This is a genomic window from Rahnella sp. PAMC25617 (assembly GCF_050606005.1).
In the GTDB taxonomy this organism is placed as follows: Bacteria; Pseudomonadota; Gammaproteobacteria; order Enterobacterales; family Enterobacteriaceae; genus Rahnella; species Rahnella variigena.
Genome location: NZ_JBOCUM010000010.1, coordinates 1 through 41,259, shown reverse-complemented (window position 1 = coordinate 41,259; position 41,259 = coordinate 1). Strand labels below are relative to the sequence as shown.

Genomic DNA, 41,259 nt, shown 5'->3' with positions numbered 1-41,259 from the left:
CCTTCGCAGGGGGAGGAGCATACAAGGGACTTCTGCAACTTCTTGCAAATTGTTTAAACCAACAGCAATTACTTATTCTTCACCTGCAATCCGCGTGGCAGATTATTGTTATCCACCTGCGGTAAACCGGTAGAGGCGGAAGAAGTCAGCAAGCCTGTCTCAACGTAGTTTTGCAGTTTCTCGCGGGTATCGGTGATATCCAGGTTACGCATGGTCAGCTGACCAATACGGTCATCTGGTGAGAACACAGAATCGCCTTTTTCCATGGTCAGACGCTCTGGTTTGTAAGTCAGGTTCTCAGACACGGTATTCATGATGGTGTAGTCGTTGCCGCGACGCAGTTCCAGAGTGACTTCACCGGTGATTTCGCTGGCGACCCAACGCTGAGCGGAGTCACGCAGCATCAGTGCTTGTGGATCGAACCAACGGCCCTGATACAGCAGACGACCCAGAACACGGCCATTTGCGTGATATTGCTCGATGGTGTCTTCGTTATGAATACCGGTCAGCAGACGCTCGTAAGCGATGTGCAGCAGCGCCATTCCCGGGGCTTCGTAGATGCCACGGCTTTTGGCTTCGATAATACGGTTTTCAATCTGGTCGCTCATACCCAAACCATGACGGCCACCGATGCGGTTGGCTTCCATCATCAGCTCAACGCTGTCATCAAAGGTTACGCCGTTCAGTGCAACCGGATAACCGCGTTCAAAACGGACAACCACTTCTTCCGCTTTCACGACCACATTCTCGTCCCAGAATTTCACGCCCATAATCGGATTAACGATTTTGACGCCGGAATCGAGGAATTCCAGATCTTTGGCTTCGTGCGTCGCGCCCAGCATGTTCGAGTCGGTTGAGTAGGCTTTCTCGGTCGACATTTTGTAATCGAAACCGGACTGAATCATGAATTCGGACATCTCATGACGGCCGCCGAGTTCATCGATAAAGTCGGTATCCAGCCACGGCTTATAAATTTTCAGTTCAGCATTGGTCAGCAGACCGTAACGATAGAAACGTTCGATATCGTTACCTTTGTACGTGCTGCCGTCGCCCCAGATATTCACGCCGTCTTCTTTCATTGCGGCAACCAGCATGGTGCCGGTTACGGCGCGACCCAGCGGGGTGGTGTTGAAGTACGTCACGCCTGCGGTGGTGTTATGGAATGCGCCACATTGAATGGCGGCAATGCCCTCAGCAACCAGTTGTTTACGGCAATCAATCAGGCGGGCTTTCTCTGCACCGTACTCCATCGCTTTACGCGGAATGGCGTCGTAATCTTCTTCATCAGGCTGACCCAGGTTTGCCGTGTACGCATAAGGGATCGCGCCTTTTTTCTGCATCCACAGCAGCGCTGCACTGGTGTCCAGACCGCCGGAGAACGCGATACCGACACGCTGATTGATAGGAAGGTGCTTGAGAATAGTTGTCATCGATTAAATCCTGTATGAATTAGGTCTGTCTGCTAAAGATTTCAATGCCTATATTGATAACGCAAAACCGGGTTCAGGTAAAAGGGATTTTGCATATTTATGTAAATTTTATCGCATAACTATCTACTTGTCATGTTGGCCAGGAAGTGTTTTATTCAACATCGTTCAGCATTTTGCCATACCCTCGAATGTCCTTAAATCCCCTCCAGCGGCAACACATCCAGCGGTTTCACTTCCCGGAGTACAAACGAGGTTTGCATCTCTTTAATCCCCGGTAAACGGCGCACGACTTCCATCGCGAAGCTGGAAAAACTGTCGAGATCTTTCGCCACCACCTGCAACAGAAAATCTGCGTCACCGGCAATTGCATAACAGGCAATCACCGAGGGCAGCGCGCCGACTTCCTGTTCGAAACGCCGGGCATCTTCCTCGCTGTGGCTGTCGATTTTCACCCGGATAAAAGCCAGCAACCCCAGCCCGATTTTTTTCCGGTCAATGTTCGCCTGATAACCGGTGATCACACCGTTGTCTTCCAGCTGTTTCATCCGCCGCCAGCAGGGAGAGGCAGCCATGCCCACTTTTTCCGCCAGCTCCTGATTGGTCATTCTGCCTGAACTCTGTAGTTGTTTAAGAATGCGAAGGTCTGCCGGCGAAATTTCAGATACAGACATAATCTGCCTTTTAAATGTGATTATGAGGAAGGGATAACCAGATTAGGGCATTTTACCGCGCAAAAAGAAAGCACCTTTCAGTGTCTCAACGCTATCCTTTTTGTCATCAATAATGATGAAAAGGGCGGACAAAATGGCAGATAACCTGCGGGTGGCAATTATCCTCAATCCCGAACTTCCACCGGGATTACTGGCGAACACGGCAGGCGTAATTGGCATCGGATTAGCAGCAAAATTTCCGATGCTGGCGGGCAGTTCACTGACGGATGCAAAGGGCGTCACGACCGATACTATCTCTAAAACTCCGCTGCCCATTCTGCAGGCAACGCCGGATCACATTAAGGCGCTGATGTTCAAAGCGCTGGACGCAGCAGGCGAGCGCAGCGTGGTGCCGTTCCCGGCATTTGCGCGCACGATGCATCAGTTTGAGCAGTATGAAATGACGTTTCCGCGGCGGGATTTATACGATGAAGTACTCGATGGAGTGGGCCTGGTCGGGCCGGAAAAATGGATTAAATCGCTGACGGGGAATCTGAAGTTATTGCGTTAATTCCATGAACATTCAGGCATAAAAAAACCGGCAGATGTGCCGGTTTTCCTTTTCAAGTCCCGATATCAGTTCGTTACTTTCAGCTGCGGATAGCGTTTGAAAATCGTCAGACACCAGACCAACGCGATGCAGCCGATCAGCCCGCCTGCATAGCCGACGTTGCTCATTTCCAGATGCAGACTCACCTGATTGCCGATCAGCGCGCCCGCGCCTATACCAATGTTATAGATGCCGGAAAGCAGTGCCATTGAAACGTCCGTGGCATCGGTCGCCAGCGCCAGTACACGCACCTGCAGTGCTAGGCCGATAATCATCATTGCCAGCCCCCAGATCACACAAAGGACTGAAATAGCGACCGGATTCATCACCGCCACAAATAACAGCAACATGCTGAGGGTGACCAGTAAGATCGGGCCGCTGAGCATCGCCGCCGGGAAGCGGTTGCCAAGCACACTGAACGCAATGCTGCCGAGAATACCTGCGCCACCAAAAATCAGCAGCAGGAAGGTGGTGAAGTTTTCACCCATATTCGCGACGGTCTGGATAAAGGGCTCGATGTAGCTGTACGCCGTGTAGTGAGCAGTCACTATCAGTGCAGTCAGCAGATACATGCCGACCAGCGCCGGACGGCGGAACAACATCGGCACGCTTTTCAGTGAACCGGTATGTTCACTTGGCAGCGGCGGCAACAGTTTGATCAGGCAAATCAGCGTCAGCAGCGCAACGATGCCGATGCTCATAAAGGTGGTGCGCCAGCCGAGATATTGTCCGATCAGGCGTCCCAGCGGTAAGCCCAGCACCATCGCCAGCGCGGTACCGGTGGCTAACATACTGAGTGCCTGTGTTTTTTTACCGGCCGGTGCGACACGGATTGCCAGTGACGCGGTGATCGACCAGAAAATGGCGTGGGCGAGGGCGATACCGACACGCGAGGCCACCAGACTCCAGAAATCCCAGGCCACGACCGAAAGAATGTGGCTGGCGATGAATATCACGAAGATGACGATCAGTAAGCGCTTTCGCTCAACATTGCGGGTCAGCAGCATCAGCGGCAGTGACATCAGTGCCACAACCCAGGCGTAGATGGTCAGCATCAGACCGACCTGAGCGGTCTTCATGTTGAAACTGGCGGCGATATCGGAAAGTAATCCGACAGGCACGAATTCAGTGGTGTTGAAGATGAACGCGGCAATAGCCATCATCACAACGCGGAGCCATGCTGTCCTGCGCGAAACGGTATCTGATTGCATTGAAATTTATGACTTATAAGAAGATGTTGGGATCAGGCATTTGTCTGGCAGACACCTGTTGAGGGCATAGTGTGTTTTATTTGTGCTAAAAATGAAACAGAAAATTGGCCTAACAGATAAATGTTTCGACGACAATTTTAGTTATGGAAACTGAGATGCAGGTCACTGTGTTTTATTGCGGATGCCAGCACCAGTGCCACGGCTCATAAATAAAGCCCCAGGGATTATTCAGCGGAAAGGACATTATGAAACCGAAGCGGGCGGCGTGAGTTTGCAGCCACTGAAAAGCGTCTGTTTCGCCAAAAACGCCGGTCACTTCGTCGCAGCCGGGGGTATTGATATCTATGGCGCGACCGGTGTGATGTTCGCTGCATCCGGGCGGTGCCAGCGAGGTGAAGAAAACTTCCGGTGGGATGCCTGCCTGCTGTTTGATGCGGATTAATCCGGCCTGATAATCCAGACTGCGAAAAGCAGAGACCAGATAAATGCCCACGCCGTCGGCGGCAGCCTGTTGTTTCATCTGATGCCAGGCGGCAGCCGCGGGGGAGATCAGCCGGTAAACTTTGCCGCTCTCCGCGTCGGTTTCCGTATCCTCCAGTAAGTACTCACTTACTTCTTCAAAGTAAGGCAGCGTACGGTGTGCGATAACCTGCGGGTCGATGCCCAGATCATGCAGTATCTGGGCGGTTCTGATTTTAAGCGCCGCCTGATTCACGCCTGCTCATTCCCCGGACGGGAAATCGCGTCGTTCATCGCTTCTGTCATGGCTTTACCCGCCGTGCGCATTGACTGCTGATAGCGTGACGATGCTGCAACAAAGGCTTTCAGCAGTTGCGTGTCCTGCTGATGTTGCTGATATTCAGGGTGCCATTGCACGCCCAGGCAGAAATCATACTCCTCGCACTCAATGCCTTCGATCACGCCGTCAGGCGCATAAGCATTCACAATGCAGCCGGGGCCGACCGATTTCACCGCCTGATGATGCGAGCTGTTGACCTCATAATGATCGCGATCGACGCAGCGGCTGAGCAGCGAACCTTCAACAATCTCTACAGGATGACGGGCGCGCTTTTTGCCGCCGGCGTTTTCGGTATCGACGGTCGTGCTGTGTTCAAGGGCATCGGGCAGTGCATCGGGAATGTGCTGATGAAGCGTGCCGCCGGTTAACACGGCAAGCAGCTGCTGACCGCCGCAAATCCCCAGCAGCGGCATATTGCGCTGCATGGCACCTTTGACGATGGCTTTTTCAAATTCAGTTCGCGCCGGTTTCAGACGCACCTGATCGCTGGTCTGTTGCTCATTAAAGAGTTCAGGCGGAACATCAAACGCGCCGCCGGTCACGACAATACCGTCGCACATCGACAGATATTCATCCGCCAGTTCCGCGTGGTGCGGCAAAGCCAGCGGTACTGCGCCCAGCTCTGCCAGACTTTTCAGGTAGTTTTGACGCAGGGCATACCAGGGAAAATCGGCGTAGCCACCGGCTTCCTCACTGTCCAGCGTTACCCCAATCACCGGTCTGGATTGAAATTTTTTCTGCATTCGCCTGAATCCCTTTCAAGAAGATGAAAACCAATCAGAAAATTCACCTTATCAAGCCGTGGTCGGCGCAAACAATATAAATTATCAATACATCCAATTTTCGGGATTTACCTCTGGTTTTATAACCAGTTAAGGTGAGCGGGCAGGTTAAATTTCACGCTAAACCTGCGTTTTCCTGACAAAATTCCACGACTGGCTGACACTTCATAATGATTTTCTGTCTGTGTCTTCAATATTCATTCTCATTTAGTTCTTAACATTAAAGGGTCAGAAAGGATAAATTAGTGCGTATAATTCATCCTGCTGAATGAAATAAAAATTCTTAATTGCTAACGAAATCTTTACGTTGTCCTAAAAACAGCCGGTGAGCCTTTTAGGGATAATGTGTTTTGACTGATATTGAAAATCTCTGGTTGAAGGTCATTTTTCAGCTGCTTTCTCCTCTTTAATACTGCGAAACCAAGAAATTTATGCTGCCGACTGCCTCGTCTCGTTCCAAAAAACGCACTCTCGTGTGGGTTATCATCGCCATTATCGTTGCTGCGATCCTGGTCTGGTTCTTTGCTTTTCATCAAAGTGCTTCCGACTCATCTGCCCAAAAAAAACCGGGCCGCGGCGGAATGCGTGCGATGCGCGGCCAGATGATGGCCGGAATGGCCACACCGGTACAGGCGGGAAAAGCCACGCAAGCCGATGTGCCGGTGTATCTGCGTGCGCTGGGTACCGTTGTCGCCAACGCGACAGTCACGGTCACCAGCCGGGTGGATGGTCAGCTGATGAAGGTATATTTCACCGAAGGGCAGAAAGTCGAGCAGGGGCAGTTGCTGGCGCAGATTGATCCGCGCAGTTATCAGGCCACGCTGGAACAATATCAGGGTGATTTGGCGCAGAATCAGGCGCTGTCGAAAAGCGCTGAACTGACGCTGGCGCGATACCGCAAACTGTATGCGCAAGATTCCCTGGCCCGTCAGGATCTGGAAAGCCAGATTGCAACCGCCGGTCAGTATGCCGGTGCAGTGAAAGCCGATCTGGCACAAATCGCTGCCGCCAAGCTGAATCTTGAGTTCGCCAAAATTACCGCACCGGTCAGTGGCCATGTCGGCCTGCGTCTGGTCGATCCGGGCAACATGGTTACCAGCAGTTCCACCACCGGAATTGTAACGATTACCCAGACTCAGCCGATTGCCGTTACCTTCAGCGTGCCGCAAAGCAATCTGCAAACCTTGCTCAAAGCGCTGCGTGGCGGCAATCAGTTGCCGACGACTGCCTTTGACCAGAGCGGCAGCGAAGTGCTCGGACAGGGCAAACTGCAATTTATCAGCAACGAAATTGATACCAGCACCGGCAGCATCAAGCTGAAAGCGCTGTTCGATAACGCCGATGAGAAACTCTATCCGAACCAGTTTGTGAATGCCCGCTTACAGGTCGCGACCCTGAAAGACGCCACGGTGATCCCGGCGGCAGCATTACAACTGAGCAGCGACGGCGACTTCGTGTATGTGGTGAAAGCCGACAGCACCATTGAGCGCCGCAGCGTGAAATCCGGGCCAGACTTTGGTGACGATCAGGTGGCGATTTTGTCCGGCGTGAAGCCGGGCGAGCAGGTGGTGACTACCGGTATTGACCGCCTGAACGATGGCACCAAAGTCGAGATTGTCACGCCGAATTCCGGTGAAGCTGCAGCAGCGGACGGCTCGTCTAAAGCCCGCGAGCAAAGTGGCGGTGTGGATAAAGCCACCACCGGTGCCGACAAAACTGTCGCCGCGCCCGATGCAACTCCAAATACAGCCGGTAAAGACAGCGGGTCTAAATGAATCCTTCACGCCTCTTTATACTCCGGCCGGTTGCGACCATTCTGCTGATGGTCGCCGTGCTGTTGTCGGGGATTTTCGCCTACAACATGCTGTCGACCTCGGCGCTGCCGCAGGTCGATTATCCGACCATTCAGGTGACCACGCTGTATCCGGGCGCCAGTCCGGATGTGATGGCATCAGGGATCACCGCCCCGCTTGAGCGTCAGCTCGGTCAGATGGCCGGTCTGAGCCAGATGTATTCCACCAGCGCCAGCGGTTCCTCCATTATCACGCTGAAATTCTCGCTGGATTTGTCCCTCGACGTGGCCGAGCAGGAAGTCCAGGCGGCGATTAACGCGGCTGACAGCCTGCTGCCCAGCGATTTACCGAATCCGCCGACCTACAAAAAAGTGAACCCGGCAGATGCCGCGGTGCTGACCCTGGCGGCGACGTCCGAATCCCTGCCACTGACCAAAGTGCAGGATCTGGTGAATACCCGCGTGGCGCTGAAACTGTCGCAGATTTCCGGCGTCGGTATGGTCACGCTGGCGGGCGGTCATCAGCCTGCGGTTCGTGTGCAGGTCGATCCGCGTAAACTGGCGGCGCATAATCTTAGTCTGGAAACCATCAATACGCTGATCGGCAACAGCAACGTCAACGGCTCGAAAGGGGGCTTCGACGGCCCGCATCATTCGATCACCATCGATGCCAACGACCAGCTGCGCACCGCCGCCGAATACGGCAATCTGATCGTCAATTACGAAAACGGGGCAGCGCTGCGTCTGCGCGATGTGGCGACGCTTTCCGAAGCGCCGGAAAACCAGTACTTGTCTGCCTGGGCGAACAAGCAACCGGCCATTATTATCAGCGTGCAGCGCCAGCCGGGTGCCAACGTGATTCAGGTGGTGGACGCCATCAAAGCGCAACTGCCGAAATTGCAGGAAGCGCTGCCGGAATCGGTCAAAATCAGCGTGATATCTGACCGTACGCAAACCATTCGCGCCTCGATCAGCGACGTGCAGTTCGAACTGTTGCTGTCTGTCGCGCTGGTGGTGATGGTCACCTTCCTGTTCCTGCGCAATGTCGCCGCGACACTGATCCCGAGCGTTGCGGTGCCGCTCTCGCTGGTCGGCACCTTTGGCGTGATGTACCTGTGCGGTTTCAGTCTTAACAACCTCTCGCTGATGGCGCTGACTATCGCCACCGGTTTTGTTATCGATGACGCCATCGTGGTGGTCGAGAATATTTCGCGAAGGCTGGAGGAAGGCGAAACGCCGATGCAGGCGGCGCTCAAAGGCTCGCAGCAAATCGGTTTCACCATTATTTCCCTGACGTTCTCGCTGATTGCGGTGCTGATCCCGCTGCTGTTTATGGGCGATGTGGTCGGGCGCTTGTTCCGCGAATTCGCCATCACGCTGGCGGTGTCGATACTGGTGTCGATGGTGGTGTCGCTGACGCTTACACCGATGTTGTGCGCCTATTTACTGCGCCACACGCCGGAAGAAAAACAGAGCAAGTTTTACCGTAAAGGCGGCGAGTTCTTCGACAAAATGATCGCCGGTTACGACCGCATGTTGATCGTGGTGCTCAATCACCAGAAGCTCACCCTGCTGGTTGCCGCCGCCACTCTGGTATTTACCGCGTTGCTGTATGTGATTGTGCCAAAAGGCTTCTTCCCGTCGCAGGATACCGGGATGATCCAGGGCATTACCCAGGCGTCACAGGACGTATCCTTCAGTGAAATGGGACGCCGCCAGCAACTGCTGACCGCGGCCATTCTCAAGGATCCGGATGTGGAAAGTGTGTCGTCCACCATTGGCGTGGACGGCAATAACACCAGCCTGAACAGCGGGCGTTTGCAGATCAGCCTCAAATCTTTCGATGAGCGCAGCGAACGTGCGCCGGCAATCATTGCGCGTCTGCAACAGGAGACGGCAAATGTGCCGGGCATCGAACTGTACATGCAGGCTTCGCAGGATCTGACCGTTGACGATCAGGTCACGCCAAGCCAGTACCAGTTCACGCTGGATGATTCCGACAGTGAAAATCTGGTGGAATGGACGCCAAAGCTGATTGAAAAACTCAGCGCGCAGCCGGAATTCAGCGAAGTGGTCAGCAACCTGCAAAATCAGGGGCAGATTGCGTATGTGGAACTGGACCGCGATGCCGCCGCCCGTTACGGCATTACCGCTTCAGATGTCGATACCGCGTTGTACAACGCGTTCGGTCAGCGACTGGTTTCCACCATCTTTACCCAGGCGAACCAGTACCGCGTGGTGCTGGAAGTCGCCCCGCAGTTCCAGCAGTCACCGGCGTCGTTTGATGATGTGTATCTGGCGACCAACAACAGTTCTTCGACCAGCGGCACGGTAGCGACAACGACGACAACCACGACCACGACGTCGGACAGCGGCAACCCGACCACCAATTCCGGTGCGACTAACGGCATGGTGAAACTGACGTCGATTGCCAAAATCCATATGCGCACCGGCGCACTGTTGCAGGCGCGCCTCAACCAGTTCCCGGCGGTCACTGTCTCCTTTAACCTCAAAGACGGTTATTCGCTGGAACAGGCGCAGCAGGCGATCAAAACCACCGTGGCCGATATCGCCATGCCGGACAGCATCACTTTGCGTTATCAGGGTGCGGCGGCGTCGTTTGAAAGTGCCACCGGCAACACGCTGTGGCTGATCCTCGCCGCGCTGCTGACCATGTATGTGGTGCTGGGCATTCTGTACGAAAGCTTTATTCATCCGGTGACCATTCTGTCCACGCTGCCGTCGGCGGCGGTGGGCGCGTTGCTGTCGCTGATCTTTGCCGGTACGGAATTCAGCCTGATCGCATTGATCGGGGTGATCCTGCTGATCGGGATCGTGAAAAAGAACGCCATTATGATGATCGACTTTGCGCTGGATGCGGAAAACAAACAGGGGCTGTCGCCGCGTGAGGCGATCCACCAGGCCTGTTTACTGCGCTTCCGTCCGATCATGATGACCACCATGGCTGCACTGCTTGGCGCGCTGCCGCTGATGCTGGCGAGCGGATCAGGCGCGGAACTGCGTCAGCCGCTGGGGCTGGTGATCGTCGGCGGTCTGATCTTCAGTCAGGTTCTGACACTGTTCTCCACGCCGGTGATTTACCTGATGTTTGACCGGCTTTCTCACCGTCTGAATCCGCGTCATCGCCGCGCAGCGAAGCAGGCGGAATAAATGAATATTTCGCGTTTCTTCATCTTCCGTCCGGTCGCCACCATGCTGCTGACGCTGGCGATACTCCTGCTCGGTTTGCTGGGATATCGCCTGCTGCCGGTTGCGCCGCTGCCACAGGTGGATTTCCCGACCATTCTGGTCAGCGCCAGTCTGCCCGGTGCCAGTCCTGAAACCATGGCGGCAACGGTAGCGACGCCGCTGGAAAGGGCGCTCGGGCAAATCGCCGGGGTGACGGAAATGACCTCGCGCAGCTCGCAAAGTTCGACCAGCGTCATTTTGCAATTCGATCTGGATCGCGACATCAACGGCGCGGCGCGCGACGTACAGGCGGCGATCAACGCCTCCCGCGCCTTGCTGCCGAGCAGCATGCCGTCGCTGCCGACCTATCGTAAAGCCAACCCGTCGGATGCGCCGATTATCATGCTGGCACTGACGTCGGCTACGCGCAGTAAAGGCGAGCTGTACGATATCGCCTCGAGCCAGCTGCAACAGAAAATCGCGCAGGTGAACGGCGTCGGCCAGGTTTCGCTGGTCGGTTCCGCGCTGCCGGGCGTGCGCATTGATTTGCGTCCGGAAGCGATCACCTCTTACGGAATTTCCCTCGACACCATTCGCACCGCCATTGCCGACAGCACCAGCAACCTGCCAAAAGGGCTGCTGCAAGGCTCGGATCAGTCGTGGATGATTGAAGGTAACGGCCAGCAAAGCACCGCCGCGCAGTATAAAACGCTGATCGTCACCTACATCAACGGCTCGGCAATCCGCCTGAGCGATATCGCCAATGTGTATGATTCTGTTGAAGATAAATACAACGTAGGTTATTACAACAGCACACCGTCGGTCATGATTGGCGTGACGCGTCAGGCTGGCGCGAACATGCTGGAAACCATCGAAGCGATCAAGGCCGCGCTGCCGCTGATGAAAGAAAGTCTGCCGGGCGACGTGCAGCTTAATCTGGCGCTGGATCGCTCGCCGAACGTTTCTGCTTCCCTGCGCGATACCGAAATGACCTTGCTGGAAGCCACGCTTCTGGTGATCGCCGTGGTGTTTGTATTCCTGCGTAACTGGAATGCGGTGCTGATCCCGGCGGTGGCGCTGCCGGTTTCGCTGATCGGCACCTGTGCGGTGATGTATCTGCTTGGCTACAGCCTGGATAACCTCTCGCTGATGGCGCTGATTATCTCCACCGGTTTCGTGGTCGATGACGCCATTGTGGTGCTGGAAAATATTACGCGGCACATCGAGGAAGGGCTGGGGCCGGTGCGGGCGGCGCTGAAAGGCGCGCAGGAAGTCAGTTTCACCGTGCTGTCGATGACGCTTTCACTGATCGCCGTTTTCATCCCGATCTTGCTGATGGGCAGTATCGTCGGGCGTCTGTTCCGCGAGTTTGCGGTGACGCTGAGTGTCTCGCTGATCATCTCCATGCTGGTGTCGCTGAGCCTGACGCCGATGCTGTGTGCGCGTTTCCTCAAACGTAAACCGCCGGTGGAAAAACGTCAGCCGCGCATTTACCGCATGATCGAACGCGGGCTGAACAAATTGCTGGCGGCGTATTCTGCGGCGCTCGGCTGGGTAATGCGGCATCAGCTGATCACGCTTGTCGGCCTGTTCCTGACAATCCTGCTGAATTTCTATCTGTATACCGTGGTGGAAAAAGGCTTCTTCCCGGATCAGGACACCGGGATGCTGATGGGCATGTTACGTGCGGATCAGAACACCTCGTTCCAGTCGATCCAGCCGCAGGTGCTGAAATACAGCAAGATCATTCAGGACGATCCGGCGGTAGAAGCGGTAATGAGTTCAGCGGGCAGCGGCGGTTTTGGTTCACGTAATACCGCGACCTTCTTTGTACGTCTGAAAGATTTTGATAAACGCACCGCGACGGCCAATCAGGTCGCCAACCGCCTGATGATGGCGACTGGCAAAGAACCGGGCGCGCAGTTGTTCCTGATGGCGGCGCAGGATCTGCATATCGGTGGACGCAGTGCCAACGCCCAATATCAGTACAGCCTGCAATCTGACGATCTTTCCGTGCTGCGTGAATGGGCGCCGAAGGTGCAGAAAGCGCTGGCGAAACTGCCGCAACTGACCGGTGTGGATTCCGATGCGCAGACCGGCGGGCAGGAGATCATGCTCAATATCGACAGGGATCGCGCTACGCAACTCGGCGTGAACGTGAAGATGATCGACACGCTGCTCAATAACTCCTTCAGCCAGCGGCAGATCGCTACGATCTACAAAACGCTGAACCAGTATCACGTGGTGATGAACCTGACGTCTGACTACACCAGTAATCCGGATGTCCTGCATCAGCTGTATGTCGTCACCGATTCCGGTAATCAGGTGCCGCTGTCGGCGTTTGCTACCTTCAGCGGAGCCAATGCACCGCTGTCGGTTTCTCATCAGGGGCAGACGGCGACCACTACTATTGCGTTCAACCTCGCCGATGGCTATGCGCTGGAAGATGCACAGGCTGCGCTGAAAACGACGATGGCGCAGATTGGTTTGCCGGATACCGTTCATGGCAGTTATGCCGGTACCGCCCAGGCGTTTGAAGCGCTGGCCAGTTCCATGCCGTGGCTGATCCTGGCGGCGCTGGCGGCGGTATATATCGTGCTGGGCGTACTGTATGAAAGTTATATTCACCCGCTGACCATTCTTTCCACGCTGCCGTCTGCCGGGCTGGGGGCGCTATTGCTGATGCTGGTAACGGGGACGCAACTGACGGTGATCGCACTGATCGGGATCCTGCTGCTGATCGGTATCGTGAAAAAGAACGCGATCATGATGATCGACTTCGCGCTCGACGCTGAACGGCGGCTTGGTCTGACGCCGCAACAGGCGATCACTCAGGCCTGTCTGATGCGTTTCCGTCCGATCCTGATGACCACGCTGGCCGCCTTCTTCGGCGCATTGCCGCTGGCGCTGGGCAGCGGCGGTGACGCGGATCTGCGCAGTCCGCTGGGGCTGGCGATCGCCGGTGGTCTGGCGCTGAGTCAGGTTCTGACCTTATTCACCACGCCGGTCGTTTACCTGTATATGGATCGCACCAGCCGCGCGACGCATCGTCTGTGGCACCGCCTGCGTCCTCACACGACGCCGCCGGAGGCCCGTACCCATGACTGATCATGAAACTAAGCACACTGAAACTTATCACCCTGAAGCGAATCTGATGACTCTGCAAAAAACACGTTCTATGGTGTTCCGGCTTGCTCCGCTGGCGCTGGCACTTCTGGTCAGCGCCTGTGCCGTCGGCCCTGATTACAAACGGCCTGACGTTGCCATGCCCACGGCATTTAAAGAAGCCAAAGGCTGGACGGCGGCGATCCCGAAAGATAATCAGGCCAAAGGCGACTGGTGGGCGGTGTATCAGGATCCTGAGCTGTCATCATTGCTGACACAGGTGCAGATTTCCAACCAGAACGTGGCGCAGTATGCCGCGCAATACCGTCAGGCACAGGCACTGGTGACACAGGCACGTTCCGATTTGTATCCGTCCGTGGATGCCACGGTCGGCAGCACGCGCAGTGGCACATCCACCTCAACCACTAACAGCCAGTCCGCACAACTGAGTGCCAGCTGGGAACTGGATTTGTGGGGCAAACTGCGCCGTACGGCAGAAGAGCAGGACGCCAGTGCGCAGGCCAGCAAGGCCGATCTGGCTGATGCAACGCTCAGCGCACAGTCCGAACTGGCGCAGGATTATTTCCAGCTGCGGGTGATGGATCAGCAAATCGCGCTGTATAAACAAAGTATCGATTCTTATCAGCGTTACCTGACGGTGATCCAGAATCAGTATGAAGGTGGCAACACCTCACGCGCCACACTGGCACAGGCGCAGACGCAGCTTGAAAGCACCAAAGCCTCGGCACTGGATCTGCAATGGCAGCGCGCTCAGCTTGAGCATGCTATCGCGGTGCTGATCGGCAAACCACCGGCGCAGTTCAGCCTTGCGGCACGCGACGTCAAACTCAACCTGCCTGCGATGCCGGACGCCATTCCATCCCAGTTGTTGCAGCGTCGTCCTGATATCGCTGCCGCCGAACGCACCATGGCGTCTTCCAATGCCGCCGTCGGTGTGGCGACTGCCGCGTATTATCCCGATCTGACCCTGAGCGCCAGCGGCGGGTTCGCCAGCTCGGCATTCCATAACCTGTTCTCGCTGCCAAACCGCGTCTGGTCTTTAGGCCCGGAACTCAGCCAGACAGTACTGGATTTCGGTTCTACCCGCGGCAAAGTGGCACAGGCCGAAGCCGCGTATGACGCCGATGTTGCCAGTTATCGCCAGAGCGTGTTAACCGCGATGCAGGAAGTGGAAGATTATCTGGTTGAACTGCACACGCTTGACAGCGAGCTGGTCGCCCGTCAGAACGCCGCCGATTCCGCAAAAGAATCCGCCCGCGTGACTTACAACCAGTATCAGGCCGGGATGATCGACTATCTCGACGTCGCGACTACCGAAAACACCAGCCTGACCCAACAGCAAAGTGTCCTGTCACTGCTCAGCACCCAGATGGTCACCAGCGTCAAGCTGATCGCTGCCCTGGGCGGCGGATGGAACGGGGATGTGGGTAAATAGAAGAGTTTGAATTATCTCTGCACTAAGGACACGTAAAACGGTCTTTGGTGTAGAGAACATCATTTATTTCAGTGCGAATGCTGCCATTCATCGTAAGTGGCCTCAATCACTTTAGACATAGCAATAAAATTGACGGGGAGCAATGTCACCGGGCTGCCTGTTTGCGATATGCGAAAAACTTTGCGATTACAAAAATTAAAAAAATATCTACAAGGGCTGAGCCTCCAAACAAAATGCTCATATAAATATTATCCCAGATGTTTTCCTGAATAAACTCTGTATGCGCTGAAATTTTCGAATAGAACCATTGTTCAGAACATAAGGCGAAAAGTGTCGTAAACGTCATTGTAAACAAGAAAACACTTCCGAGCCAAATAAGCACACATTTCAAAGGGGACATTTAATATACCTGTACAGTTCCGAAAGCATTTAACGTTGAGCTGATTTTTATTTGTGGTGTATTTAATAATGCCTCACGCAGAATTGTAAAATGATCCTTTGAAGGCAACGTTATGCACCCGTGGCTTACCCCTTTGTAACCCGCCGGGTGTAGTCTGAAATTACCTCTTTTAACCTGATCGATAAAAGTTAAATCATCTATGCTGTTATCGTTTCTATAAAGTGCAAACCACACTGACCTGTCGGACCCACTCACGACTGATCCAAAAAAATCAGAAACATGAGTGCCTATCCCACCAGTCCCTCGGGTCACTATATAATATTGTCCGGGTGGCAAAGGGCCGATATCTTTCACATCTGCTGAGTCAGGGTTGTTGCGATGTGGACCTACCTCACCAGAATAGGCGGGAAAGAAACCGTAGCCAGGGCAACTGAGAGTGGATAAGCCTGAACCGTTCAAACGAAATGTGCATCTGATCATCTGTCATTCCACGCATCGGAAAAAATGATATTCCCATCACTATATTTCCAGGTGATCCGCTCGTATCTCAGAGATATAGATTCGAGGTGGTTGTGCTTTTCTGTTGCTGGATTTTTGCAGTCATGCATCAAAGGGCAGATCGCAACAACTTTCACATTTTCCAGCAGCATATTGAAATACTCAACTTCCTGACCAGCATCATTGATGCGATACCACCGGATTTCAGCAGATTTTAACGTTTGTCCTTTTGCTACAGCTTGGTATAAATATGGACTGGAGGAATCAAACTCTTTTTCAAACGTCATTGCTGAGTGCACTCGGGTACCTGTTATTTTTCCCGTATTATTATCAGTAGGCAAAAATAAACCATGCCCGAAACCCAAAATCTCAATGCTACTTTCACGCCCATTCACATCAACGGATCCTTTGATATGCGCACCGCCATCATCTTTAAGCCATAAATAAGCAGGAATCGCCATCTTTAAATCTCCCTATTGAAAGTAATAAATAAACTACTCCACAGGAGGATAACTGCAAGCGTATTTTTTGCATTGTATTAAGGTTTTTTATAATGATAATAATTAAGTATAAATTATTATTTTAGATTGATACTGGTAATTATTGGTTGAAGTTATTTAAATGAATATAAGGAAGTTCAACTGGAGTTTTTATTAAAGTTGATTGTGCATCAAATATCTGTAAAACCCCCTCCCAACTCCCCCTTCGCAGGGGGAGGAGCTAATCGAGCCAGGTTTTACCTGCGGTGAAAAAAGCCCTTATTTCCCTGCTTTCCTCGCTTTCGCCACATCTCCTGGCGTGACGGCTGCTGCCTGATTTCCCCAGCTGGCGCGCAGGGTATTGGTGAGGTCTGCGGCCTGTTGATCAGTCAGCGTCCAGCCGTAGCCCGGCATGGTATTGGACATGTGTTCTGCCGTCACCGGCGTCTGAGCGCCGTAGAGGATCACGCGCAGCAACGTCTGCGGGTTCTCTGCATTGACGGTCAGATTGCCCGCCAGCGCCGGAATGGCAAACGCTTTTCCGTCGCCTTTCACACCGTGACAGGTCGAACAGTAACGCATAAACGTCTGCTGTCCGGCCTCAGTCGCGACGGCCTTTTTGGACGATGCTGGTTGCGCCTCCGCTTTCAGACTGAGCAGATACAACGCCATGCTGTTGAGATCGTCATCGGTCATAAACTGCGTGCTGTTAGTGATCACTTCTCCCATCGGGCCGCTGACGGCGTCATGAGTATTGCGACCGGATTTCAGCAGCGCCACCAGTTCCGGCTGACTGATTTTCAGCCCGCGCAGGGAAGGTGCTGACCAGCCGTCCAGCTCGCCGCCGCTGAGAAACGCCATGTCCTTTTCATCGAGTGCTTTCTCCTGTTGCGCCCAGCCACGCGGGGTGTGACAGGCTCCGCAGTGTCCGGCACCCTGCACCAGATAAGCGCCACGATTCCATTGCGCACTCTGATCCGCCTGAGGCCTGTACTCGCCGTCTTCAAGGAAAATGCTGTTCCAAACCCGCAGCGGCCAGCGCACCGACATCGGCCAGCTGATGTCATTTTCACGGTTGGCGACGGGCTGCGGTTTGACCTCTTTCATCAGATAGTCATACAACGCGCGCATGTCCTTCCCGCTCATTTTTACGTAAGAGGTGTAGGGCATCGCCGGATAGAGCGCATGGCCGTCTTTAGCAATCCCTTCGCGCATCGCCTTGTCGAACTCTTCGAAACTGTAGCTGCCAATTCCGTGCTGAATATCCGGTGTGATATTGGTGGAATAGATCTCGCCGACCGGCGTGGCAAAGCGCACACCACCGGATAAATCTGCACCCTGAGGCGATGTATGACAGGCGGCGCAGTCGGCGGATTTCGCCACATACTCACCTTCGGACATCGCCATGGCAGAGCCTGCCGTTGCCATCAGCGTGGCAAAAATCATCAGCTTCTTCATGCGCTCACCTTTTTCATTGCCGTCAGTTCATTCACTGCCCGCCAGGCCTGATCAACTGCTGAGTTGGCGTACGGGCTCCAGTCAGAATCTGAATTGGCGATTGTGATCCGCCCGACAGGCGTGCGCGCCAGATGAATGGTTTTCTGCGCGTCGTCTTCGTCGTCGAACATCCCGCTGAGGAAGTAGGAATAGCCGTGCGACCAGCGGTTAACGGTGATCGCAATGATGTCGCGCTGATGGTCAAAACCGGCTTCGCCGAACATGCCCTGCAACTGATCGCGGATCATTTTTTCATGGGCATCAAACGAGGTGCCGAGCAGTAACGCACGGCCTTTACGTGACTGCTCGCGCGGGCTGAGGCCGCTGCCCGGCAGCGTCGGCACATACACCATATGCAGGCCAATCGGCTGGTTCGGGTCACGCGGGTGCTGATAACCGCCCATATCCACCGGATAATCCAGTTTCACGCGGCTGTAAGGCGCTGCCGGAGAGTAAATTTCATGGACGCCAAGTTTGATAAACGGCTGCCAGTTACGGATCACCACTTTCGAATAGACCAGCGGCGCTTTGACGTTTTCTTTCAGCGCAGCTTTCTGCGCTTCAGGAATTTCCGGCACCAGATACGGGATCATCATATTGTATCCGGCCATCACCGCCTGACCGGCGCGGACGCGGTGCAGCGTGCTGCCGGTCATATAGGTCACTTCTACCGCCGGTTTGCCTTCGTGTTCTACGTTGGCGACATGCATCCCGGTGCTGTTGAGGCGAAGCCGCACCGGCTGCCCGGCCTTATCAAGCTGGCTGTAATCGAATTTCGCCAGCACGATATCTTCCATCGTGTTACCCGGCGCGACCTGCGGGATCAGATGGCGCACCATCAGCCGGGCTAAACCGGCGTTGCCATCGGGGAAGTGGAAAATATACGGCTCGTCGAGATCGGCCAGCGATTCGGCGTCCAGCGGCGGCAAGCCCATACCTTCCAGACCCGGAAGGGCGCAAATACGGGCGTCGCTGCATGAGGTGGCATCGATTCCAACCGCCTGAAAATCATTGGTACGCTGCTGGAAATAGCGGATAGCAATCTCGCTCAGTCCGACTTTTTCACGCAGGAACTGGGTATAACTGTGCCCGTCGACCCATGCGACTTTTTCTTCCTGACTCATGCCGTGCAGATAATCTTTCGATTCAGTGTGCAGGGCGATCAGCGCCTGACGGTCAGATTCCGGCAGCGGGAAGTCACTGATGAAGTCTTTGATATCGCGGCCATTGAGGCGATCCGGTGGAATATCATCAGCCACCGCACGTCCCGGATCGCCGCTGACAATTTTATCGACGCCGAAGTTTTTACGGTCGAAATACACCCCGCGGCTGAGATGCAGATCAGGGTAAAACGTCTGATCGAAGTCTTTCGCCATCTTCTCGATATCGACGTTGAGGGTTTTCAGCAATCCCATCGCGACCGGACTGAAATTGGTGCGTGGCGACTGAAAGGACTCGCTGCCGCCGTAGCCCAGCAGCATTTTATCCTCGATGTGAAATTCATTACGTTTGGCATGTCCGCCGAAATCATCATGGTTATCGATCAACAAAATACGCTGGTCTTTACCGTGCTGTTCCTGCCAGAAACACGCCGCTGCAAGCCCGCTGATCCCGGCTCCGACCACCACCAGATCAAACTCATCTTCCACCGGCAAACCGGAAGATTCGACCTTTTTGCCTTCGCGCCCGAGGATATGCGCCGCTTCATAAGAACCCTGATGATTTCCGCGCAAACCGGTAAGGGAAGGCGGATAATACAACGACTGCGTGGCTGTTTGCGGCGAAGCCCGCAGCGCCTCAAACGGAGTCATTCCGGCAGTGACCGTAATAGCCACGCCGTTTAGAAAATCACGACGAGTGATGCCCATATTGTTTCCTTAAAATTTACATCATCAACCCGCGCGGAAGCCGCACGGCAAAAGCGTTTTGCTCAAAAAATGTCTAAGTATTTTAACAAATTTAACATAAAGAAACACTTAGCGAGCGTGACGGCGGGCGCAAATGAGGAAACAAGGGGAGTTCACCAGTAACAAACTTCTGAAAATTCCATTTTTAAAGGTTCTCCAATGGTTTGTGAAAACCTACGGGCATAACGTATTGCCTCACTTTTAAAAAGGAATTTATCAGAATGGCAATCCCGGCATATTTGTGGCTTAAAGACGATGGTGGCGCGGACATCAGAGGATCGGTTGATGTACATGGTCGCGAAGGAAGTATCGAGATTATTGGATTAGCTCATGCCCTGGAAATCCCAACTGACTCCAATACAGGTAAAATTACAGGCACAAGAATTCATCATCCTTTCGTATTTGATAAAGAAATAGATTCATCGAGTCCCTATCTTTATAAAGCTGTTACTACGGGTCAAACGTTTAAATCAGCTGAGATAAAATTGTATCGAATTAACAATGCTGGGCAGGAAGTCGAATATTTTAATACGAAGCTGGAAAATGTGAAACTGGTGTCATTATCGGCAATTATGTATGACGTGAAAAATCGTAATTTTGAAAAGCAAGGACACATTGAATGTGTGGAACTGCGTTACGAAAAAATAATCTGGACTTACACTGACGGCAACATTATTCATTCAGACTCATGGAACGAACGTGCAACTGCATAAGGAAGATTTATGACCTGGACATATAAACAAAGCACCGGTGAATTATTTCATGATGGAGTATTCATTGAAAAGGGATATTCAGGCGTCCTGACAAATAAAAATAACCCAGATCGTCAACATGTCAAAGGAATGGGACCACTTCCACAGGGGTCATATCGCGTTGGTATTGCCACAAGTTCCAAGGGACCACTTACGATTGAACTGCATCAAACCTCCGGTGAATCATATGGCAGAAGCTTATTTCGCATACACGGCGAGAGAAGAGAAGGCCCGGCCGGATTTGCGTCGACGGGTTGTATCATTATGAGCAATCCTACCCGCCGTTTAATAAGAGGAACATCAGAAACATTAGAGGTGGTGAGATGAAAATTCTTCCCTTACTTTTTCTCGTTCCAATAATGGCTTTTGCCTCTGCTACACCTAAGGATATAAGAACAAGTGTCCAGAAATATGGAAGCAACAGTTTTGCATCTAAAATAACAGCTGAAGACTGGGCTGAGACGATAAATAAAATCTCCACGGGTGACGATGAATGGCTAATGTTAGTCCCGGATTTAGCGCCTGTAGTGAATCTACAACAATCCAATCAACTTTCAGGTGCTCTCTATTACGCACTCGATGCGAATGCTAAAGAAGCGTTAAAAGTGATGTCAATTCTCGATAAGCACCATTATAAATACCAGCAAGGAACGGATATAGCCTGCGTCCCGCCATTTGACAAAATAACGAATAGCGATATGGAGACATATAATCGCATCCGTCTTTCTTTATTAGATGCAGGACCACAAGCCGCCACTTGCCTGTGGATAATGGAGGGTTGGGTCGAAGAGATCAAAGCAAACGAGGCTCGAAAATCCTCATAGACCCTGCCGAAAATTATCGCTCATAGCTCGGAATTATCCGGGCTAATTTTGAATGCGTTATTTTGCGAGAAGTCTCTACAGAATTTCTTCATTGGTTTGGCTTTTGAGCCCAGTTTTCAGTACACGGGCGAGCCCTCGGGAAAGATCTTAAGCAGATTACGCACCAAAAAAACGGTCCGCCCTCGACGGCTTAGTGCTTCCAGTCTTCTGATGGCTTCAAGTTTCTTCATTTTATCTCTACACAAAAGCGATAGAAAAGTGTCTTTACTGTAGAGATGGAGTGTAGGTGTTTAGGGGACGGGGAAAATAGAGAAATGTAAATGATAAAAAGGCTGCACAGCAGCCTGAATAAAAGTATTCAATCTAGAGTTGTTGAGAGCTCTATCAAATCGAAAATTTTCATCAAAATAACTTTTTTATCGACGTTAGCTCAGTTAACTCATCAATATTACATTTCATCTTATCTATCAATGACCTGATCACTATTCCTCCGGTTTTATCCCGTTTTGGGATAATTTTTCTCCCGGTTTACTCTTCCTGTGTAGACGTTTTATTTACTCATAACTCAGGAAAGGATCCTCCATGAACAACACACAGAATCATACCGACTGGCATCAGGCAGACATCATTGCGGCATTGCGTAAACGAGGCACAACGCTGGCTGCGGTATCGCGTAGTGCGGGATTGAGTTCTTCGACGCTATCGAATGCGCTGTCACGATCATGGCCGAAAGGGGAGAAGGTGATTGCGCAGGCGCTGAATGTGCATCCGAGCGTGATCTGGCCGAGCCGTTATTTTGATGCGCGGGGAGAGTTGGTGGTGAAAGTCATTCGGAATTCAGCTAAATCCTGAGTGACAATGAGCTTTTTTGGAAGCTTTGCCGCAGCGATGAAAGTACAAAGTTGCTGATAAAACAGTATTCGATATTCTGCACACTGCTCTGTAAGTGAATACATTTTGTTCAGTGACTACATGAGGGCTACAATGTAGCTACACGACAAAATTGATCCGGAGGTTTTATGACTGACACTGTTGTCAGAGCTCGAGTAACTTCAGCGTCAAAGGCTGCTGCAATGGCAAACGCAAAGGCAATGGGGTTGGATCTATCCACAATCATTCGAATGGTTGTAAATAGGTTGGCTGTGAATGCTGAGCTACCCGTCGAATTGTTGCAGCCTAATGCCAAAACACTTCAGGCCATTCGTGATATGGAAAATGGAATTGGTGTTGAAAGAGTCGCAACGATTGAGGAGTTGAAGCACGATCTGGGATGGTGATATGTGCTAAGGATTGTTTATCAGACAAGATTTAAAAAGGATGCGAAAAACGCCGACTTCCGTCGGCGTTTCCATTCACTCAAAAATCACTCCTTCCAGCCACCACCCAGTGCTTTATACATACTGATGTCCTGATTCAGTTGGGCAAGTTGTGTGGTGATCAGTGTTTGCTGAGCAGAATACAGCGAGCGCTGCGCGACCAGTACGCTCAGGTAGTTATCGACACCGCCTTTGAAGCGCATCTGCGAGAGATCATAGTTGCGCTGGTTAGCGTCGGCATCCTGCTGGCGCGCCAGCAATTCGTCTTTGTAAGTCGCCTGTCCGGCTAAGCCGTCGGACACTTCTTTGAACGCCGTCTGAATCGCTTTCTCATAGTTGGCGATATCAATTTTCTTGGTGTCTTTCGCGATGTCGAGATTGGCCTGATTCACGCCGCCGTCGAAGATTGGGATATTAATCGATGGCATAAATGACCACGCACCGGTGCCGCCGTCGAACAATTTACTCAGGCTGCCGCTTTCTGAACCTGCGGTGCCGGTCAGCGTGATGCTCGGGAAGAACGCTGCTCGCGCTGCGCCGATATTGGCGTTAGCCGCTTTCAGCGTATGTTCCGCGGCAATAATGTCCGGGCGACGGGTCAGCAGATCAGACGGTAAACCGGCCGGCGTCTGCGGGAATTTCCAGTCCTGTTGCAGGGTGGCGTTCGCCAGCAAATTCTGCGGAATGGTGGTGCCGACCAGCAGCGTCAGCGCGTTCACATCCTGACGAACCTGACGCGTGTACTGCGCGATATCGGCCTGTGCTGCGCGAACCGTGGTTTCGGCCTGTACCAGATCCTGTGAGGTGCTGACGCCGGAATCGTAACTGCGTTTGGTCAGCTCGTAGGATTTGTTCTGGCTGTCAGCGGTACTGATTGCCAGTTTCAGCAGATCGTTATCCGCCGCCAGACTCAGATAACCGGAAGCGACTTCAGACACCAGCGAAATTTGCGTCGCACGTTGCGTCGCTTCGGTGGCGAGGAAGGTTTCCAGCCCCTGATCGCGCAGGCTGCGCACGCGACCAAACAGGTCAACTTCATAAGATGTCACACCGAGATTGGCGCTGTATTGCTGATACGTCACCGGTCCGGTATTTTGCGTCGAATACAATCCTCCCGGCAGATGCTGGTTGGTTTCGCCGGCGCTGGCGTCAAGTGTCGGCAGCAGCGCGGCGCGGTCAATCTGGAAGGCCGCGCGCGCGGTATCGACGTTTAACGCCGCGACCCGAAGGTCGCGGTTGTTAGCGAGAGACATGCCAATCAGCTGATTCATCGCCGGTTGATTGAAGAAGGCTTTCCAGCCGATATCCTGCGCAGCGCCGGTTTTCGCACCATCCCAGTTGCTGGCAACCGGCAGCGCAGGGCGCTGATAATCCGGCTCCATCGTACAGCCCGCCAGCAGGGTGAGTGAAAACGCGCCGATAAGCGACAGCGCGAAATGCGGTTTATTCATGGTGTGTTGCCTCAGACGCCGGAAGCGCCTTCTCTTGTTTTTTCGATTTGCGGGTGAACAAATTCACAATCGTCACGTAGAACATCGGGACGAAGAAGATCGCCAGGAAGGTCGCCGTAATCATCCCGCCGACCACGGCGGTACCGATGGAATGCTGGCTGCCCGCGCCCGCGCCGCTGGAAATGGTCAGGGGGAATACACCGAGAATAAAGGCCATCGAGGTCATGATAATTGGCCGGATACGCAGCTTGGCCGCTTCAATCGCCGCTTCCGTGACCGACATGCCTTCGTTCTCATGCAGCTCTTTGGCGAACTCGACAATCAATATGGCGTTCTTCGCCGCCAGCCCGACGGTGGTTAACAGACCGACCTGGAAGAAGACGTCATTCGATAAGCCGCGCAGCAATACGGCACCGATCGTCCCGAGGATCCCCAGCGGTACCACCAGCATGACCGAGAACGGGATCGACCAGCTCTCGTACAGTGCAGCCAGACACAGGAACACCACGATCATCGACAGGGTATAAAGTGCCGGGGTTTGTGAGCCGGAAAGCTTTTCTTCGTAGCTCAGACCGTGCCATGCCACTTTATAGCCCGATGGCAGTTTGGCCGCGATTTCCATTACCGCGTCGTTGGCGTCGCCCGAGCTGTAACCCGGTGCCGGTGCGCCCATCAGTTCGACCGAAGACACGCCATTGAAACGCTCGTAACGCGGTGAGCCGTACACCCATTTGCCGCTGCCGAACGCGCTCCACGGCACCATATCGCCGCTCGAGTTACGGAAATACCAGTTGTTCAGATCTTCCGGCGTGACGCGGGAAGCCGCCTTGCCCTGGATGTAAACGCGCTTCACGCGGTTGTTGTACATGAACTGGTTCACGTACGCCGAACCCCAGGCCGCTGACAAGGTATTGTTGATGTCGTCGAGGCTCAGACCCAGCGCCTGCGCGCGTTCATCATCAATTTCCAGCTGATATTGCGGCTCATCTTCCATCCCGTTCGGACGCACGGCGGTCAGACGTTTGTCCTGCGAGGCCAGTTGCAGGAACTGGTTACGCGCCGCCATCAGGGCGTTATGCCCTTTGCCGTTGGTGTCCTGCAGGAAGAAGTCGAAGCCGGTGGCGTTACCCAGTTCCATAACAGCTGGCGGAACGAAAGCAAACACGCGGGCGTCTTTGATGGTGGCGAAGTGCGCCATCGCACGACCGGCCAGCGCCTGAACTTTCTGCGCGGCGTCCGGACGTTTCGCCCAGGTTTTCAGCTGCACGAAGGCAATCCCGACGTTCTGACCACGTCCGGCGAAGCTGAAGCCGTTGGCGGTGAACACCGAAGAAACGATGCCGCCTTCCTGTTTCATCAGATATTCACGCACGTCATCCAGCACCTGCTGGGTACGTTCCGCCGAGGCGTTGGCAGGCAGCGTGGCCTGAATCAGCATGACGCCCTGATCTTCATCCGGCAGGAAGGTGGTCGGCACGCGGGTGAACATAAAGCCGGTGGCAATCACGATCAGCAGATAGATGCACATAAACAGACGACGACGGGAAATCACCGTGCCGACGGCGCTGGTGTAGCGCATCGCGCCTTTGTCGAAGGTACGGTTAAACCAGCCCGCAAAGCCTTTCTGCGATTTTTCCTCGTCATTGTGTTTGATGATGGTGGCACACAGCGCCGGAGTGAAAATCAACGCCATCAGCACGGAAAGCGCCATCGCGGACACGATAGTGATCGAGAACTGACGGTAGATGATCCCGGTCGAGCCGCCGAAGAAGGCCATCGGCACTAATACGGCGGAGAGCACCAGTGCGATACCAAACAGCGCGCCCTGGATCTGTTTCATCGATTTGATGGTGGCTTCTTTCGGCGACAACTTATCTTCCGTCATCACACGTTCGACGTTTTCCACCACCACGATGGCATCATCCACCAGCAGGCCTATCGCCAGCACCATCCCGAACATGGTCAGGGTGTTAATGGAATACCCCGCAGCCGCCAGAATACCGAAGGTACCGAGCAGCACCACCGGCACTACCAGCGTGGTGACCAGCGTTGCGCGCAGGTTTTGCAGGAACAGCAACATCACGCAGAACACCAGCACGATGGCTTCGATCAGCGTTTTCACCACTTCTTCAATCGATGCACTGACCACTGGCGCAGTCTGGTACGGGAACTCGACTTTCACGCCAGCCGGCAGGGAATCTTCCAGCCCGGCGACGGTGGCTTTCACCGCTTTGTCGGTATCCAGCACGTTTGCGCCGCTCGCCAGACGCAGGGCGATAGCGGTAGACGGGCTGCCGTTAAAGGTCGAGGAGATGGAATAACTTTCCGGCCCCAGGTCAACATTTCCGACATCACTCAGGCGCACCTGCGAGCCGTCGGCATTCACTTTCAGCAGCACGTTTTTGAACTGATTAATGCTGTCGAAACGGGTTTTACCGATAATGGTGGCGCTGAGTTTGCTGTCTTTGACCGTCGGCAGTCCGCCAAGAGAACCGGAGGACACCTGCACGTTTTGCGCTTCAATAGCGGCGCTGACATCACTTGGGATCAGCTGATATTTATACAGTTTTGCCGGGTCGAGCCAGATACGCATCGCGTATTCCGAACCGAGCACCAGGAAGTCGCCGACACCTTTGGTACGCACGATCGGGTCTTCCAGTTTGGTCACCAGCAGGTTACTCAGATCCGAGTTACTCATTTTGCCATCGGTCGAAATCAGGCTGACCAGCAGCATGAAGTTGGCCTGATATTTGGCAATACGGATCCCCTGATTGACCACTTCGGTCGGTAACTGCGATTCGGCCAGCGAGACTTTGTTCTGAACCTGAACCTGCGCGATATCCGGGTTAGTGCCCTGATCGAAGGTGGCAATAATGGTGGCGCTGCCGTCGCTGTTACTTTGCGATTCGATATAGCGCAGGTTATCCAGCCCGTTCAGTTGCTGTTCAATAACCTGAACCACGGTGTTCTGCGCGGTTTCCGCCGAGGCACCCGGATAGGTGACGCTGACGGAAATCGCCGGAGGCGCGATATTCGGGTACTGGTTGATCGGCAGTTTCATGATCGACAGCGCACCGGCGATCATGATGACGATAGCGACAACCCAGGCGAATATGGGGCGATTAATAAAGAAAGTAGACATTCAGCTCACCTATTGCGCGGAAGGATCGGTCATCGCGAGATTAGCCTGTTCGGCAGGGGCACTGGCTTTGCGCTCGGTGGCATTCACTTTGGCGCCCGGCCTGACGTTCTGTAATCCGTCAGTGATCACTTTGTCGCCGTCATTCAGACCCTGATTCACCAGCCAGTTACCGTTCATCATCTGACCGGTGGTGACGGAACGCTGCTCAACCGTGTTATCGGCTTTCACCACGTACACATATGGCGCACCTTTCACGTCATGCATGATGGCTTCCTGTGGCACCAGAATACCTTTGTCATCAATGCCTTGTTGCAGCTGGGCATGGACAAACATGCCCGGCAGCAGTTCGTCGTGTGGGTTCGGGAACGAGGCGCGCAGGGTGACGGAACCGGTGCTTTGCGACACGGTGACTTCAGAGAATTCCAGCTTGCCCGGCAGCGCATATTTGCTGCCATCTTCCAGCGTCAGCGTGGCCTGCGCGGCGTTATCACCGGCACTTTGCAATTTGCCGGAAGCCAGCGCACGGCGCAGTCTCAGTAAATCCTGCGAGGATTCATTGACGTCGACATAGATAGGATTGAGCTGATCGATAGTGGTCAGATACGCGGTCTGGCCGCTGGTCACCAGCGCCCCTTCGGTATACAGCGAGCGGCCGATGTGGCCGGAAATCGGCGCGTACACTTTGGTGTATTGCAGATTTACGCGGGCGGTTTCGACATCTGCTGCGGCTTCGCGCTCGGCGGCGACTGCATCGTCATATTGCTGGCGGCTGACGGCTTGCGCATCGACCAGCGGTTTGTAGCGGCGGGCGGTGGCATCGGCGCTTTTCCAGGTTGCCATCGCGCGATCAAATGCGGCCTGATAGGTCGAAGGATCAATCTGATAAAGCTGCTGACCGGCTTTGACTTCACTGCCTTCAACGAACAGACGTTTTTGGATCACGCCGTTCACCTGCGGGCGGACTTCCGCGCTGCGAACCGCCGTGGTACGACCGGGCAGGCTGGTGGTCAGGGCGACGGGCTGACTGTGTAAAGTGACGACATTAACCGCAGGCACCTGTGCCGCCGGGGATGCAGAACCGGCGGAACCATCACATGCGGAAAGCAGTACGACTGTACTGACAGAAAGAAACTTCAGGCGCATAGAATTCACTCTTATTGGGGAATTGAGAATAACCATTCTCAACAAGTCCTCCACTATACGAGAGCGCCAGAGTTCGCTGTGTAAGGATATTGTCATTACCCATGAGTCGATGTTTCTAAGTATGAAGAAAATGTTGCTGTATAATCCATTGAAATTATAAGGTTTTAAACTTTTTGTGCAGTGGTAAATGACAGGAAAGTCGTTACTTAGCAAACTAATTGATAGTTCTTAAGAATGATAACCAGTTAAATATTCTAAAAGTGAATGAATTGTTGGTGGTTAGGAAAGTGTGATGCAGATCAAACAAATTTATACATTTTAACCCGCTGCTTACCAGAAAAGGCTGAAGGATCGCGGCAACTGCCGTTACCTTAAGGGCCGAGAGCGAGCAGTTCTCACATTTGCTTGTTGCCAGCCGTTCTGAACGACGGCCAGTCGCAACCCCCGCGCCCACAGTCCGATGTGGGCTTTTTTTTGCCTGCTGCACCAATCCGTTTTTCCGCGGCAAAACTGTGATCCCTTTCATACTCCTGACTGCTATGTCTATACAACTATACATTCTGTGACTTAACTCAATTAACGGCTTATTTTTAGCCAGCTAACTGAGGGACGACAGATGATAAAACTTGGCAGCAAGGTGCATGATCTGGGCAAGGCCCTGATGACGCCTATCTCGGTGATTGCCGCCGCCGGGATTTTCTTAGGTCTGGCGGCGGCGTTGCAGAATCCTGCCGTCACCGGTGAAGCCTTCACGCAGATGAAAACCCTGCAACTGGTGATTGGGTTTATTCGCCAGGTATCCGGCGCATTGTTCGCCAATCTTCCGCTATTTTTTGCCGTCGCCACTGCGATGGGTCTGGCCAATGCAGAGAAAGCCACAGCGGCTTTTTCCGCAGTGATCGGCTTTGTCGGGTTGCACGTCGGTGTTAACTACAGCCTGCTGGCGCAGGGGATTACGCCGGAAACCATTACGGTCGCCAAACTCATGGCCAAAGGCATGACCGAAAGCGATGCGATGATTTACGCTGCCGAGTTCACCAATACGCTGGGGATTTTCACCTACAACATGAGCGTGCTGGGCGGGGTGCTGGTCGGCTTAATCACCATGTGGCTGCACAATCGCTTTTATACGATTGTGTTGCCGACGGCGATCGCGTTTTTTGGCGGACGCCGTTTCGTGCCGATCATCACCATTTTGGTGCTGCCGATTGTCGGCGTGCTGATGTCGCTGATCTGGCCAACGATTGCCATGGGGATCCAGTGGATCGGTGAACTGATCGGGCGCACCGGTGAGATCGGCACCTTTATCTATGCCACGTCGGAGCGTTTGCTGATCCCGACCGGTTTGCATCACATCATCAACGAAACCGTACGTTTCACACCAATTGGCGGCGTGACGACGGTGGATAATCAGAGCATTGTCGGCGCGCTGAATATCTTTAATGCCGCGCTGGCTAATCCCGGCATGATCCCCGATGCGGTGACGCAGCAGGCGACGCGTTTCCTGGCGCAGGGGAAAATTCCGGTGATGATGTTTGGTTTACCGGCGGCGGCGCTGGCGATGTATCACTGCGCCAGACCGGAGCATAAAGGCCGTGTAAAAGCGCTGATGCTGGCGGGCGGACTGGCTTCGTTTACCACCGGGATCACTGAGCCGCTGGAGTTCTGCTTCATCTTCGTTTCGCCGGTACTGTATATCCTGCACGCCGTGCTGACCGGTCTGTCATTTGTGCTGATGCAGATGCTGCATGTGATGATCGGTAACGTACAGGGCGGGGCGATCGACTTCCTGATCTTCGGTGTTCTCGGTGGCAGTAAAACGCACTGGTGGTATCCGCTGATCCTCGGGATCATCTACGCGCCGGTTTACTACTTCAGTTTCCGCTGGGTTATCTTGCGGATGCAGATCAAAACGCCGGGGCGCGAGGATGAAAACGATGCTGAAGAACGCGCGAAGCCTGCGCAGGGAACCGGCGAGAAAACCAAAAATATCATTATCGGACTGGGCGGCGAGGGGAATATTACGGCGGTCGATTGCTGCTTTACCCGTCTGCGCGTGAAGGTCAAAGACATGGCGCAGGTGCAGGACGGGACGCTAATGAAAACCGGCGCGGCAGGCGTCAAACGCATCACCGACACGGACGTGCATGTGATTTATGGCCCGCAGGTTGAGCAGGTGGCTAATCTGGTGAAGGCTGAGTTGTCGGGCATTGCCTGACGGCGGCTAACTTTTGACTTTGGCATGGACGCTGAAGGCATAGTTTTTCTGGTTGTAATACACATCAGACACCTCAAACAGCGTGTCGTCGGTGAATGAGACAATGGCATGAGAATGCAGAACCGGCTGGTCGCGTGACAAATTCAGCGCGAGGCGGATTTCGTTAGAGGGCAGTTCGGCGGAAATCAGTTTGGTGCTGCCTGCTGGCTGAAAACCTTTGGAACGGATATAGGCATATTTTGAAGATGTCATGGCGGCACGCGTGATGTCCGGGAAGCGGTCGCACAGCATCCAGCACTGTTCATAGACGAAGGGTTCATCGCCTAATAAACGCAGGCGGATCATAAAATAAACTTCCGTACCGTCCGGGATATTCAGCTCGCGGGCGATGTCTTCACTGGCTGGCATGCGCCGAAATTCCAGCACCTGATTTTCAATCCGCTGATTATTTTCCTGGGCGACTTCACTGGCGGTGAGATGGCGGTCAAGCGGCAGGATGATTTTCTGCTGCTCAGCCGGTTCGACCACAAAGTTACCGCGGCCACGAAAACGCGCCACACGGCCCTGACGCACCAGATAATCGACGGCTTTTCGTGCGGTCATGCGTGACACTCCGTAGATTTCGCAGAGCGCCGCTTCGGTCGGGATGGAGTCGCCCGGTTTGATTTCACCCGCGCTGATTTTTTCGGTCAGTTGCTGCTCAATTTGCAGGTAAAGCGGGGTGAATGAGTTCTTATCTATTTTCATTAAGCCTGACCTCCGGTTCTTCACTTAAGAATAATTGTATAGTTAGCTATACAAATGAGCTAACCGCATTGCTGATATTCTGTTCAAAATGGGTTTCAGCACACAAAAAAGAAAGGTTGCTGATATCAGCAACCTTTGTTCGTTTTCAGCCACTTCGCAGTGGCGTCTCAGGCGTTACTCAGGCAGCAGTGCGCTGGAGGTAAATCCACACGGACCGTTTTCCTGATTTTTGAACCGCCAGCAATGCTGATGGTATTTCGCCACGGTATTACGGTGCGCCACACTGATAACCGATGTCTGCGGCAACTCGCTGAGCAGGAGAGAGTAAACCTGTTGCTCGGTTTCGTCATCCAGCGCGCTGGTCGCTTCGTCGAGGAACAGCGTATCCGGCTGGATCAGCAGGGCGCGGGCGAATGACAACCGCTGTTGTTCACCCGGCGACAGGCGCTGGCTCCAGTTGGCGTAATCATCGAGGATTTCAACCGAGGCCAGATGCGGCAGGCGGCATTGTTCCAGAACCTGTTGCAGGCGTTCATCGGTATATTCGCGGCTGGCGTCAGGGTAACTCAGCGCATCACGCAAGGTACCAATCGGGATATAACTGCGCTGCGGCAGGAACAGATAACGCTTCCCTTCCGCCAGCGCGATATTGCCTGAACCGTAAGGCCAGATACCGGCGATGGCGCGCAGCAGGGTCGATTTACCACAACCAGAAGGACCGGCAATCAGCACGCGCTCACCCGGCTTCATTGATGCGGAAACATCACAGAACAGCGGATTACCGTTCGGCAGATTCAGTGTCAGCTTGTCGAGTTGCAGGGCATGTTCGCTGCTCTGGCCGACTTTGATCCCACGTGGTTGCGCATTCACCTGATCGATAGCGGCATTGAAACCGGCAAGACGGTTAACCGTCGCTTTCCAGTTGGCCAGATCGGTGAAGGCATCGATAAACCAGGATAACGCGCCCTGTACCTGACCGAACGCAGAGGCGATTTGCATCAGCGCACCCATCTGAATGGCACCGGCGAAATAGCGCGGCGAGGCCACCAGAATCGGGAAGATATTGGCAAACTGCGCATAAAAGTTGGTCGCGACGTTCAGGCGACGGGTGACGCGCATGATTGACCACCAGTTGGTTTTGATGGATTCAAACTTGCCCGTCAGCTGGTCGTGCTCGTTTTTCTCACCGTGATACAGGGCAATCGCATCGCTGTTTTCGCGGATACGGATCAGGCCAAAACGGAAGTTTGCCTCGAACCATTCCTGATTAAACCCGAGTTTTACCAGCGGCTTACCGATATACCAGATAATGAAGGAGCCCACAGCGGCATAAAGCAGCGCGAACCACAGCATGTAGCCCGGAATTTCAAAGTGATGCCCTGCCAGCATGAAGTTCAGCGGACCACTGATCGACCACAAAATAAACACGAACGAGAACAGCGTCACCACGCTCGACAGCAGCCCGAGCACCAGAGAAAGTGTCCCGCTGGTCAGGGCATTCAGGTCATCTGAAATACGCTGATCGGGGTTATCCACCTGATGCTGATACTCCGTGTAATAATAGGCGTGATTGGTCAGCCACTTCTCCATATACTCTTCGGTCATCCAGCGCCGCCAGCTCATTTGCAGGCCTTGCGTCAGATAAACCCGGTAGATGGCAATCACGATAAACAGCAGCGCCAGCCAGGTAAATTTCCACAGCTGGGCTTTGAAAACCGGATAGTTTCTGTTTTGCAGCGCGTCATAGAAAACGCGGTTCCATTCGTTAAACTGCACGCTGAGGTACACGCCAGCCAGCGAAAGGATGATGATAGTGGTCAACATGCCCCAGGCTCGCCACTTTTCTTCCGAACGCCAGTAAGGCTTAATTAACTGCCAGACGGCGCCCCATTGCGCCGATTTCCCAGGTTTTTTAGTCATAATAGCCATGTGTAATCGATATGTTGTGAAGCCAATCATCCCAGAATGAGTGTCTCAGTGCGATAGGGCAATGAACCACTTGTAAGGATGTTTTTCCAGCACGAAGCTCTGTAGACCACAAAAGTAGAAGGATGTTTGATGAAAGTCGCAGTGAATTTACTGCTGGTGGCAGGATGTTTTGCCAGTGTTCAGGCGTTTGCTCAGATTGATGAACCTGATATTGATGCTGATTGCGTAAAAGCAGGCATTTATGCTGCTGCCGGAAAAGTCGCGTATCAGCAGGGCGACATGGGCAAAGCGCGGGAAATTTTCCGCAATCAGGTCGCATGGAGCGAGTTTTGCCACAAGCCGCAGGATCAGATTGCGACGGCTTACAACAACATCGCGCTGACCTACATTAAGCAGGGCGATTATCTGAAAGCCAAAGCCTGGCTGATGCTGGCGCCTGCTGACAAAAAATCACAATACAACCTGGGTCTGATCCAGCCGAAACTCGCTGCAATGCCACAGGCACAAAGTCCGGCGGGCATTTACTGGCAATATGCCGGTTTTGGCAGCTGGAATATCCTGGAAGTGAAAGGCGAAGAAGCGCAGTTCAAAATCGATTTCAGCGGCTTATACATGGGACAGATGTCGTTGTACTACGGCCCGAATACCGGCGAGTTTTCGGTGGTGACGGCAATCAAAGACAATCACGCGATTTACCACGAAGTCGACGATGCCTCTGCCGGTGGCGGCGAGTGCAGCGTAGACATGAATTTCGACCCGCAGAACGTGAAACTGCATACCACCGGTGACTGCGGTTTCGGCCATAACGTTCAGGCCGAAGGCGGATTTGTACGGGTGACGCAGTAAGTTTTGCTCATTATAACTAACCCGCCTCAGGCGGGTTTTAATGTCATCGCCAGCCGGTGTAATCCGCTGACATCAACAGTTTGTTCCGCAATCCATAAACTACGATTTGCCTGCAGTTTAAGCCAGTATTCGGCCGAACTGCCTAATACTGCTGCCAGTTTCACTGCCATTTCCGGCGTTACTGCCATTTTCCCGCTCACAATACGCTGCGCAGTAGAAGGGGCAATTTGCAGGGCACGGGAAAATTCACGCACGCTGACATTCAGTTCTTCAAGCGTTTCTGCAATCAGTTCGCCGGGATGAGGGGGGTTATGCATGTTCATCAGTGATAATCCTCGTAATTGACGATATAAGCATTTCCATCAATAAATTCAAAGGTAAGACGCCAGTTGCCAGAAACCGTTATTGACCATTCTCCCTTACGGGAACCCTGCAGGGAATGTAACAGATAGCCGGGCCGGTCAATGTCATTTATAACCTGTGCTGCGTGAAGCGTGGCAAGTCTGAGCCTGAGTTTCTTAGCATGTTCAGCGTTGATCCCGGCAGTCGAACCGGATGTGAAAAATCGACTCAGGCCTTTGTGTTTGAAATCCTTAATCATTGGATGCATCCTGCGTGTTGCGCCTTACGCAACAGTATAAAGGGTGTTGCGTAAGGCGCAACACCCTTTATCATAAATGGATGATTTATTGCACCTGGCGCAAGATATCTTGAGGGTCTACGCCTGTGGCTCAACCACATAAGGGCCGAAGCAGTTATCCTCTGGATCGCTTTGGAAGAACATCAGGATCAGATTGAAGACCGGACACAGCACCCACCAGCCGCTGTATCCTGCATCGTGATTACGACGTACGGCTAATGACAGGCTGGGAAGGAAAATGAATAATGAGTAAAGCAAAGACGTTAAATATTCATCACCAAACATCATGGCAATAATGCTCACGCCAATTGAAATAAGAATATTGAATAACACGAACCACCAATATTCTCTGCGCCGGGCGCGACCAGAAAAATTAGCGTAGTTTTTTAATGCCTTTAAATACCAGTTCATAATAATCCTTTATTAATTAGATAAGGTTCATCCTCTGACGGAATAGCAGAAGATGTTGACCTTTTTTGGTGGGGCGGCAGGATTTTATTATGCTGTTTTTTACTATTCAATGATTTATTAATGCATTGAGAGTGAAGGGGAAAGTGATGGCAAGTTTTTTTAGAAAGTTAATTTATAACTGTATGATTTTACTTGATGCTCAGTTTCTCAGATTTCTTAAAATAAAATAACGGCAGAATATTCTCTGCCGTCGTAATACATCCGTTATTCGTTATCTATATTTATTGCGGCCACTTCATTTCGCCCTTCAATACTTTCGCGCTCAGTTCTAATGACGAATCATCTTTAAGCTGCGGATAATGTTTTTTCATCGCAGTGATAAGCGCCGCGGAATCTTTCGCTTTTGGTAATTCTTTTTCCAGTGTCAGCAGGTACTGGCGGGTGAATTTCACCGATTCCAGCGTTTTTGGCGCACCTGGCAGGAAATGTCCCGGCACCACGACGTCCGGTTTCAGGCCGGTGATTTCATCCAGTGCTTCCACCCACTGTTTACGCGATGTCGGCGTCTGCGTATCTGCGGTCCAGACGTGCATGTTGTCGCCATTTACCAGCACGCCACCGACCACCGCTTTTAATGACGGGATCCACACGAACGTACGTTCTGTATCTACGCCCTGAATTTCAAATTTATGGCCTTCGAGCGTGAATTCATTGCCCTTCAGCGGCTCTGGCGTAGTGACGGATTTTGGCGCGTTGTCCTTCAGTTGTGGCCCCCAGAATGCGACTTTGCCGTCTTTAGTCGCATTGATCTGATTCACCGTTGCCTGCGTGGCTATCACTTTCGCTTGCGGGAACGCGGCACGGATCACGTCCAGCCCGAAGTAGAAATCAGGATCTGACTGGCTGATGTACACGGTGGTCAGTTTCTTGCCGGTCGCTTTAATCATCTCCACCAGCTTTTCAGCGTCATTGCGCTGGAACTGCGCGTCGATCAGTACCGCTTCTTTTTCGCCGGTGATGATTTCAGAGGACACCGGGAAAATGCTGTTTTCACCCGGGTTATACACCTCCATTTTCAGCGCGCTGGCGGCGTGAGCGGAAAGGCTGCTGCCCAGCAGGGCGGCGATCAGAGTCAGATGTTTCAGTTGCATGGGGTTTCCTCAGGGGCATTTATAATCACATTCAGTAAGACTCTACTGTACGTTGCATAATCCGCGGGAAAAACCGGATAATGCGCAACTGTTTGTTGCATAAACCGGACGAATCATGGACAGAATTACCGCTGCACAAGTGTTTGTTGCCATCGTTGAACGGGGAAGCATGATCAATGCTGCCGAGTCGCTAAATATGTCGCGGGCGATGGTGACGCGTTATCTGTCGGAGATGGAAAAGTGGTCGGGCGCGCGCCTGCTGCACCGTTCTACCCGCAAACTCAGCCTGACGGATGCGGGTGAAAATACGCTGGCGCGTTGCCGGAAAATGTTGTCGGTGGCGGCGGAAATGGCAAGCGTCGCGGACACCGGCGATGAAGCGCTGCGCGGTTTGCTGCGCCTGAGTTGTTCACAATCGTTCGGGCAGGGCGCGGTGGTGATTGCGGTCACCGAGTTTTTGCGGCGACACCCGCAGGTCAGTATCGATCTTCAGCTGGAAAGCCGGGCGATCAATCTGGTCGAAGACCGTATCGATCTGGCGCTGCGTATTACTAACGATCTGGATCCGAATCTGATCGCCCGGCCGCTGGCGCTGTGTCCTTCCGTGGTGTGCGCATCGCCGGCTTATCTCGCCGCGCAGGGCACGCCGCAACATCCGCAGGATCTGGCGGTGCATAATTGTCTGACGTACACGTATTTCGGCAAAAGCCTGTGGCAATTTGAACGGCAGGGCGAGCAGGTGGCGATCCCGGTGAGCGGCAATCTTAGCGCCAATGAATCGCTGGTACTGCTGACCGGCGCGGTGGAAGGCGCGGGGATTGTCATGCAGCCTTATTACTCGGCAGCGCCGCTGATTGCCAGCGGGCAACTGGTTCCGTTACTTGAACAGTGGCAGCCTCAGGAAATGGGGATTTATGCGATTTATGCATCACGACGGCAAATGCCAAAGGCGTTGCGTGCGCTGCTCGATTTTCTGGTGGAGTGGTTTAAAGGGAATCCGCGCTGGATTTCGCTGAAAGAAGAAAAGCGCTGAGCTGACGGGGGAAATAAATCACTGGAATCGGTTCCTTTTGCGCTTTCGCCGCACTTTCTGCAATGTATTGTTATGTAAAGATTAATCCTCAAAACGGATGTTTCTCAGGCAGCAAGGGCACAGACTGCGTCTGGTCAAAAGTGTGATCAACGTGGTATTTAAGCCAGTCCGGTGTCATACCGGAGCCTTTACTCATAACTAAAAATATCCGGAGTTTTTATGCCTGTCGCACTCCTGGCACTGGCGCTCAGCGCGTTTGCCATCGGTACCACCGAATTTGTCATTATGGGGCTGCTCCCCAACGTGGCGGGGGATCTGAATGTCAGTATTCCTTCTGCAGGCTGGTTAATCAGCGGATACGCACTGGGCGTGGCGATCGGCGCGCCGATCATGGCCGTACTGACGGCAAAACTGCCGCGCAAGAAAACCCTGCTGCTGCTGATGAGCATCTTTATTATTGGCAACGTAATGTGTGCGCTTTCCTATAGCTACGGTTTCCTGATGCTGTCGCGTGTCATTACCGCGCTGTGTCACGGTGCCTTCTTCGGGATTGGCGCGGTAGTGGCGGCAAGTCTGGTGGCACCTAACCGCCGTGCTTCAGCGGTGGCGCTGATGTTTACCGGCCTGACGCTGGCTAACGTGCTGGGTGTTCCGCTCGGTACCGCGCTCGGGCAGGCTTTCGGCTGGCGTTCAACATTCTGGGTAGTGGCCGTGATTGGTGTGGCGTCGCTGTTTGCGCTGTATAAAAAGCTGCCGGATAAGAAAGAAGAAGAACCGACCGATCTGCGCAAGGAAATCCGTGCGCTGGGCAGCCTTGGTTTGTGGCTGTCGCTGTCGATCACCATTTTCTTTGCGGCGGCGATGTTTGCGCTGTTTACCTATATCGCGCCGATCCTGACGCAAATCACCGGCGTATCTGAGCACGGCGTCAGCTGGACGCTGCTGCTGATTGGCCTCGGTCTGACCATCGGTAACGTGCTGGGCGGACGTCTGGCCGACTGGCGTCTGGGCATCTCGCTGACCATGACGTTCCTGATGATCGCCATATTCTCCGTGCTGTTCAGCTACACCAGCGTGCATCTGGTGGCCGCCGAAATCACGCTGTTTATCTGGGCGATGGTAAACTTTGCTGCGGTGCCGGCGCTCCAGGTTAACGTCGTGACTTACGGTAAAAATGCGCCGAATCTGGTTTCCACGCTGAACATTGCCGCCTTTAACGTCGGCAACGCGCTGGGCGCGTGGGTTGGCGGTGCGGTCATTGAACGCGGAATGGGGCTGAGCACCGTGCCGCTGGCGGCGGGCGGACTGGGCGCCATCGGCTTCGTGCTGTGTGTGATCACTTTCCGCCGTGCGGCGAAGAAAGCGGAAAAAGCCGTCGCGTAACTCAGTACATTGAGAAGATAAAAGGCCACGCGGAAAATATCCGGCGTGGCCTTTTTTGTTTTTGTTCAGCGAGTCAGCGCGGCTTCAAGGCGATCGGCAAAGCGTTGCGCCTGCTGATGGCAGTGTTCGATAAATGTGTCTACCAGTGCGGAAGCGGGACGGTGCAGCGGGCGGATCAGGCTGACGGTGAAGGGTACGGCAATGCTGAATTCCCGTAATACGACGCCGTTCTCGCTGTTTTTAACAGAGCCGCTCTTGCTGTTTTTAACAGAATAGTCCAGCGCGGTCAGCGGATTGACAATCGACACGCCCGCGCCTTCGCGCACCATGCTGCACACCGACGCCGCACTGTGGGTTTCCATCACCAGTCGTCGCGTAACCTGTTGTTCCGTAAATAAAGTATCCAGCAGTTGCCGGTAACTGTCAGTCGCCGACAGGCTGATATAATTCAGGCCGTTGAAATCTTGTGGTGTGAGTCGTGATTTTTCAGCCAGAGGATGTCCGGCAGGCAGTACGCACACTTCGTTCAGCGTCAGCAGCGTCTGACGCTCGGTTCCGGCAGGCGTCTGGGTATTTTCCGTCAGCCCTAAATCATGGCGCTGCGCAGACAGCCATTCTTCAAGCAGCGGCGATTCCTGCGGCACAATATTGAAACTGACGTCAGGGTAACGGTCGAGGAACGGTTTACACACCGCAGGCAGCAGTGACTGACTGAACACCGGCAGGCAGGCGATTGAGAGCTGTGCCTGCTCGAACTGGCGGATCCCTTCCGCCGCGCTGATGATCCTGTCCAGCCCGTAATACGAGCGCTGCACTTCCTCAAACAGCCGCAGACCCTGAACGGTAGGATATAAACGCCCGCGCAGGCGTTCGAATAATTGCAAATTCAGCAGCTTTTCGCAGCGTGCCAGTTCGCGGCTGACTGTCGGCTGTGAGGTATTGAGCAGCGCGGCAGCTTCAGTCAGATTGCCGGTGGTCATTACCGCATGAAAAATTTCGATATGGCGCAGGGAAATCGCAGGCATGGTTTATCCGGTAAACGGCGTGATTTATCCATATCATAAATGAATAGACTGGCCTGAAATAGATATTTTATCGCCAGATTGTTACGCGGCATACTGAGGGAAATATGACTGAATTCACCTGACGGAAAATCTTATGCCACGCGCCCTGAACGATATGTCTACCGCGCTTAATGCCGCGAACTTACTGGCTCTGCCGCAACAATTTGGCTGCCCTGTGTGGGCGTATGATGCGGAGATTATTAAAGCGCGCATCGCGCAGTTGCGTCAGTTTGACGTCGTCCGTTTTGCACAAAAAGCCTGTTCCAACATTCATATTCTGCGTCTGATGCGCGAGCAGGGCGTGAAGGTCGATTCTGTTTCGCTGGGCGAGATTGAACGTGCGCTGGTGGCCGGTTTTATTCCGGGCCGCGAAGACAGTGAGATTGTGTTCACCGCAGACGTGCTGGATCAGCCGACGCTGGAACGCGTGACGGCGCTGGATATTCCGGTGAACGCTGGTTCCATCGACATGCTCAGTCAGATTGGTCAGCATAAAGCCGGGCATCCGGTGTGGCTGCGCGTCAATCCGGGCTTCGGTCACGGACACAGCCAGAAAACCAACACCGGCGGTGAAAACAGCAAACACGGGATCTGGTATGCCGATTTGCCACAGGCGCTGGCAGAAATCGCCCGTTACGGCCTGAAACTGGTGGGTATTCATATGCATATCGGTTCCGGCGTGGATTACGGCCATCTTGAGCAGGTTTGCGATGCGATGGTGCGTCAGGTGATTGAAACCGGACAAGATATTGAAGCGATTTCAGCCGGTGGTGGTCTGTCGATCCCGTATCATTTTGAAGAAGAATCCATTGATACCGGCCACTATTTTGGCCTGTGGAACCGGGCGCGTGAGCAAATCGCTGCGCATCTGGGGCACGAGATTAAACTGGAGATCGAGCCGGGGCGTTTCCTGGTGGCAGAATCCGGCGTGCTGGTGGCGCAAATCCGTGCGGTGAAAGACATGGGCAGCCGTCACTTTGTGCTGTGTGATGCAGGTTTTAACGACCTGATGCGTCCGGCGATGTACGGCAGCTATCACCATATTTCGCTGTTACCGGCCGATGGCCGCGAGGTGAGCGGACAACCGCTGACGGATTCCGTGATCGCCGGTCCTTTGTGCGAATCCGGTGACGTGTTTACCCAGCAGGCAGGCGGCGGAGTGGAAACCTTCCCGCTGCCGCCGGTACACATCGGCGATTATCTGGTGTTCCACGATACCGGCGCGTACGGCGCATCGATGTCATCGAACTACAACACCCGTCCTCTGCTGCCGGAAGTGTTATTTGAGAATGGCGTGCCGCGGTTGATTCGTCGCAGGCAGACGGTGGAAGAGTTAATTGCTCTGGAATTGTAGTCCCTGCTCCTGAATGTGAGAGGGAATTTGCTCTGCTCCTCCCCCTGCGA

The 41,259-nt window shown here is 53.5% G+C and carries 34 protein-coding genes; 15 read left to right on the top strand and 19 right to left on the bottom strand.

The window, feature by feature from the left end:
- Nucleotides 1-68: 68 nt before the first annotated feature.
- Together argG and ACM615_RS14545 are read right to left on the bottom strand one after the other, a co-directional pair.
- Complete coding sequence (gene argG / locus ACM615_RS14550; protein ID WP_112290320.1) at nt 69-1,430, bottom strand: argininosuccinate synthase; 1,362 nt, start codon at nt 1,428-1,430, stop codon at nt 69-71.
- A 194-nt stretch (nt 1,431-1,624) separates the two neighbouring features.
- Nucleotides 1,625-2,101: an Lrp/AsnC family transcriptional regulator gene (locus tag ACM615_RS14545; protein ID WP_431012080.1), complete on the bottom strand. Its 477-nt coding sequence runs from the start codon at nt 2,099-2,101 to the stop codon at nt 1,625-1,627.
- 133 nt (nt 2,102-2,234) lie between these two features.
- Between ACM615_RS14545 and ACM615_RS14540 the strand changes: the two genes are divergently transcribed.
- Nucleotides 2,235-2,651, top strand: a complete 417-nt coding sequence (locus ACM615_RS14540) for a DUF2000 domain-containing protein (protein ID WP_113877554.1) — start codon at nt 2,235-2,237, stop codon at nt 2,649-2,651.
- A gap of 65 nt (nt 2,652-2,716) precedes the next feature.
- On the opposite strand, the gene ACM615_RS14535 is transcribed toward ACM615_RS14540, so the two are convergent.
- From ACM615_RS14535 to ACM615_RS14525, 3 genes are all read right to left on the bottom strand, one after another.
- A complete protein-coding gene (locus ACM615_RS14535; protein ID WP_112290324.1) occupies nt 2,717-3,901 on the bottom strand; it encodes a sugar transporter in 1,185 nt (394 codons plus the stop codon).
- Between the two features lie 172 nt (nt 3,902-4,073).
- Nucleotides 4,074-4,616 carry a M15 family metallopeptidase gene (locus ACM615_RS14530; protein WP_129638892.1) on the bottom strand — a complete coding sequence of 181 codons (543 nt, stop codon included), beginning with the start codon at nt 4,614-4,616 and terminating at the stop codon, nt 4,074-4,076.
- The gene (locus tag ACM615_RS14525; protein ID WP_113877556.1) at nt 4,613-5,443 is read right to left on the bottom strand and encodes a gamma-glutamyl-gamma-aminobutyrate hydrolase family protein; all 831 of its coding nucleotides are present in this window, start codon (nt 5,441-5,443) and stop codon (nt 4,613-4,615) included. The genes ACM615_RS14530 and ACM615_RS14525 overlap by 4 nt, the downstream gene beginning before the upstream one ends.
- 470 nt (nt 5,444-5,913) lie before the next feature.
- Between ACM615_RS14525 and ACM615_RS14520 the strand changes: the two genes are divergently transcribed.
- From ACM615_RS14520 to ACM615_RS14505, 4 genes are read left to right on the top strand one after another with little or no spacing between them, the layout of a single operon-like run.
- Nucleotides 5,914-7,257, top strand: coding sequence for an MdtA/MuxA family multidrug efflux RND transporter periplasmic adaptor subunit (locus tag ACM615_RS14520; RefSeq protein WP_431012079.1), 1,344 nt, complete (start codon nt 5,914-5,916; stop codon nt 7,255-7,257).
- Nucleotides 7,254-10,445 (top strand): efflux RND transporter permease subunit, encoded by a 3,192-nt coding sequence (locus tag ACM615_RS14515; protein WP_129638893.1) that lies wholly within the window; start codon nt 7,254-7,256, stop codon nt 10,443-10,445. Before ACM615_RS14520 ends, ACM615_RS14515 begins: the two co-directional genes overlap by 4 nt.
- Nucleotides 10,446-13,571: an efflux RND transporter permease subunit gene (locus ACM615_RS14510; RefSeq protein WP_129638894.1), complete on the top strand. Its 3,126-nt coding sequence runs from the start codon at nt 10,446-10,448 to the stop codon at nt 13,569-13,571.
- 46 nt (nt 13,572-13,617) lie between these two features.
- Nucleotides 13,618-15,024 (top strand): efflux transporter outer membrane subunit, encoded by a 1,407-nt coding sequence (locus ACM615_RS14505; RefSeq protein WP_181955603.1) that lies wholly within the window; start codon nt 13,618-13,620, stop codon nt 15,022-15,024.
- 400 nt (nt 15,025-15,424) lie between these two features.
- Here the strand turns inward: ACM615_RS14505 and ACM615_RS14500 are convergent, their stop codons facing one another.
- The 4 genes from ACM615_RS14500 to ACM615_RS14485 form a co-directional block, all read right to left on the bottom strand.
- On the bottom strand, nt 15,425-15,904 hold the full coding sequence (locus tag ACM615_RS14500; RefSeq protein WP_112290339.1) for a DUF2778 domain-containing protein: 480 nt from the start codon (nt 15,902-15,904) through the stop codon (nt 15,425-15,427).
- The gene (locus ACM615_RS14495; protein ID WP_112290340.1) at nt 15,901-16,383 is read right to left on the bottom strand and encodes an Hcp family type VI secretion system effector; all 483 of its coding nucleotides are present in this window, start codon (nt 16,381-16,383) and stop codon (nt 15,901-15,903) included. The genes ACM615_RS14500 and ACM615_RS14495 overlap by 4 nt, the downstream gene beginning before the upstream one ends.
- A 297-nt stretch (nt 16,384-16,680) precedes the next feature.
- On the bottom strand, nt 16,681-17,859 hold the full coding sequence (locus ACM615_RS14490) for a c-type cytochrome (protein WP_129638899.1): 1,179 nt from the start codon (nt 17,857-17,859) through the stop codon (nt 16,681-16,683).
- Nucleotides 17,856-19,766, bottom strand: coding sequence for an NAD(P)-binding protein (locus tag ACM615_RS14485; protein WP_431012078.1), 1,911 nt, complete (start codon nt 19,764-19,766; stop codon nt 17,856-17,858). Before ACM615_RS14485 ends, ACM615_RS14490 begins: the two co-directional genes overlap by 4 nt.
- 260 nt (nt 19,767-20,026) lie before the next feature.
- On the opposite strand from ACM615_RS14485, the gene ACM615_RS14480 reads away from it, so the two are divergent.
- From ACM615_RS14480 to ACM615_RS14460, 5 genes are all read left to right on the top strand, one after another.
- Nucleotides 20,027-20,518, top strand: a complete 492-nt coding sequence (locus ACM615_RS14480; RefSeq protein WP_129638901.1) for an Hcp family type VI secretion system effector — start codon at nt 20,027-20,029, stop codon at nt 20,516-20,518.
- Nucleotides 20,519-20,527: 9 nt separating this feature from the next.
- The gene (locus tag ACM615_RS14475) at nt 20,528-20,884 is read left to right on the top strand and encodes a tlde1 domain-containing protein (RefSeq protein WP_129638902.1); all 357 of its coding nucleotides are present in this window, start codon (nt 20,528-20,530) and stop codon (nt 20,882-20,884) included.
- Nucleotides 20,881-21,381: a hypothetical protein gene (locus ACM615_RS14470; RefSeq protein WP_431012077.1), complete on the top strand. Its 501-nt coding sequence runs from the start codon at nt 20,881-20,883 to the stop codon at nt 21,379-21,381. The genes ACM615_RS14475 and ACM615_RS14470 overlap by 4 nt, the downstream gene beginning before the upstream one ends.
- Before the next feature lie 582 nt (nt 21,382-21,963).
- Nucleotides 21,964-22,233 carry a helix-turn-helix domain-containing protein gene (locus tag ACM615_RS14465; protein ID WP_132967305.1) on the top strand — a complete coding sequence of 90 codons (270 nt, stop codon included), beginning with the start codon at nt 21,964-21,966 and terminating at the stop codon, nt 22,231-22,233.
- Between the two features lie 167 nt (nt 22,234-22,400).
- Nucleotides 22,401-22,658, top strand: a complete 258-nt coding sequence (locus tag ACM615_RS14460) for a type II toxin-antitoxin system RelB/DinJ family antitoxin (protein ID WP_112290346.1) — start codon at nt 22,401-22,403, stop codon at nt 22,656-22,658.
- Between the two features lie 86 nt (nt 22,659-22,744).
- Here the strand turns inward: ACM615_RS14460 and ACM615_RS14455 are convergent, their stop codons facing one another.
- The 3 genes from ACM615_RS14455 to ACM615_RS14445 are packed head-to-tail and all read right to left on the bottom strand — an operon-like array spanning nt 22,745 to nt 28,433.
- Nucleotides 22,745-24,148, bottom strand: a complete 1,404-nt coding sequence (locus ACM615_RS14455) for an efflux transporter outer membrane subunit (protein ID WP_431012076.1) — start codon at nt 24,146-24,148, stop codon at nt 22,745-22,747.
- Nucleotides 24,141-27,290, bottom strand: a complete 3,150-nt coding sequence (locus ACM615_RS14450) for an efflux RND transporter permease subunit (protein WP_113877573.1) — start codon at nt 27,288-27,290, stop codon at nt 24,141-24,143. The genes ACM615_RS14455 and ACM615_RS14450 overlap by 8 nt, the downstream gene beginning before the upstream one ends.
- Before the next feature lie 9 nt (nt 27,291-27,299).
- On the bottom strand, nt 27,300-28,433 hold the full coding sequence (locus ACM615_RS14445; protein ID WP_113877574.1) for an efflux RND transporter periplasmic adaptor subunit: 1,134 nt from the start codon (nt 28,431-28,433) through the stop codon (nt 27,300-27,302).
- A 616-nt stretch (nt 28,434-29,049) separates the two neighbouring features.
- Between ACM615_RS14445 and ACM615_RS14440 the strand changes: the two genes are divergently transcribed.
- Nucleotides 29,050-30,651: a PTS transporter subunit EIIC gene (locus ACM615_RS14440; protein ID WP_112290355.1), complete on the top strand. Its 1,602-nt coding sequence runs from the start codon at nt 29,050-29,052 to the stop codon at nt 30,649-30,651.
- A 6-nt stretch (nt 30,652-30,657) separates the two neighbouring features.
- Here ACM615_RS14440 and ACM615_RS14435 read toward each other — a convergent pair whose 3' ends face one another.
- Both ACM615_RS14435 and ACM615_RS14430 read right to left on the bottom strand, forming a co-directional pair.
- Nucleotides 30,658-31,398, bottom strand: a complete 741-nt coding sequence (locus ACM615_RS14435; protein WP_431012075.1) for a GntR family transcriptional regulator — start codon at nt 31,396-31,398, stop codon at nt 30,658-30,660.
- A 174-nt stretch (nt 31,399-31,572) separates the two neighbouring features.
- Nucleotides 31,573-33,327, bottom strand: coding sequence for an ABC transporter ATP-binding protein/permease (locus ACM615_RS14430; RefSeq protein ID WP_129638908.1), 1,755 nt, complete (start codon nt 33,325-33,327; stop codon nt 31,573-31,575).
- Between the two features lie 129 nt (nt 33,328-33,456).
- Between ACM615_RS14430 and ACM615_RS14425 the strand changes: the two genes are divergently transcribed.
- Nucleotides 33,457-34,173 carry a tetratricopeptide repeat protein gene (locus ACM615_RS14425; protein WP_113877577.1) on the top strand — a complete coding sequence of 239 codons (717 nt, stop codon included), beginning with the start codon at nt 33,457-33,459 and terminating at the stop codon, nt 34,171-34,173.
- 26 nt (nt 34,174-34,199) lie between these two features.
- Here ACM615_RS14425 and ACM615_RS14420 read toward each other — a convergent pair whose 3' ends face one another.
- The 4 genes from ACM615_RS14420 to ACM615_RS14405 form a co-directional block, all read right to left on the bottom strand.
- Nucleotides 34,200-34,496: a HigA family addiction module antitoxin gene (locus ACM615_RS14420; RefSeq protein WP_112291957.1), complete on the bottom strand. Its 297-nt coding sequence runs from the start codon at nt 34,494-34,496 to the stop codon at nt 34,200-34,202.
- Nucleotides 34,496-34,774, bottom strand: a complete 279-nt coding sequence (locus ACM615_RS14415) for a type II toxin-antitoxin system RelE/ParE family toxin (RefSeq protein WP_112291959.1) — start codon at nt 34,772-34,774, stop codon at nt 34,496-34,498. The genes ACM615_RS14420 and ACM615_RS14415 overlap by 1 nt, the downstream gene beginning before the upstream one ends.
- Nucleotides 34,775-34,891: 117 nt before the next feature.
- Nucleotides 34,892-35,224 (bottom strand): DUF805 domain-containing protein, encoded by a 333-nt coding sequence (locus ACM615_RS14410; protein ID WP_132967298.1) that lies wholly within the window; start codon nt 35,222-35,224, stop codon nt 34,892-34,894.
- Nucleotides 35,225-35,505: 281 nt separating this feature from the next.
- Nucleotides 35,506-36,375 carry an MBL fold metallo-hydrolase gene (locus tag ACM615_RS14405; protein WP_129638912.1) on the bottom strand — a complete coding sequence of 290 codons (870 nt, stop codon included), beginning with the start codon at nt 36,373-36,375 and terminating at the stop codon, nt 35,506-35,508.
- A 115-nt stretch (nt 36,376-36,490) separates the two neighbouring features.
- Between ACM615_RS14405 and ACM615_RS14400 the strand changes: the two genes are divergently transcribed.
- Together ACM615_RS14400 and ACM615_RS14395 are read left to right on the top strand one after the other, a co-directional pair.
- Complete coding sequence (locus tag ACM615_RS14400) at nt 36,491-37,408, top strand: LysR family transcriptional regulator (protein ID WP_120163080.1); 918 nt, start codon at nt 36,491-36,493, stop codon at nt 37,406-37,408.
- A gap of 219 nt (nt 37,409-37,627) precedes the next feature.
- The gene (locus ACM615_RS14395; protein WP_112291965.1) at nt 37,628-38,791 is read left to right on the top strand and encodes an MFS transporter; all 1,164 of its coding nucleotides are present in this window, start codon (nt 37,628-37,630) and stop codon (nt 38,789-38,791) included.
- 65 nt (nt 38,792-38,856) lie between these two features.
- On the opposite strand, the gene ACM615_RS14390 is transcribed toward ACM615_RS14395, so the two are convergent.
- Nucleotides 38,857-39,816 (bottom strand): LysR family transcriptional regulator, encoded by a 960-nt coding sequence (locus tag ACM615_RS14390; protein ID WP_129638913.1) that lies wholly within the window; start codon nt 39,814-39,816, stop codon nt 38,857-38,859.
- Between the two features lie 133 nt (nt 39,817-39,949).
- Here ACM615_RS14390 and lysA point away from each other — a divergent pair, with 133 nt between their 5' ends.
- Nucleotides 39,950-41,209 carry a diaminopimelate decarboxylase gene (lysA, locus tag ACM615_RS14385; RefSeq protein WP_113877583.1) on the top strand — a complete coding sequence of 420 codons (1,260 nt, stop codon included), beginning with the start codon at nt 39,950-39,952 and terminating at the stop codon, nt 41,207-41,209.
- Nucleotides 41,210-41,259 lie beyond the last annotated feature (50 nt).

Excerpts from the sequence above, each read along its gene's own strand:
- argG (WP_112290320.1), bottom strand. The coding sequence starts at position 1,430 with ATGACAACTATTCTCAAGCACCTTCCTATCAATCAGCGTGTCGGTATC.
- ACM615_RS14455 (WP_431012076.1), bottom strand. The coding sequence starts at position 24,148 with ATGAATAAACCGCATTTCGCGCTGTCGCTTATCGGCGCGTTTTCACTC.
- ACM615_RS14480 (WP_129638901.1), top strand. The coding sequence starts at position 20,027 with ATGGCAATCCCGGCATATTTGTGGCTTAAAGACGATGGTGGCGCGGAC.
- ACM615_RS14535 (WP_112290324.1), bottom strand. The coding sequence starts at position 3,901 with ATGCAATCAGATACCGTTTCGCGCAGGACAGCATGGCTCCGCGTTGTG.
- ACM615_RS14505 (WP_181955603.1), top strand. The coding sequence starts at position 13,618 with ATGACTCTGCAAAAAACACGTTCTATGGTGTTCCGGCTTGCTCCGCTG.
- ACM615_RS14450 (WP_113877573.1), bottom strand. The coding sequence starts at position 27,290 with ATGTCTACTTTCTTTATTAATCGCCCCATATTCGCCTGGGTTGTCGCT.
- ACM615_RS14475 (WP_129638902.1), top strand. The coding sequence starts at position 20,528 with ATGACCTGGACATATAAACAAAGCACCGGTGAATTATTTCATGATGGA.
- ACM615_RS14545 (WP_431012080.1), bottom strand. The coding sequence starts at position 2,101 with ATGTCTGTATCTGAAATTTCGCCGGCAGACCTTCGCATTCTTAAACAA.
- ACM615_RS14470 (WP_431012077.1), top strand. The coding sequence starts at position 20,881 with ATGAAAATTCTTCCCTTACTTTTTCTCGTTCCAATAATGGCTTTTGCC.
- ACM615_RS14500 (WP_112290339.1), bottom strand. The coding sequence starts at position 15,904 with ATGATCAGATGCACATTTCGTTTGAACGGTTCAGGCTTATCCACTCTC.
- ACM615_RS14540 (WP_113877554.1), top strand. The coding sequence starts at position 2,235 with ATGGCAGATAACCTGCGGGTGGCAATTATCCTCAATCCCGAACTTCCA.
- ACM615_RS14445 (WP_113877574.1), bottom strand. The coding sequence starts at position 28,433 with ATGCGCCTGAAGTTTCTTTCTGTCAGTACAGTCGTACTGCTTTCCGCA.
- ACM615_RS14390 (WP_129638913.1), bottom strand. The coding sequence starts at position 39,816 with ATGCCTGCGATTTCCCTGCGCCATATCGAAATTTTTCATGCGGTAATG.
- ACM615_RS14465 (WP_132967305.1), top strand. The coding sequence starts at position 21,964 with ATGAACAACACACAGAATCATACCGACTGGCATCAGGCAGACATCATT.
- ACM615_RS14515 (WP_129638893.1), top strand. The coding sequence starts at position 7,254 with ATGAATCCTTCACGCCTCTTTATACTCCGGCCGGTTGCGACCATTCTG.
- ACM615_RS14415 (WP_112291959.1), bottom strand. The coding sequence starts at position 34,774 with ATGATTAAGGATTTCAAACACAAAGGCCTGAGTCGATTTTTCACATCC.
- ACM615_RS14410 (WP_132967298.1), bottom strand. The coding sequence starts at position 35,224 with ATGAACTGGTATTTAAAGGCATTAAAAAACTACGCTAATTTTTCTGGT.
- ACM615_RS14490 (WP_129638899.1), bottom strand. The coding sequence starts at position 17,859 with ATGAAGAAGCTGATGATTTTTGCCACGCTGATGGCAACGGCAGGCTCT.
- lysA (WP_113877583.1), top strand. The coding sequence starts at position 39,950 with ATGCCACGCGCCCTGAACGATATGTCTACCGCGCTTAATGCCGCGAAC.
- ACM615_RS14510 (WP_129638894.1), top strand. The coding sequence starts at position 10,446 with ATGAATATTTCGCGTTTCTTCATCTTCCGTCCGGTCGCCACCATGCTG.
- ACM615_RS14435 (WP_431012075.1), bottom strand. The coding sequence starts at position 31,398 with ATGAAAATAGATAAGAACTCATTCACCCCGCTTTACCTGCAAATTGAG.
- ACM615_RS14485 (WP_431012078.1), bottom strand. The coding sequence starts at position 19,766 with ATGGGCATCACTCGTCGTGATTTTCTAAACGGCGTGGCTATTACGGTC.
- ACM615_RS14405 (WP_129638912.1), bottom strand. The coding sequence starts at position 36,375 with ATGCAACTGAAACATCTGACTCTGATCGCCGCCCTGCTGGGCAGCAGC.
- ACM615_RS14525 (WP_113877556.1), bottom strand. The coding sequence starts at position 5,443 with ATGCAGAAAAAATTTCAATCCAGACCGGTGATTGGGGTAACGCTGGAC.
- ACM615_RS14440 (WP_112290355.1), top strand. The coding sequence starts at position 29,050 with ATGATAAAACTTGGCAGCAAGGTGCATGATCTGGGCAAGGCCCTGATG.
- ACM615_RS14425 (WP_113877577.1), top strand. The coding sequence starts at position 33,457 with ATGAAAGTCGCAGTGAATTTACTGCTGGTGGCAGGATGTTTTGCCAGT.
- ACM615_RS14395 (WP_112291965.1), top strand. The coding sequence starts at position 37,628 with ATGCCTGTCGCACTCCTGGCACTGGCGCTCAGCGCGTTTGCCATCGGT.
- ACM615_RS14495 (WP_112290340.1), bottom strand. The coding sequence starts at position 16,383 with ATGGCGATTCCTGCTTATTTATGGCTTAAAGATGATGGCGGTGCGCAT.
- ACM615_RS14460 (WP_112290346.1), top strand. The coding sequence starts at position 22,401 with ATGACTGACACTGTTGTCAGAGCTCGAGTAACTTCAGCGTCAAAGGCT.
- ACM615_RS14520 (WP_431012079.1), top strand. The coding sequence starts at position 5,914 with ATGCTGCCGACTGCCTCGTCTCGTTCCAAAAAACGCACTCTCGTGTGG.
- ACM615_RS14420 (WP_112291957.1), bottom strand. The coding sequence starts at position 34,496 with ATGAACATGCATAACCCCCCTCATCCCGGCGAACTGATTGCAGAAACG.
- ACM615_RS14400 (WP_120163080.1), top strand. The coding sequence starts at position 36,491 with ATGGACAGAATTACCGCTGCACAAGTGTTTGTTGCCATCGTTGAACGG.
- ACM615_RS14430 (WP_129638908.1), bottom strand. The coding sequence starts at position 33,327 with ATGGCTATTATGACTAAAAAACCTGGGAAATCGGCGCAATGGGGCGCC.